Annotated in this window: 56 protein-coding genes and 1 tRNA gene (2 of these 57 only partly in view); 29 read left to right on the top strand and 28 right to left on the bottom strand. The window is 63.5% G+C overall.

Annotation, left to right across the window (positions count from 1 at the left end; translation table 11 throughout):
* Positions 1 to 353: the beginning of a cysteine--tRNA ligase gene (gene cysS / locus AC1RUK_RS17900; protein ID WP_481834556.1), read on the bottom strand. It extends 1,096 nt beyond the left edge of the window; 353 of the gene's 1,449 nt are visible here — the first part of the coding sequence; it begins with the start codon at positions 351 to 353; the stop codon falls past the left edge of the window.
* A gap of 385 nt (positions 354 to 738) precedes the next feature.
* Here cysS and AC1RUK_RS17905 point away from each other — a divergent pair, with 385 nt between their 5' ends.
* The gene (locus tag AC1RUK_RS17905; protein WP_481834555.1) at positions 739 to 894 is read left to right on the top strand and encodes a hypothetical protein; all 156 of its coding nucleotides are present in this window, start codon (positions 739 to 741) and stop codon (positions 892 to 894) included.
* Between the two features lie 65 nt (positions 895 to 959).
* On the opposite strand, the gene AC1RUK_RS17910 is transcribed toward AC1RUK_RS17905, so the two are convergent.
* Positions 960 to 1,721 (bottom strand): SOS response-associated peptidase, encoded by a 762-nt coding sequence (locus AC1RUK_RS17910; RefSeq protein ID WP_481834554.1) that lies wholly within the window; start codon positions 1,719 to 1,721, stop codon positions 960 to 962.
* Positions 1,722 to 1,833: 112 nt separating this feature from the next.
* Between AC1RUK_RS17910 and AC1RUK_RS17915 the strand changes: the two genes are divergently transcribed.
* The 4 genes from AC1RUK_RS17915 (at position 1,834) to AC1RUK_RS17930 (ending at position 4,329) form a co-directional block, all read left to right on the top strand.
* Entirely contained in the window at positions 1,834 to 2,268 is a 435-nt protein-coding gene (locus tag AC1RUK_RS17915) for an NUDIX hydrolase (protein ID WP_481834553.1), read from the top strand.
* A gap of 42 nt (positions 2,269 to 2,310) precedes the next feature.
* Entirely contained in the window at positions 2,311 to 2,682 is a 372-nt protein-coding gene (locus AC1RUK_RS17920; RefSeq protein ID WP_481834552.1) for a TIGR02301 family protein, read from the top strand.
* A 351-nt stretch (positions 2,683 to 3,033) separates the two neighbouring features.
* Complete coding sequence (locus AC1RUK_RS17925; protein WP_006202258.1) at positions 3,034 to 3,291, top strand: hypothetical protein; 258 nt, start codon at positions 3,034 to 3,036, stop codon at positions 3,289 to 3,291.
* A gap of 234 nt (positions 3,292 to 3,525) precedes the next feature.
* A complete protein-coding gene (locus tag AC1RUK_RS17930; protein WP_481834551.1) occupies positions 3,526 to 4,329 on the top strand; it encodes a hypothetical protein in 804 nt (267 codons plus the stop codon).
* Positions 4,330 to 4,479: 150 nt separating this feature from the next.
* Here the strand turns inward: AC1RUK_RS17930 and AC1RUK_RS17935 are convergent, their stop codons facing one another.
* Positions 4,480 to 5,811, bottom strand: a complete 1,332-nt coding sequence (locus tag AC1RUK_RS17935) for a dihydroorotase (protein ID WP_481834550.1) — start codon at positions 5,809 to 5,811, stop codon at positions 4,480 to 4,482.
* Between the two features lie 83 nt (positions 5,812 to 5,894).
* On the opposite strand from AC1RUK_RS17935, the gene ygfZ reads away from it, so the two are divergent.
* The 3 genes from ygfZ to AC1RUK_RS17950 all read left to right on the top strand — a co-directional run bounded on the left by ygfZ (position 5,895) and on the right by AC1RUK_RS17950 (position 9,600).
* Positions 5,895 to 6,755: a CAF17-like 4Fe-4S cluster assembly/insertion protein YgfZ gene (gene ygfZ, locus AC1RUK_RS17940; protein WP_436171761.1), complete on the top strand. Its 861-nt coding sequence runs from the start codon at positions 5,895 to 5,897 to the stop codon at positions 6,753 to 6,755.
* Complete coding sequence (locus AC1RUK_RS17945) at positions 6,755 to 7,393, top strand: HD domain-containing protein (RefSeq protein WP_436171760.1); 639 nt, start codon at positions 6,755 to 6,757, stop codon at positions 7,391 to 7,393. Before ygfZ ends, AC1RUK_RS17945 begins: the two co-directional genes overlap by 1 nt.
* A gap of 65 nt (positions 7,394 to 7,458) precedes the next feature.
* Positions 7,459 to 9,600, top strand: a complete 2,142-nt coding sequence (locus AC1RUK_RS17950) for a putative bifunctional diguanylate cyclase/phosphodiesterase (RefSeq protein WP_481840076.1) — start codon at positions 7,459 to 7,461, stop codon at positions 9,598 to 9,600.
* A gap of 8 nt (positions 9,601 to 9,608) precedes the next feature.
* Here the strand turns inward: AC1RUK_RS17950 and AC1RUK_RS17955 are convergent, their stop codons facing one another.
* Positions 9,609 to 10,499, bottom strand: a complete 891-nt coding sequence (locus tag AC1RUK_RS17955) for a fatty acid desaturase family protein (RefSeq protein WP_481834548.1) — start codon at positions 10,497 to 10,499, stop codon at positions 9,609 to 9,611.
* 111 nt (positions 10,500 to 10,610) lie between these two features.
* Between AC1RUK_RS17955 and AC1RUK_RS17960 the strand changes: the two genes are divergently transcribed.
* A complete protein-coding gene (locus AC1RUK_RS17960) occupies positions 10,611 to 11,537 on the top strand; it encodes a LysR substrate-binding domain-containing protein (RefSeq protein ID WP_481834547.1) in 927 nt (308 codons plus the stop codon).
* 28 nt (positions 11,538 to 11,565) lie between these two features.
* Here the strand turns inward: AC1RUK_RS17960 and AC1RUK_RS17965 are convergent, their stop codons facing one another.
* The 6 genes from AC1RUK_RS17965 to AC1RUK_RS17990 all read right to left on the bottom strand — a co-directional run bounded on the left by AC1RUK_RS17965 (position 11,566) and on the right by AC1RUK_RS17990 (position 18,873).
* Positions 11,566 to 11,790 carry a DUF3303 domain-containing protein gene (locus tag AC1RUK_RS17965; RefSeq protein ID WP_481840314.1) on the bottom strand — a complete coding sequence of 75 codons (225 nt, stop codon included), beginning with the start codon at positions 11,788 to 11,790 and terminating at the stop codon, positions 11,566 to 11,568.
* A 77-nt stretch (positions 11,791 to 11,867) separates the two neighbouring features.
* Positions 11,868 to 13,331, bottom strand: coding sequence for a RimK family ATP-grasp domain-containing protein (locus tag AC1RUK_RS17970; protein WP_481834546.1), 1,464 nt, complete (start codon positions 13,329 to 13,331; stop codon positions 11,868 to 11,870).
* Positions 13,328 to 14,434: a peptidase C39 family protein gene (locus tag AC1RUK_RS17975; protein ID WP_481834545.1), complete on the bottom strand. Its 1,107-nt coding sequence runs from the start codon at positions 14,432 to 14,434 to the stop codon at positions 13,328 to 13,330. Before AC1RUK_RS17975 ends, AC1RUK_RS17970 begins: the two co-directional genes overlap by 4 nt.
* 207 nt (positions 14,435 to 14,641) lie before the next feature.
* Positions 14,642 to 15,433, bottom strand: coding sequence for an anti-sigma factor family protein (locus tag AC1RUK_RS17980; protein WP_481834544.1), 792 nt, complete (start codon positions 15,431 to 15,433; stop codon positions 14,642 to 14,644).
* Positions 15,430 to 15,948 (bottom strand): sigma-70 family RNA polymerase sigma factor, encoded by a 519-nt coding sequence (locus AC1RUK_RS17985; protein WP_436171752.1) that lies wholly within the window; start codon positions 15,946 to 15,948, stop codon positions 15,430 to 15,432. The genes AC1RUK_RS17980 and AC1RUK_RS17985 overlap by 4 nt, the downstream gene beginning before the upstream one ends.
* A gap of 138 nt (positions 15,949 to 16,086) precedes the next feature.
* On the bottom strand, positions 16,087 to 18,873 hold the full coding sequence (locus AC1RUK_RS17990; RefSeq protein WP_481834543.1) for a DUF2339 domain-containing protein: 2,787 nt from the start codon (positions 18,871 to 18,873) through the stop codon (positions 16,087 to 16,089).
* A 262-nt stretch (positions 18,874 to 19,135) separates the two neighbouring features.
* Between AC1RUK_RS17990 and AC1RUK_RS17995 the strand changes: the two genes are divergently transcribed.
* Complete coding sequence (locus AC1RUK_RS17995) at positions 19,136 to 19,600, top strand: NUDIX hydrolase (RefSeq protein WP_481839467.1); 465 nt, start codon at positions 19,136 to 19,138, stop codon at positions 19,598 to 19,600.
* Positions 19,601 to 19,608: 8 nt separating this feature from the next.
* Here AC1RUK_RS17995 and recO read toward each other — a convergent pair whose 3' ends face one another.
* The gene (recO, locus tag AC1RUK_RS18000; protein ID WP_481834542.1) at positions 19,609 to 20,373 is read right to left on the bottom strand and encodes a DNA repair protein RecO; all 765 of its coding nucleotides are present in this window, start codon (positions 20,371 to 20,373) and stop codon (positions 19,609 to 19,611) included.
* Between the two features lie 257 nt (positions 20,374 to 20,630).
* Between recO and AC1RUK_RS18005 the strand changes: the two genes are divergently transcribed.
* Both AC1RUK_RS18005 and AC1RUK_RS18010 read left to right on the top strand, forming a co-directional pair.
* Positions 20,631 to 20,843: a hypothetical protein gene (locus tag AC1RUK_RS18005; protein WP_481834541.1), complete on the top strand. Its 213-nt coding sequence runs from the start codon at positions 20,631 to 20,633 to the stop codon at positions 20,841 to 20,843.
* Positions 20,837 to 21,430, top strand: a complete 594-nt coding sequence (locus tag AC1RUK_RS18010) for a CPBP family intramembrane glutamic endopeptidase (protein ID WP_481834540.1) — start codon at positions 20,837 to 20,839, stop codon at positions 21,428 to 21,430. Before AC1RUK_RS18005 ends, AC1RUK_RS18010 begins: the two co-directional genes overlap by 7 nt.
* A 58-nt stretch (positions 21,431 to 21,488) precedes the next feature.
* On the opposite strand, the gene era is transcribed toward AC1RUK_RS18010, so the two are convergent.
* The 9 genes from era to rpoZ all read right to left on the bottom strand — a co-directional run bounded on the left by era (position 21,489) and on the right by rpoZ (position 29,073).
* On the bottom strand, positions 21,489 to 22,421 hold the full coding sequence (era, locus tag AC1RUK_RS18015) for a GTPase Era (RefSeq protein ID WP_481834539.1): 933 nt from the start codon (positions 22,419 to 22,421) through the stop codon (positions 21,489 to 21,491).
* A gap of 69 nt (positions 22,422 to 22,490) precedes the next feature.
* Positions 22,491 to 23,246 carry a ribonuclease III gene (gene rnc / locus AC1RUK_RS18020; RefSeq protein WP_481834538.1) on the bottom strand — a complete coding sequence of 252 codons (756 nt, stop codon included), beginning with the start codon at positions 23,244 to 23,246 and terminating at the stop codon, positions 22,491 to 22,493.
* Between the two features lie 2 nt (positions 23,247 to 23,248).
* Positions 23,249 to 23,998 carry a signal peptidase I gene (lepB, locus tag AC1RUK_RS18025; RefSeq protein ID WP_436171745.1) on the bottom strand — a complete coding sequence of 250 codons (750 nt, stop codon included), beginning with the start codon at positions 23,996 to 23,998 and terminating at the stop codon, positions 23,249 to 23,251.
* A gap of 77 nt (positions 23,999 to 24,075) precedes the next feature.
* The gene (gene acpS, locus AC1RUK_RS18030; RefSeq protein ID WP_436171744.1) at positions 24,076 to 24,489 is read right to left on the bottom strand and encodes a holo-ACP synthase; all 414 of its coding nucleotides are present in this window, start codon (positions 24,487 to 24,489) and stop codon (positions 24,076 to 24,078) included.
* Complete coding sequence (locus AC1RUK_RS18035) at positions 24,486 to 25,070, bottom strand: DUF2062 domain-containing protein (RefSeq protein ID WP_481834537.1); 585 nt, start codon at positions 25,068 to 25,070, stop codon at positions 24,486 to 24,488. Before AC1RUK_RS18035 ends, acpS begins: the two co-directional genes overlap by 4 nt.
* A gap of 156 nt (positions 25,071 to 25,226) precedes the next feature.
* The gene (locus AC1RUK_RS18040; RefSeq protein ID WP_481839466.1) at positions 25,227 to 25,610 is read right to left on the bottom strand and encodes a VOC family protein; all 384 of its coding nucleotides are present in this window, start codon (positions 25,608 to 25,610) and stop codon (positions 25,227 to 25,229) included.
* 64 nt (positions 25,611 to 25,674) lie between these two features.
* Entirely contained in the window at positions 25,675 to 26,253 is a 579-nt protein-coding gene (gene pyrE / locus AC1RUK_RS18045; protein WP_481834536.1) for an orotate phosphoribosyltransferase, read from the bottom strand.
* Positions 26,254 to 26,320: 67 nt separating this feature from the next.
* Positions 26,321 to 28,549, bottom strand: a complete 2,229-nt coding sequence (locus AC1RUK_RS18050; RefSeq protein ID WP_481834535.1) for a RelA/SpoT family protein — start codon at positions 28,547 to 28,549, stop codon at positions 26,321 to 26,323.
* Positions 28,550 to 28,671: 122 nt separating this feature from the next.
* On the bottom strand, positions 28,672 to 29,073 hold the full coding sequence (rpoZ, locus tag AC1RUK_RS18055; RefSeq protein ID WP_006202227.1) for a DNA-directed RNA polymerase subunit omega: 402 nt from the start codon (positions 29,071 to 29,073) through the stop codon (positions 28,672 to 28,674).
* Positions 29,074 to 29,391: 318 nt separating this feature from the next.
* Between rpoZ and AC1RUK_RS18060 the strand changes: the two genes are divergently transcribed.
* Positions 29,392 to 29,973, top strand: coding sequence for a LabA-like NYN domain-containing protein (locus AC1RUK_RS18060; RefSeq protein ID WP_006202226.1), 582 nt, complete (start codon positions 29,392 to 29,394; stop codon positions 29,971 to 29,973).
* Positions 29,970 to 30,641 (top strand): uracil-DNA glycosylase, encoded by a 672-nt coding sequence (locus tag AC1RUK_RS18065; protein ID WP_481834534.1) that lies wholly within the window; start codon positions 29,970 to 29,972, stop codon positions 30,639 to 30,641. Before AC1RUK_RS18060 ends, AC1RUK_RS18065 begins: the two co-directional genes overlap by 4 nt.
* Before the next feature lie 9 nt (positions 30,642 to 30,650).
* On the opposite strand, the gene AC1RUK_RS18070 is transcribed toward AC1RUK_RS18065, so the two are convergent.
* From AC1RUK_RS18070 to dapA, 3 genes are all read right to left on the bottom strand, one after another.
* Positions 30,651 to 31,358 (bottom strand): glycoside hydrolase family 25 protein, encoded by a 708-nt coding sequence (locus tag AC1RUK_RS18070; RefSeq protein ID WP_481834533.1) that lies wholly within the window; start codon positions 31,356 to 31,358, stop codon positions 30,651 to 30,653.
* Between the two features lie 72 nt (positions 31,359 to 31,430).
* Positions 31,431 to 31,910 carry an SsrA-binding protein SmpB gene (smpB, locus tag AC1RUK_RS18075; RefSeq protein ID WP_006202221.1) on the bottom strand — a complete coding sequence of 160 codons (480 nt, stop codon included), beginning with the start codon at positions 31,908 to 31,910 and terminating at the stop codon, positions 31,431 to 31,433.
* A gap of 25 nt (positions 31,911 to 31,935) precedes the next feature.
* A complete protein-coding gene (gene dapA, locus AC1RUK_RS18080) occupies positions 31,936 to 32,817 on the bottom strand; it encodes a 4-hydroxy-tetrahydrodipicolinate synthase (protein WP_481834532.1) in 882 nt (293 codons plus the stop codon).
* 233 nt (positions 32,818 to 33,050) lie between these two features.
* Here dapA and AC1RUK_RS18085 point away from each other — a divergent pair, with 233 nt between their 5' ends.
* The gene (locus tag AC1RUK_RS18085; protein ID WP_481834531.1) at positions 33,051 to 35,096 is read left to right on the top strand and encodes a lytic transglycosylase domain-containing protein; all 2,046 of its coding nucleotides are present in this window, start codon (positions 33,051 to 33,053) and stop codon (positions 35,094 to 35,096) included.
* 165 nt (positions 35,097 to 35,261) lie between these two features.
* Entirely contained in the window at positions 35,262 to 36,161 is a 900-nt protein-coding gene (locus AC1RUK_RS18090) for an alpha/beta fold hydrolase (protein ID WP_481834530.1), read from the top strand.
* A gap of 58 nt (positions 36,162 to 36,219) precedes the next feature.
* Here AC1RUK_RS18090 and AC1RUK_RS18095 read toward each other — a convergent pair whose 3' ends face one another.
* Positions 36,220 to 37,299 carry a tyrosine-type recombinase/integrase gene (locus AC1RUK_RS18095; RefSeq protein WP_481834529.1) on the bottom strand — a complete coding sequence of 360 codons (1,080 nt, stop codon included), beginning with the start codon at positions 37,297 to 37,299 and terminating at the stop codon, positions 36,220 to 36,222.
* A gap of 238 nt (positions 37,300 to 37,537) precedes the next feature.
* Complete coding sequence (locus AC1RUK_RS18100) at positions 37,538 to 38,704, bottom strand: porin (protein WP_481834528.1); 1,167 nt, start codon at positions 38,702 to 38,704, stop codon at positions 37,538 to 37,540.
* Positions 38,705 to 39,157: 453 nt separating this feature from the next.
* Here AC1RUK_RS18100 and AC1RUK_RS18105 point away from each other — a divergent pair.
* From AC1RUK_RS18105 to AC1RUK_RS18115, 3 genes are all read left to right on the top strand, one after another.
* Positions 39,158 to 39,248 (top strand) — tRNA-Ser (locus AC1RUK_RS18105).
* A gap of 94 nt (positions 39,249 to 39,342) precedes the next feature.
* Positions 39,343 to 39,594: a GIY-YIG nuclease family protein gene (locus AC1RUK_RS18110; RefSeq protein WP_481834527.1), complete on the top strand. Its 252-nt coding sequence runs from the start codon at positions 39,343 to 39,345 to the stop codon at positions 39,592 to 39,594.
* A 97-nt stretch (positions 39,595 to 39,691) separates the two neighbouring features.
* Positions 39,692 to 40,864, top strand: coding sequence for a porin (locus AC1RUK_RS18115; RefSeq protein ID WP_481834526.1), 1,173 nt, complete (start codon positions 39,692 to 39,694; stop codon positions 40,862 to 40,864).
* A 134-nt stretch (positions 40,865 to 40,998) separates the two neighbouring features.
* Here AC1RUK_RS18115 and AC1RUK_RS18120 read toward each other — a convergent pair whose 3' ends face one another.
* Positions 40,999 to 42,678, bottom strand: a complete 1,680-nt coding sequence (locus AC1RUK_RS18120) for a tetratricopeptide repeat-containing sulfotransferase family protein (RefSeq protein ID WP_481834525.1) — start codon at positions 42,676 to 42,678, stop codon at positions 40,999 to 41,001.
* A gap of 109 nt (positions 42,679 to 42,787) precedes the next feature.
* On the opposite strand from AC1RUK_RS18120, the gene AC1RUK_RS18125 reads away from it, so the two are divergent.
* The 4 genes from AC1RUK_RS18125 to AC1RUK_RS18140 all read left to right on the top strand — a co-directional run bounded on the left by AC1RUK_RS18125 (position 42,788) and on the right by AC1RUK_RS18140 (position 48,911).
* Positions 42,788 to 43,900 carry a pyridoxal phosphate-dependent aminotransferase gene (locus AC1RUK_RS18125; RefSeq protein ID WP_481834524.1) on the top strand — a complete coding sequence of 371 codons (1,113 nt, stop codon included), beginning with the start codon at positions 42,788 to 42,790 and terminating at the stop codon, positions 43,898 to 43,900.
* A gap of 476 nt (positions 43,901 to 44,376) precedes the next feature.
* Positions 44,377 to 45,585, top strand: coding sequence for a CAP domain-containing protein (locus AC1RUK_RS18130; protein WP_481834523.1), 1,209 nt, complete (start codon positions 44,377 to 44,379; stop codon positions 45,583 to 45,585).
* Positions 45,586 to 45,738: 153 nt separating this feature from the next.
* Positions 45,739 to 47,481: a type I secretion system permease/ATPase gene (locus AC1RUK_RS18135; protein WP_481839465.1), complete on the top strand. Its 1,743-nt coding sequence runs from the start codon at positions 45,739 to 45,741 to the stop codon at positions 47,479 to 47,481.
* Positions 47,478 to 48,911: an HlyD family type I secretion periplasmic adaptor subunit gene (locus tag AC1RUK_RS18140; protein WP_481834522.1), complete on the top strand. Its 1,434-nt coding sequence runs from the start codon at positions 47,478 to 47,480 to the stop codon at positions 48,909 to 48,911. The genes AC1RUK_RS18135 and AC1RUK_RS18140 overlap by 4 nt, the downstream gene beginning before the upstream one ends.
* 144 nt (positions 48,912 to 49,055) lie before the next feature.
* Here the strand turns inward: AC1RUK_RS18140 and AC1RUK_RS18145 are convergent, their stop codons facing one another.
* Positions 49,056 to 49,592 carry a MarR family winged helix-turn-helix transcriptional regulator gene (locus AC1RUK_RS18145; protein ID WP_481834521.1) on the bottom strand — a complete coding sequence of 179 codons (537 nt, stop codon included), beginning with the start codon at positions 49,590 to 49,592 and terminating at the stop codon, positions 49,056 to 49,058.
* A 203-nt stretch (positions 49,593 to 49,795) separates the two neighbouring features.
* On the opposite strand from AC1RUK_RS18145, the gene AC1RUK_RS18150 reads away from it, so the two are divergent.
* The 3 genes from AC1RUK_RS18150 (at position 49,796) to AC1RUK_RS18160 (ending at position 51,935) form a co-directional block, all read left to right on the top strand.
* Entirely contained in the window at positions 49,796 to 50,080 is a 285-nt protein-coding gene (locus AC1RUK_RS18150; protein WP_481834520.1) for an acylphosphatase, read from the top strand.
* Positions 50,081 to 50,152: 72 nt separating this feature from the next.
* Positions 50,153 to 50,803 carry a TetR/AcrR family transcriptional regulator gene (locus AC1RUK_RS18155; RefSeq protein WP_436171724.1) on the top strand — a complete coding sequence of 217 codons (651 nt, stop codon included), beginning with the start codon at positions 50,153 to 50,155 and terminating at the stop codon, positions 50,801 to 50,803.
* Positions 50,772 to 51,935, top strand: coding sequence for an isovaleryl-CoA dehydrogenase (locus tag AC1RUK_RS18160; RefSeq protein ID WP_481834519.1), 1,164 nt, complete (start codon positions 50,772 to 50,774; stop codon positions 51,933 to 51,935). The genes AC1RUK_RS18155 and AC1RUK_RS18160 overlap by 32 nt, the downstream gene beginning before the upstream one ends.
* A gap of 17 nt (positions 51,936 to 51,952) precedes the next feature.
* Here the strand turns inward: AC1RUK_RS18160 and AC1RUK_RS18165 are convergent, their stop codons facing one another.
* Positions 51,953 to 52,345 (bottom strand): hypothetical protein, encoded by a 393-nt coding sequence (locus AC1RUK_RS18165; RefSeq protein ID WP_481834518.1) that lies wholly within the window; start codon positions 52,343 to 52,345, stop codon positions 51,953 to 51,955.
* 258 nt (positions 52,346 to 52,603) lie between these two features.
* Between AC1RUK_RS18165 and AC1RUK_RS18170 the strand changes: the two genes are divergently transcribed.
* The 3 genes from AC1RUK_RS18170 to AC1RUK_RS18180 form a co-directional block, all read left to right on the top strand.
* Entirely contained in the window at positions 52,604 to 54,211 is a 1,608-nt protein-coding gene (locus tag AC1RUK_RS18170; RefSeq protein ID WP_481834517.1) for a carboxyl transferase domain-containing protein, read from the top strand.
* A 1-nt stretch (position 54,212) separates the two neighbouring features.
* Positions 54,213 to 54,743, top strand: coding sequence for an O-acetyl-ADP-ribose deacetylase (locus AC1RUK_RS18175; RefSeq protein WP_481834516.1), 531 nt, complete (start codon positions 54,213 to 54,215; stop codon positions 54,741 to 54,743).
* Positions 54,744 to 54,941: 198 nt separating this feature from the next.
* Positions 54,942 to 55,048, top strand: partial view of a hypothetical protein gene (locus tag AC1RUK_RS18180; protein WP_481834515.1) — the 5' portion only. The gene runs 193 nt beyond the window's last position; the window shows 107 of its 300 coding nt (coding positions 1-107); it begins with the start codon at positions 54,942 to 54,944; its stop codon lies off the right edge, out of view.

A 55,048-nucleotide genomic window follows, 5' to 3' on the forward strand; every position in this document is an offset into this window, starting at 1 on the left:
TTGTGATACTGGTCGGCGGTCTTTTCGGTGACCCGCCGGATCGCCTCGTTGAGCGAGAGTTTTCCCGAAGCAATCTCGCCGCCGAAATCGCGCAGCGCACGCGCATTTATCTTGTCGTCGACATCCGTGATGTTGCGCACATACGTGACGTGGCCTTCGCCGTAGAGATGACGCAGCAAACGGAACAGCACGTCGAAGACGATAGCCGGTCGCGCATTGCCGATATGGGCAAAGTCGTAGACCGTCGGGCCGCAGACATACATGCGCACGTTCAGCAGATCGATCGGGACGAAATCGTCCTTGGTCCGCGTCAGCGTGTTGTAGAGGCTGAGACCCTTCGATGCGTCAGACATGCGTGCCTTCCCGGTCCGTTAGTTTCTGGATGGGCCTGCGCCGAGGCGCAAACCGGATTCCAGCCTGCTGGCCGGGGCGTTTGTCCAATCTGGGGAAAGATGAGGCGAAAACGTCCGGACCAGCGCGAGGCTAGCCAATAATGCAAATGCCACAAATGGCGAAAAACGTTTTCATGCGCGGCTTTATCGCCTTGCCCGGTGTTGCCGTCAAGTCGCAACATCAGCCAAAAGAGTCGGTGGATCACGGGAAATGAGGCACTGAAACATTTTATTAAACATGTCGGCACAGTCATGAAACATTCGCCGGCTAGGTCACCAGACGTCACGATTTGGTCGGAATCGGCCATCAAACGCAGACACGGAAATGTTACCAGGGAAGAGAGCAATGCCCCGAACCAAGCAGGAATCCAACCGCCCCAAGCAACCGGCGCTCGCCAGCCACTACCGTGCGATCGGCCCGGCCGCTATCGTCGCCGCCCTTCTCCACACTGCGAAGAAGAAGAAGCCGGCGCAGAAGATCGTTTCGCCGCGGGCTGCCTGAACAGGCATGCAGCCGGCGCCGAGCGCTGGCAGGTGAAGGCGTTGAAGCGCGCCGCCAAATCAGCTTCAAAATAGGGTCATCTGACTTTCGTCCGCGCCGGGCTTCTGGCGCCTGACCTTCTCGGGCTCCGGCTCGACGACGCCCCGCTCCTGAATCTCCGGTCCGGTGTTGGCGACCTTGTTGACGAGGTCGGAAACAGGGATCGCTTCGAAGAAATCAAGCGGTGCGGGCCGCAGGAGGTCTACCACGTCGCGTGGCTCCTGGGTGCGGCAGTCCAGCCAGCGGTCGAAATCCTCACGCGCGATCACCACCGGCATCCGGTCGTGGATATGGGCGATATCGGCATTGGCATGCATGGTGAGGATGGCACCGGTATCCATCTCCGAGCCGCCCGGCTCGGCATAGGTCTCGACCAGCCCGGCGAAAGCGACGAGCCCGCCACGCTTCGGACGGATCCAATAAGGCTGGCCCTTCTTGCCGGCAGTTTGCCGCCACTCGAAAAAGCCTGAAGCCGGCACCAAAGCGCGGCGATGGCGCATGGCGGCTTTAAACGAGGCCCTTTCCGCCGCCCCTTCCGAGCGAGCGTTGAACAGCAGCGGAAACTCCCTGGTATCCTTGACCCAGGCCGGGATCAGCCCCCAGCGCACCAGCATCGCCTGCCGGTCCGGCAGGTTCGAGCCCGGTGCACGCGGCGGACCCGCAAGCGTCATCAGGACGGGCTGCGTCGGCGCGATGTTGTAGCGCGCCGGAAAATCCTCCAGTTCCGCCAGGCCGAGAAGAGCCGCGGTCTGGTCCGGCGTCGCGGTCAGGGCAAAGCGTCCGCACATTGGCACGCCCGTTGAATTGATCAAGCGCGAAAGTGGCGATGGAACCGGCGTTGCGCAACCGCTAAAGCTGTTTGCTTCCTGCTGGTCCACAAGGGCTGCAGATCGGGGATCGATGGACGAGAAACGAAAGACACTTCCAGCAGTCTCGGTTGCCGTCGTGCGTGGCGACACGGTGTTGCTGGTCAAGCGGGCAAGGCCGCCCTCGCAAGGGGTTTATGCCTTTCCGGGCGGCAAGGTCGAGCCCGGCGAGACGCTTGCGCAAGCGGCGGCCCGCGAATTGTTCGAAGAGACCGGGCTGCTGGCCGAGGGCTGCCGGCCGCTGCACGAAATTCACATCGACGGCAGCGGCGAGAATCACCCGGTCGACTATCTGCTGACGGTGTTCGGCGCCACCTATGCCGGCGGCGAGGCGACGGCCAGCGACGATGCCGAGACCGCCGCTTTCTATACGCTCGACGAGATGGCGGCGATGCCGCTCGCCGATGCGGTGTTTGCTGTGGCGGAACAGTTGCTCGGCGCCAACAAGGGTGCTGGGGCCTGGCCATGAGAATCGTCTTGCGGGCGACAAATTGTTTGGCCACAAAGCCTGATGACCCGTGCCTCGCTGTTTCTCGCCGCATGTCTCGCCGCCAGCACCGCCGCGAGGCCGGCTTTAGCCACCGAGGCGCCGTTCGAGCCTGGGCTGATGCGGCTGGCGGAAGTTCTGGGTTCGCTGCACTTCCTGCGCAATTTGTGCGGCGAGAAGGGCAACCAATGGCGGGTCGAGATGGAAAAGCTGCTTGATTCGGAAAATCCCGATCCCGAGCGGCGCGCCCGCTTCATCGCCAGCTTCAACCGCGGCTACCGCTCCTTCGGCGGCACCTACACGCAATGCACGGCGTCGGCGATAGAAGCCATCCGCCGCTATACCAAGGAAGGCGAGACGCTGACGCGCGACATCGCCTCGCGCTACGGCAACTGACCGGCATCCGGGTTGCTGTCCCGTTCGATACCAACAGGCTTTTCACCGCTCCCTGCTTGTGTCACCGACGTCTTGGTGCAATTCTGATGTTGCACTTCTGCAACTATATTAACGAAACGTTAGCGCGCGGATGTGGAATTAACTCAAACTGAAGGTTTTGATGCCGCTCGCCGGTCTAATCGGCTAAGTTTGAAAACGATCGAAGCCAGGTTTTTGCAACGCGACGGACTTTGTAGAGCACGACCAAAAAAATGTCGTATTTACAAACAGTTACTGAGACCTGTGCATGAAGGGACAGCCCAAGCCTGATCCGCACCCACGGATCGCCGCTTGAAAAGGGTGGACATCGCAATGGAACATGCCGTCAACGACATCGACGCGTTGGTCAGGGAAGAAAAGCGCCTGACCGCCGTGGAAAGCCACAGCGAGGCCTGGGCGGAAGGGTTGTCGGCCGGAATCGAGCCCGAGATCATTGCCGAGGCGGCGCTGGAAACCGCGTTCGGCGAGATGCTGCGCGCCAATGGCGAGACCTCGGCCCTTGCCCTGCTCGACCGCATGCGTGAAAAGGTGGTCGCTGGCGCTTTCGAGCCGGAGCGGCTGCGACACTAGCCGCCGCGCGTCCCTTAAACGACGTACGGTTCTTTGACGATGGCGCGCCGTTTGGGCTCATGCCCGAACATCCGGACAGGCTCGGGGCGCTTGAACGGCCCGGAAAGCCCGGGCACTAGAGCGGTTCAGCTTTTGATAGAATCGCCGACCCGCTCTAGGTATTTGTTTTTACGCAATTCCGGACGGAAAACCGCTATGCACTTTTCCTGGAATTGCTCTAAGGAGAGGCAGGCGGTGAATTTTTCGACGTCAGGCCAGCCGCGTGGCCTGGTTTACAGAATCTGGCTCGCCGCTTTCTGCGCCGCGGTTCCGCTGGCGCTCTGTCTCACGACCAGCCCGGCTCACGCGCTGAGTGAGATCAAGCGCGAGGAGCTTCCCTCACCCATCACGCCACCCGCCAACAATGACATGGCCCCGCCCGGAAGCGCCGTGCCGGCGCAGGATCCGCTTGGCACGACCCCGCCCGCAGCCAAGGACCCGACGCCTGCCGACGAGCCCGAAAAGAGCGAGCCTGAGGGACCAGCGAACGATGGTGGCGTGGCCACCCCACGCACCGACCCGGAGACGCCGCCGCCGGACGTCGTCTACGACCTCACCAAGCTGCCCGAGCCGGTCAGGCGCATGCACGACCTGATCGTAGAGGCCTGCCGGAGCGGTGACATCGAGAAGCTCAGGCCGTTGATCGGCACCGGCGATCAGATGACGCAATTGTCGCTGGGCGACATCGACGGCGACCCGATTGCTTTCCTCAAGGGGTTGTCCGGCGACGGCGAAGGCCAGGAGATCCTGGCCATCATGGAAGAGGTGCTTAGCGCCGGCTACGTCCATGTCGATGCAGGCACGCCGCAGGAACTCTACGTCTGGCCGTATTTCTTCGCGCTGCCGCTCGACAAGCTCGACGCCAAGCAGCGGGTCGAGCTGTTCAAGATCGTCACCGCCGGCGACTTTGACGGCATGAAACAATTCGGCGCCTATATCTTCTACCGTGTCGGCATCACGCCGACCGGGCAGTGGATGTTCTTCGTCGCCGGGGATTGAGCTTCGCCAGCTATCGACGCGGATGGATAGGGCCGTTGTCGATATCCGCATCCGGCCAGATGCGAATGCCTTCCCGCGGGGCGCGATTTCTGCGTTCATAGCGCTCTCGACATAGTGCCGAGCGCTTAAAAAATCCGACGCCGTAGGTGCCTAGCCCTGCAGCGCCTCGGAAAACTCCACCGCCTTGCCCTGGCTGGGCGTGACGATCTCGCCTTCCCACATGACGCGCCGGCCGCGCACGACGGTGCCGACCGGCCAGCCGGTCACTTGCTTGCCATCATAAGGCGTCCAGCCGGCCTTGGAGCCCACCTGGGCGTTGGTGATAGTTTCGCGTCGCTTCAAATCGACAATGGTGAAATCGGCATCGTAGCCGGCGGCGATGCGGCCTTTCCTGGCCATGCCGAAGATGCGTTGCGGACCGTGGCTGGAGAGATCGACGAAGCGCTGCAGGGTCAGGCGGCCGGCATTGACGTGGTCGAGCATGATCGGCACCAGCGTCTGCACGCCGGCCATGCCCGATGGTGAGGCCGGATAGGGCTTTGCCTTCTCGGCCAGCGTATGCGGGGCGTGGTCGGAGCCGAGCACGTCGACGATGCCTTGCTGAATGCCATGCCAAACGCCGTCGCGGTGGCGCGCGGCGCGCACCGGCGGGTTCATCTGGATCAGCGTGCCCAGACGCGCATAGTCGTCGGCGGCGAGCGTCAGGTGATGCGGCGTCGCCTCGCAGGTCGCGACGTCCTTGTGCTGCTCGAGGAACAAAATCTCCTCGGCGGTCGAGATGTGCAGCACATGGATGCGGGCGCGGGTCTTTCGTGCGATGCGCACCAGGCGCTCGGTGCAGTGCAGTGCCGCGATCTCGTCGCGCCAGACGGGATGCGATGACGGGTCGCCTTCGATGCGCTCACCCAGCCGCTCGCGCAGGCGGAACTCGTCCTCCGAATGGAAAGCCGCACGGCGGCGCGTGTTGCTGAGGATCGCGGCAACGCCCTCGTCGTCCTCGACCAGAAGGTCGCCAGTGGACGAGCCCATGAACACTTTTATTCCGGCCGCGCCCGGCAGCCGTTCGAGCTCGCCCACGTCGCCGGCATTGTCGCGGGTGCCGCCGACCCAGAAGGCAAAGTCGCAATGCATGCGGCCTGAGGCGCGACGCACCTTGTCGGCAAGTGCTGCCTCGCTGGTGGTGAGCGGGTTGGTGTTGGGCATCTCGAACACGGCCGTGACGCCGCCGAGCACCGCCGCGCGCGAACCCGTCTCCAAATCTTCCTTGTGCTCCAGCCCCGGCTCGCGGAAATGCACCTGGCTGTCGACGACGCCGGGCAGGATGTGCAGGCCGCGGCAGTCGATCGTCTCACCGGCCGAGGCCTGGGCGAGATCGCCGATTGCCGCGATACGGCCGTCCTTGACGCCGACATCGCGAAGACCCTCGCCGTCATGGTTGACCACCGTGCCGCCTGTCAGGATGAGGTCGTAAGTGCTGGCCATGCGGGTCCGGTCTCTTGCGGGGGGAGTATCAGCGGCTTACGTAAAGGCCGACCATTTTGCAAGATCAGGCTTTTGTCCACCCCATGCTCATTGCCCTGCTGACAGACCGCGCGCTCATTTCCGTATCAGGCCCGGACGCCGAGAATTTTTTGCAGAACATCCTCACCACCGACCTTGATGCGCTGGCTGCCGGCGAGGCCAAGCCGGGCGCGCTGCTTTCGCCGCAAGGCAAGATCCTGTTCGATTTCCTGATCTCGCGTGCCGGAGAGAATGCCCTGCGGCTCGACTGCCGAGCCGAAGTTGCCGACGATTTCGTACGCCGGCTGATGCTCTACCGCTTGCGCGCCAAGGTTGGGATTGCCAAGGCCGATCAGGCGCTTGTCAGCGTCGCGTGGGGAAGTGATTCAATCGCTTCACATTCTGATTCAACCGAAGTTTCCGACACGCGCTTCCGCGACATTGCCGTCAGGCGCAGATATGGCAGCGCGGCCGAGGGCGGCGATGCCGCCGCATGGCAGGCTCTGCGCATCGCCCACGGCATTGCCGAAAGCGGCAGCGACTATGCGCTCGGCGATGCCTTTCCACATGACGTGCTGCTCGACGAGACCGGCGGCGTCGGCTTCAAGAAAGGCTGCTATGTCGGCCAGGAGGTGGTCTCGCGAATGCAGCATCGCGGCACCGCCAGGCGGCGCGTGCTGATCGCCTCGGCGCAAGCTCCCCTGCCCGCGCCCGGCACGGAACTGACGGTCTCCGAACGGCCGGTTGGAACGCTCGGCTCGACCCAAGGGGCTGCAGGTCTCGCCATTGCTCGCATCGATCGGGTCAAGACGGCGCTCGACGCTGGACAGTCGGTCATGGCTGGCGACGTCGCGGTGACGCTCGCCATACCGGCCTGGGCGAAGTTCGGCTTTCCGCAGGATGCCGCCGGCGCGGAGGAGGCCTGATGGCGGCCGACCGCGCCGGGGCGCCGCCACGCGCCTGGCAGCGTATGCTGTCGGGACGGCGGCTTGACCTGCTCGACCCCTCGCCACTCGACATCGAGATATCCGACATCGCGCACGGGCTTGCCCGCGTCGCCCGCTGGAACGGCCAGACCAGCGGGGAGCATGCCTTTTCGGTCGCCCAGCATTCGCTGCTGGTCGAGGCGCTGTTTTCCGAACTGGTGCCGGCAGCTTCGGCCGGCGCCCGGCTGGCGGCGTTGCTGCACGATGCACCGGAATATGTCATCGGCGACATGATCTCACCGTTCAAATCTGTGATGGGCGGCTCCTACAAGGACTGCGAGCTGAGGCTGCAACGCGCCATCCACCTGCGCTTTTCGCTGCCGGCCGAGCTTGGTGCCGGCCTGCGCAAGGAGATCAAGCGCGCCGACCAGATCGCCGCCTACTACGAGGCGACGCTGCTTGCAGGCTTCTCCACCCGCGAGGCGACGGAGTTCTTCGGTCGCCCGCGCGGCTTCAACGCCGACCGCTTCGATTTCACGCCGCGCTCTGTGACCTGGGCGCAGGCCGCATTCCTCAAGCGGTTTTCGGCGCTCGAAGCGAAGCGTCAGGCAACGGTTACCGTGCATTCGGCTGAGTGAACGAACGCTAAATTAACCGGCGACTACCACAGTACAGCGTCAGATCACGGTCCGCAGGCACCTATATGCCCGTCGCACACGTCAAGGCTGGTTCGCCCGCGCGCAGGCGGAGCGCCGGAAGCATCGGCCAGCCACGGCGGATCGAAGACCAACTGCGCGACCAGAACGAGCGCTTCTCGGCGGCCGTCGAGAACATGTCGCACGGACTGTGCATGTTCGACGCCGACGAGCGGATGATCATCTGTAACGGCAACTATCTCGGCATCTTCTGCCTCGACGCCGGGATCGTGCGGCCCGGCATACGCTTCTTCGACATCCTCCAGCACAGCGTCGACATAGGCGTCGCCTCGCACAGCGCCGAGGAGCTCTATGCCATCCGCAAACCCTACATCGACCAGGCCAGGCCCTCGACCTATGAGGAGGTTCTGTCGGACGGACGCATCATCAATATCTCGCACCGGCCGCTGGCGTCCGGCGGTTGGGTGTCGATCTACGAGGACATCACCGAGCAGCGGCGCGCCGGGCAGGAGCTGAAGGAACAGCACCGCCGGTTCGACGCCGCTCTCGCGAATATGTCGCAAGGCCTGTTGATGTATGACACCGACGCCAGGCTGATCGTGCGCAACCAGCGTTTCCTCGATCTCTATCACGTCACGCCGGCCGACTTCCCGCTCGGCATGAGCCACCGCGAGTTGCTCGTGCAGTTGGTGCGTCTCGGCATCTATGCCGAGATCGATATCGACGGGGAAATTTCGAAGACCATGGCCTGCCTGCAGGCCGGCGAATCGCGTTCAACCCACCGCAGCCTTGCCGACGGCAGGACCCTGCTGGTCGCGCGCCGGCCGATGAGTGGCGGCGGCTGGGTGGCGACCTTCGACGACGTCACCGAGCGCCAGCTCGCCGAAGAGCGCATGACCCATCTTGCGCATCACGACACGCTGACCAACCTGCCCAACCGCTCGATGTTCCGCGAGCGCCTCGACCAGGCCTTGAGCGAGCCGACGGTCGCGCCGCTGGCGATCCTGTCGCTCGACCTCGATCGCTTCAAGGCGGTCAACGACACGTTCGGGCACCCGGCCGGCGATTGGCTGCTGAAATGCGTGGCCGAGCGCCTGATGCGCTGCCTGCGCAACGAGACTGATGTGGTCGCCCGCTTCGGTGGCGACGAGTTCGCCATCATCCAGTTCAACGTCAAAGGTGCAGCAGACGCCGAACGCCTGGCCAAGCGCATCGTCGAGGTCATCGGCAAGCCCTATCGCGACAAGAGCCGCGACATGCATATCGGCATCAGCCTGGGCATCGCACTCTATCCGGACGACGGCAAGGACGCCGACACGCTGCTGAAGAATGCCGACATGGCGCTCTACCGGGGCAAGAGCGAAGGCCGCAACGTCTACCGTTTCTTCGAACCCGGCATGGACGCTATGGTGCGGGAGCGCCAGGTGCTCGAAACCGACCTCGAGGCGGCGCTGCCGCGGCGCGAATTCGAGCTCGATTTCCAGCCGATCATGAACATCGCCTCCGGCGACATCGTCGGCGCGGAAGCGCTGATGCGCTGGCGCTCGCCGGCGCGCGGTCTGGTATCGCCTGACGATTTCATCCCGGCCGCCGAAGAAACCGGATTGATCGTGCAGCTCGGTGACTGGGCAATGAGAAAAGCCTGCGCTGAGGCCGCCGGCTGGCCGCATGCGATGCGCATTGCGGTCAATGTCTCGGCGGTGCAGCTTAAGAGCGGTACCTTTGCCCGCAGCGTGATTTCGGCATTGGCCTTTTCCGGCGTGCCGGCCGACCGGCTCGAGCTGGAAATCACCGAAACGGTGCTGATGGACGAGAGCGAAACGGTGCTGAAGACGCTCAGCCAACTGCGCGACCTCGGCATCCGCATCGCGCTCGACGATTTCGGCACCGGCTATTCGTCGCTCGGCTATCTCAGGCGCTTTCCAGTGGACAAGATCAAGATCGACCGCTCCTTCATCCGCGACATCGACAATCGCAACTCGGCGGCAATCGTGCGCACGGTTATCGGGCTTGGCGCGCAGCTCGGCATCACGGTCACCGCCGAAGGCGTCGAAACCGAAGCGCAGCTCGACATGCTGCGCGAAGCAGGCTGCGTCGAGGCGCAGGGCTATTTGATCGGCGTGCCGTCGAAGGCAGCGGACATCAATCGGCTGCTGAGATCAGCAGCGGCGCTGCGCCAGTCCGGGTGAAGCCGCCGTCAGCGCAGCGTCTCGATGTATTTTTCGTGGAAGCTGACATAGCCGTTCTCGACCTCCTTGAGGTGGCGCCCGATCAGGGCGTGAAACTGCGGCAGCTGATGGAAGGGCACGCCCGGATAGGCATGATGCTCGGCGTGGTAGGGCATGTTCCAGGCGAGCTTGCGGACAAACCAGTTGGTGAGCGTCGTCCTGGTGTTCTCCAGCATGTTGGCGACCAGCGGGCAGCGGCCATGTTCGGCCAGCAGATAGAGACGCAGGAACGGTTGTCCGAGCAGCGCCGGCACGATCCAGACGTAGAGCAGCACCGTCACCTTGAACCATAGCGCCAGCACGAGCAGGACGGCATAGAAGGCGATCATGGCGCGCGCCTCGGCGCGCACCTTGGGGTGGCCCTTCGGCGGCACGTAGCTGCCGCTGCACTGGCCGGTGGCGTTTGTATAGAGCGTCTTGAAATGCCCCCACCACACCGGAATGCCGGAGACGTGGACAAGGTACTGCCGCCAGGTTTCCGGCTTGGGAAAAGCCAGTTCGGGATCGTTCTCGGGATCCTGGGTAAAGCGATGGTGCGCGAAGTGGAAATAGCGGAACCAGTCCGCCGGCAGCGCGATCGCCAGGCTCGCGGCTCGCGCCACCAGATCGTTCATCCTCTGCGTCTCGAAGGCGGTGCGATGGATCGTCTCGTGCAGCAGCGTGAACAGGAACACTATCAATATGCCTTGCGGCAGCATCAGCAGCGGCCAGAACGGCACTTTCGCGGCGATCAGCGCGCCGAGGACGACGATCGCACCCCAATGCGCGGCGAGCTGAACCAGCCCGAGGCGATCCGACTTGGCGGTCAGCCGGTCGCGCTGCTGCTGCGTCAGTGATGCGATCACGTCGCGATGGTCCATTGGTGTTCCGTTCCGATGCTTGCTGTTCGAAGATACCCTAATCGACAAAATAGCTTTCGCAAAACGAGGATTCCTGCCAGATAGATAAGCTTAACTTATCTGTTGGTGAACATGGTCACACTTCCATCCTTGCGCGGATTGCAGGCTTTCGAGGCGGCGGCGCGCTGCGGCAGCTTTGCCGCGGCGGCCGAGGAGCTTTCGGTTTCCGCGGCAGCCGTCAGCCAGCTCATCCGCACCGTGGAGGAGCAGATGGGCCGCAAGCTGTTTTTGCGGGTAAACCGCCGCGCCGTGCTGACCGATGCGGGGCGCGAGATGCTGCCCAGGCTGACGACGGCTTTCGAGGAGATCGGCAGCGTGTCGCGCGAATTGGGCGGTGCTGAGCTACGCTCGCGGCTGGTCGTCTCGGTGCCGCCTTCGATGGCGATGGGCTGGCTGTCGACGCGGCTGGCGAAGTTCGTCACCGGCCATGGCGCGGTCGACATTGCTCTCAGGGGCGAAGACGATCCGGTGTCGTTCGACCACGACCTGATCGACATCCGGCTGTCCTACGGACGTTCCCACTATCGCGGCGAGGTCACCGAGGAGATCGTCAGGGATGCCGTCTATCCCGTCTGCGCGCCTGGCATCGCGCGCGAGATCGGCAGATCAGAAAGCACCCTCGCCGGCCTGCCGCTGATCCATACGGATTGGGGACCGACCGGCGCGTCCTTTCCGTCCTGGCGCAGCTGGTTCGAGGTGGCCGGCATGGCCCCCAGCCGGGCGGGCCAGCGCGGCCTGTCGGCGAACTCGTCGCGGGCGGCGCTCGACCTCGCCATTTCCGGCCTCGGCGTCGCCCTCGCGCAAGGCATCTACTGCGCCGAGGCGCTCGAAGACGGCCGGCTGGTCAGGCCCGTCGCGCGGGCGCTCGAGCTCAGCCAGACCTATTGCCTGACGATCCCGCAGCGAAGCCTCCGGCGCGAGGTGGTGGCGGCGTTCAGGACATGGCTGACCGACGAGTGCCAACGGTCGGTGGGTTCGCCGGCGCTGATCCCCCGGTGACCCGACAGCCGGCGACGATTTGCACCGGTCAGAGGTGCCCGCTCAACCCCTCCACCATGTCCTTGTTCGTCGCCACCGGAACGATTTCGAACTCCACCAGATCCGCCCATTCGATGACCCAGCGCTGCAGCAGGGTGACGTCATCTGCCTCCACCAGCAGGAAGCAGCGGCTCATATCCGCCGCGATCCAGCTGTGGTGCACGAGAAGCTCGTCCGGCTTCAGCCGGCCACGATCGCGGAAGCGACGGTAAATCTCCTTCCGATCGCAGCCGCGAAACGATCACCAAGAACTGCATCTCTCAATCCCTCTAAGTCCCTCTGAGTCGAACGTTACCGCCCCGGCCGGTCGAGCCGTTCCAGGAACCATTGCGTCAGCCGCACCCAGACCTCGTCCTTCTCGCCGGAATCCTCCCAGCCATGGTCGAGATTGGGGTTGTCGTTGACCTCGATGACGAAGACGCCATCCTTGGTCTCCTTGAGGTCGACGCCGTAGAGGCCGTCGCCGATGCAGCGCGCCGCCTTGACCGCCGTCTCGACGACATGCGGCGGCGTCTCCTTCAGCGTGAAGGTCTTGATGCCGCCCTGGTCGGGCTTGCCATTGGCCTTGTGATTGACGATCTGCCAGTGCTTCTTGGCCATCAGGTAATGCACGGCAAACAAAGGCTGGCCGCCAAGCACGCCAACGCGCCAGTCATATTCGGTCGGAATGAATTTCTGCGCGATCAGGAGATCGGAGTCCTCCAGCCATTCGGTGGCGAGCTGTTTCAACTCTTCCAGGTTCTCGCATTTCTTGACGCCGCGCGAGAAGGAGGAATCCGGGATCTTCAGCACCAGCGGGAAGCCCAGCGTCTGCGCCGCCACTTCGAGATCCGAGGTGCCGGCGATCATCACCGTCGGCGGCACCGGCACCTTGTTGTAGGTCATCAGCTCGTTGAGGTAGACCTTGTTGGTGCAGCGGATCATCGACAGCGGATCGTCGATGACGGGCATGCCTTCCTGCTGCGCGCGGCGGGCGAAGCGGTACGTATGGTTGGAGATCGAGGTGGTCTCGCGGATGAACAGCGCGTCGTAATTGGCGAGCTTGGCCAGGTCCTTCCTGGTGATCGGCTCGATTTCGACGCCCATCTTTTCGGCGATCTTCGCCCAGTAGCGCAGCGAGGAAATCTCCGACGGCGGCAGTTCCTCATGCGGATCGACCAGCGTCGCGAACGTGTAGCGCGCCGGCGTACGGCCCTTGGTGTCGCGCCACTCGCGGTTGGTGTAGGTCTCCAGGCAACGCAGGAAGAAGGTCTCCTCGTCCTCGGTCATCCTGGCCAGCGGAAGAAAGCCGATCTTACGGATCGAGGCCCATTCGGCGCTGTCCTTGATGTGGACCTCCAGCGCCGGCGCGCGGAACCAGTCGAACAGGAGCTTGGCGAAACGGTCCCAGACCCTGGAGGGGCCGATGCCGAAGAAGATAGCGACCTTGGCCGGGAACGCGCCGCCGAGATCCTTGCGGCATTTGTTGAGTGCCAGTTCCAGCTCCGGCAGCGCGTGCTCGTAGAGCTTGCGCTCCGACAGGTCGATCATGGTCTCGACCGTCGGGATGACCTTGTGGCCGCGCGAACCGGCCAGCAACGAGGCATAATAGCCGCGACTCTGGTAGCCGTAATTGTTCGACAGGTTGATCACCTTCGGCCGCTGGCCGCGAAACAGCGCCGGATGCGCGAGGTAATCACGATTGGTGATGATCTTGTGCGGCGTCGCCACCTGGTCGAGGTCGTTCTGCCTGCCTGTTAGTATGACCCAGGTCATTTTGTGTCGCGCTTCCCCAGAGTGATGGCGGCTCGCAGTCCGTCACGGCCGAACTGCGCCATGTTCATGAAGATGCCGTAAGGCACGGGAATGTTGGCCGCATCAAGAATGGTCTCCTGCCGTTCGTCCTCGACCCAGGGATCGTGGATCAGGATATGGTCACCGTCGTCGCCGATGGCCAACACCCAGTGCGGCACCTTCTTGCCGAACATCAGGAAGCCGCTGATCAGAACCAGCACCAGCTTTCCCTCGGCGATCGCATTGCGGACATCGTCAAGGGCGAATGGACGGTAATTCACCGGGACGCCGTATTGTTCCGCGCGGCGGCGAAAGTCGACCTGGGCCAGCTCCATCACCCGGCGCTTGTCCTCGCTGCGCACCGACTGCAGGAACAGCGCGCCGTAGAAGGACACGTAGATCTCCGCCGCAAGCCCGCTTTCATAGCCAGAGACGGCAAGGCCGAACGGTTCGCAGCCGCCTGGCCCCGACATCATGAAGACGGTCGTTGCTTCGCGCCACAGGCGGATCTCCATGACCGGGTCGGGCACGAAGGCCGCATCGAAATTGGCCATCGCCATCATCAGGCAGCACGGGCCGCAGGTGAACTCGCAGGTCTGCTGGTAGAACGGCACCCTGGTGGCGACCGGGATTTCGCCACGCAAGGTCTTCTCGTAGCGCAGCGCGGTGGCGCCGTCCTCGTAGTATCCCGGCTCACGGCCGATCTTGCGGTAGCCGCCCTGCTCGTAGATGCGGATGGCGCGGGAATTGTCCTCGCGCACCTCGAGGCGCAGCAACATGCGGTCGTGCTCGAAGGCCGCCTCCTCCGCCGCCGCCAGCAACTGGCGGCCAATGCCGATCCCGCCGAAAAAGGGGCCGATGGCGATGGAGTAGAGCCGAGCGACACCGCTGCCCTTGCGAAACAGCACCACCGCATAGCCGGCAATGCGGCCATCGCTTTCGGCGACCAGCATTTCCGCCGTCTCACGCTCGATCAGCTGGCGGAAGGAACGGCGCGAGATGCGATCGCTCGCGAAAACAGCCTTCTCGATGGCGGCGAGGTCATCGACGTCGGACGCGCGGGCCTTGCGGATCTCGGCAGGCATGCGGGCTCAGAAAACCTTGATTGGGTTGTGGAAACGGCCCAGGTCGAAACATCGGTCATACCAGCCGAAGCGCCGGTATTGATCAAGCGCTTTCGCACCCCGATTAGGGCCGAATTGTGACAGGTTGCATAGTGGCCCAGCAACACGGAGGCGCTGAAAAGAACCGCCGCTTCGAGAGGGTGCCGGCTGCGGAAAACAGCAGCCGACTCAGCTCGCCAGGCCGGCCAGAAGCTGGCCATAGGCGCTCTTGGCCACCGCGGCCAGCCGCTCGCGCGGCAGCGAGCCGACGACGGCGCAGCCATAGCCCTTGTCCAGCCAGTAGACGGCCTCGGGGCCGCCCTGCTCCGCCATGTAGGTGCCCTTGGCCTTGTCGGCCGATTCGGCGGTGACGAACAGCGAGATGCGCTCGCCCTTGGCGTCCTCGTAGAGCAGCATTGCCGCCTTGCCATGGCCGGCGGGCAGCAGCCGGCCGCCGACGAGCTGGAAGCCTTCGGCCGCCAGATCGGGCGCCACCAATTTCAGGCCGACGCGGTTGGATAGCCAGGTCTGCAGATGGTCCTTGTCGCTGCCCGGCACCTCCACCGCATGGCGCTGCTCGGCGGCATAAATGACATGGGCGGCGATCGCCTGCTCGGCGAGCTGATCGTCAGCGCCGTCTCCCCTGCCGATACCGTCAATGCCGGCGACATAACCGGCGAGCCCGCCGGCCACCAGCACCACGGCCGCGGCCGCCGAAAGCCACCAGCGCGACCGCCAGGCGGCCGCCTTCACCGTCGCTTCGCCGAGCACGGCCTGCCTGAGCCTTGCCGGCACCGGCTCGTCCATCACGCCGGCAAAGGCGGCACGCAGTGCCGCCCGGTCGGCGATGTAGCGGACGCTTCTGGCCTTCATCTCGGGATTGGCCTCGAGCCAGCTGTCGTAGGCCATGCGCTCCTCGCCCGGCAATTCGCCGTCGAGGGCCATGTGGATATCGCGTTCGGAGAAATCGCGCCGGGTCATTTCTCGACAACCCTTATCGAGCGGCGGCGTGCGTTGTCGTCGAGCAGACCGCGCAACTCTTCGCGGCCGCGTGCAATGCGCGACATCAAAGTGCCGGCCGGCACGCCGAGGATGTTGGCGGCCTCGGCATAGGAAAACCCTTCGATGGCGACCATCACCAGGGCGGCGCGGCGGTCGGGGCTGATCGCCTGCAATGCGTCGATGATCTCGCGCGAGGCGATGCTTTCGACCTGCTCGGCCGGGGCGGCCTGCGCCTCACCGGCCTCGAGCGGCAGCATCTGCGCCTCGCCGCGGCGGTTCACCTTGCGCATCTGGTCGATGAACAAATGATGCATGATCGTAAACAGCCACCTCCTGGGGCTCTCTCCCGTCTGCCAGTTGTCGAGCCTGACCAACGCGCGCTCCAGGCAGTCCTGGACGAGATCGTCGGCTGAATCGCGGTCGCGCAGCAGCGAGCGTGCGTAGCGGCGCAGACGCGGTATTTCGCCAAGGATCGCTGCCTTCTTCTCGTTCATGACCGCTGTTTTTCGAGGTCGCCTCTATTTTATTTCATCGCAATTGAACTCGCCTTCACGGCGCGGCGCAAGCGGCCAGCGCGAAGCGGTCGGCGCTCCAGTCACCCAAGCAATGAGATAACGCTGGTATCCAGCGGTTTATTCCCGGACGGGATTGGAATCTGCTTGTTCCTGCTTGTCTTTATCCGCGTCCTTTGCAGCCCGCGTCAGCAGCCGCTGGTAGAACAGGCCGATGCCGATCAGCACGGCACCGAGGCCGATGAAGGAGAGCGCTCTCAGCACGCCTTCCAGCTCCGACATGTCGAAGAGGAAGACCTTCAGCACGGCAATCGCGATCAGCGCCGCCGAGGCAATGCGCAGCACCTGCGACTTCAGCCAGACGCCGGCGGTGAGCAGCACCACGCCGATGGCGAGCCACAGGGCCGAGTAGGTGTAGGTCTCGAGCTGGCCGAGCCCGCTCCACAGGCCGATGAACTCGCCCTTGAACAGCCGCCTGACCGACAGCGTGGCGTAGGCCAGGGCAAGTGCCGCCGCCACAACGGCCAGCATCTGCGCATACCATTTCGGCCGCTTGTCCCTGGCGTAGAGCGCCAGTCCCCCGGCGGCGACCGCCGGCAGGAGATAGGCGAGGAACAACAGGTTGAGCACCGGGATCTGGCCTGTCGATTCGTCGGTGAACAGCGGATTCAGCACCACGAAATGCCGGATAACGATGAAGGCGACCGAAGCCACACCGGCGGCCATCGAACCATAGCGCAGCACCGAGCTTGGCGAGCGCATATCGATGGCGACCAGGATGGCGCCGGCGCCGATGGCGATCAGCGTGTAGATCGCCTGTTCGGCCAGCGTCATGACACCGGTGTCGATGACGCCGCCATGCATGGCGTGGCGCACCAGCATGGCGATCGTGAGCAGTGCAAACAGCGCCGCCGCCGCTTCCATGGCCAGGCGCGGCCGGCCATTGGTGGTGCGGGCGAGCTGCCAGGCGGCGAAACCGAAGGCGAGCGCCGGCACGCCATATCCAAGCAGCAGCCAGTTGAAGACCGGCGTCGTCGACAGCAATCCGGCGCCGACGATCGTCGGATCGTAGGCGACGCGGCCGAGCACGGCGATGACCGCGGCGACCGAGATCCAGCCGAGCACCGGATAGGACCGCCAGCGCGTCGCCAGTGCCGGCACGATGGCGGCGGCGCCGATGAGGACGGTGGTCCAGCCGGAGCCGAAAGCCATGTGCAGCATCAGCAGGCCGGCGACCGCCGCGCCGCCAAGCGCGAAGGACACGGAAGCACCGCCCTCGAGCGGCGCCTCTTCGGCGCGCGCAATCCACTCGCCGCCGACGGCAAAGACGACGACCAGAAGAGCAGCGACCGCAGTGTAGAGAAGATCGCGATCGAGATTGCCGAAGGTGAACCAGAGCGCCAGCAGGACGACCAGCGGGGCGATGACGCCCCATGCCGCCCATGAAGCGGATCGTATCCAGGCGGTTGCCGCCCATCTGCGTGCGGCCCAGAAGCCGGCACCGATGAACAGCAGGCCAAGCCAGATGCCGATGTTGCGCGTCAGGGCGTCGGACACCACCGCCGGCTGGCCATCGACGCCGAGACTGCCGCCGACAAAGTCGGAGCCGATGGTGGTCGGCGGGATGATACCGAGATAGATCATCACCGTCACCAGACCGGCGGCATGGAGAAGCGGCAGCGCTCGTGGCCGATAGAGTGCGACGGCCAGCATGGCGGCGAGCAGAACGGCGCCCGGCAAGGCATAGCCTGCGGCGGCGAAGGCCGGATCGACGGACAGGCCCAGTGCCGAAAAGGCGATGAAGAAAGCCGGCGCGATGGACGGCCAGTCGAACCGGCTTGCGGGTCCTTCCTCGCCGCGGCCGCCGAGCCAAACAAAGGCGAGCACGGCAAGCGTAACGGCATTGATGAACAGGATGGTGGAGAGGTTCACGCCGGGCGCGTCGGTCATGTAGAGGATGGTCCAGACGCCGGTGCCGGCGAAGGCCGCCGCCATCAGCAACGTCCAGTCGCGCATGCGAGCGATGACGCCGGTGGCGGCGAGCACGATCGCAAGATAGCCGAACAGCGCCCAGGGGTTGGGCGCCTCAGAGGCGACAAGCGCCGGCGTCACCATGGCGCCGACCAGGCCGATGCCGGCCAGCGCCTGGCCGTGGACCAGAGCGGCGGCAATCGTCGCCACGCCGATGACGCCGAGCATGGTGAAGGCGAGCGTTGGACCGATGAAGCCGTAAATGCCATGCGCTGCATAGACGGTGCCGAACAGGATGAAGGCGCCGGCCGCCGTCAGGATCGCCGGGATATAGGCGCCGGCAGCGCCCTGCACCGGCACTTTGAAGCCGGTGCGGCGGATGAACTCGCCGCCGGCGATCAGTATCAGGCCGAGGATTGCGGCCATGGTGAGCCGCACGCCGGGGCCGAAAATACCGGCCTCGATGGTGTAGCGGATCAGGAACAGGCCGCCCAGCGCCAGCGCGATGCCGCCGACCCAGACCGCCCAGCGGGTGCCGAGCGCCGTCTCGACGTCGGACTGGCGCGCGGCCTTCGCCGTTGCCGGCTCGGCGGGCTCCGCCGCCTCCGGCTTCGCCTCGTCCTTGTCCCACGGTCCGGCCACGACCCCGCCGCTTGCAGCCTCGGCTGGGGCTGCCGGTGCCTCTGCCGAAACGGCGTCGCTCGCCTGTGAGGCCGCAAGATCGGCAACCGCAGCAGCTGCCGGGGCAGCATCTGCGGGCTTGCCGTCGGTCGCCGCCTGTTCGGCTGGCTTGGCGGGAGACGGCACGGCGCCCGAAAGCACGAGGCTGCGCAGCGCGCCGAGTTCGCGTTCGATCAGGCCGATGCGGCTTTGCTGGCGCGAAATGATGACGAACAGGGCGATGATGGCGGCAAGGCCAATCAGCATTTCAAACATGGCGGTTCCCCCAAACCAGGCCAGTTGTCACTGGCAAATGCGGCGGCCAGACGGCCGGCTCCTAGGCTCAACGCACTGCCAGATGGGCGGCAGGAAAGATCGAGCATGTTTCGTTGGCAAATGCCAGCGGCTTACGGCCGTTATCCCTCACCGTCGCGTGGAAATGGCCTGGGACGGGGCTGATGACGAGGTTGCCTGCCGCCAGCCGCCAAATACTCGTGCTATCCTCGGCTGCTCGCGGCAAATGCGATGGGGATTGTCGATGCCGAATCGAAGTGCAGGCCTGCTGATCTACAGGAGAAACGCCGGCATTCTTGAGTTTCTGCTGGTCCATCCCGGCGGCCCGTTCTGGGCAAGAAAGGATGACGGCGCGTGGTCCATTCCCAAGGGGCTTGTCGGCGAGCACGAAAGTGAACTGGCGGCCGCACAACGCGAGGCCGAAGAGGAACTCGGCGTGGCGATCGATGGACATTTCGAGCCTGTCGGCAGCTATCGTCAGCCGGGCGGCAAGATCGTGATCGCATGGAGTGTCGAAGCGGAGGTCGACACGGACGCTATCAGAAGCAACATGTTCACCATGGAATGGCCGCCAAGGTCAGGCTCGATGAAGGAATTTCCCGAAGTGGACAGGGCCGGGTGGTTTTCATTGTCTGAGGCCGCTCTCAAGATCCTCAGAGGTCAGCGCGCCATCCTTGACGATTTCGTGGAGCGGCGGAAAGCCGGATAGGTGCCTCGCTACTGTCCGGTCGTTTCTGCAGCGGGCACCTTGCCCGCCGCATGGTGCCTGCGCAGCGCGGCGAGGAAACCGGCGCGGGCATCGGGCGGCTCTAGGCCGCGCGGCTCGTAGACATGGCGGGTGAAGAAGAAGCCGGTCAGCCGGAAGGCGTCCTCCAGCGCCGCCGGATCGGCGCGGAGGCCGGAGCCGCGCTGCAGGAAGGCCGGCAACGCCAGCATCTTGTCGTGCCAGGCAGCGCCGGCCGCGCGCGACACGGCGCGGCCGGATTTCGGCGAGACATAGGCGAGGTCCTGCCTGGTGCCGGTCGCCGCGCACTGGCTGAGATCGAGGCCGAAGCCGAGTTCGTCGAGGATAAGCAACTCGAAACGCGCCACCAGTTCACCGGCGGCGTCGGCATCGTCGAGATGGGCGATCATCACGGCCAGCGTCTCATAGAGGCCGCCATGGGCATCTCGCTCGGGCAAAAGTCTGAGATGCGCGGCCATGGTCTGCAGCCCGTAGACGGCAACCGCACTGTCCATCAGCCGGGCGGCGTTCATCTCGATCGCCTCGGCCTGGAAGGTGCCGAGATGCTCGTCGAGCCGCGCCCGCCACAGCAGGTCAACGCGATTGCCGGGCTGCAGCACCGGCTGCTGCCTGCGCGAGCGGCCGCCGCGCACCAGGCCGAGATGGCGGCCATGGGCGCGCGTCATCACCTCGAGGATGGCGCTGGTTTCGCCATGCTTGCGGGTGCCGAGAATGATTCCCTCGTCGCGCCATTCCATGCCGGAGCATTTCACCGATTGGAGGGCGAAATCAAGATTGGACCGGGCCGGGCTCGGGGAATGCTGCCAATAGCAAATATCGGAAATCGATCAGAAAGCGCTCGGGATTTTTGGTCGCGCCGGCGGCAATAAGAACGGATTGACCGAAAGCGGCCCCAGTCGAAACAGCTCGGCTGGCTCGTTCCCAAATGCATGTCGACCGATCGGGCAGTCCGGCGACCTCTCGCGATCAAACCTGCCCGTCGAGAGGACCTGCCATGACTTCCTTCCTGGACCTGGTGCGAAGGCACCAGCTGACTGCGTTCTTTTCGCTGGCGCTCGCCCTGACCTGGCCGGCCTTCATCCCGTTCTGGCTGTCGAATGGCGACAGCATTCCCTGGTTCACCTTCGGCCCGATCGTTTCCGGTTTCATCGTCGCGGCCCGTCCGGCGGCTGGGGCTCGGTCAAGGCCATCCTCGCCTCGATGGTGAAATGGCGGGTGCATCCCTTCTGGTATCTGGTGGCGTTCGGCCTGCCGTTCGGAGCGCAGCTTGCCTCGATCCTGATCAACCCGTTGTTTGGCGCGGCAGCACCGGCCTTGAGCAACATTCCCGCCATGGCCGAGATGCTGCCGATCATCGCGCTCTATGCCGTCTTCAGCGGCCCGCTCGGCGAAGAGCCGGGATGGCGCGGCTTTGCCACGCCACGTCTGCTCGGCAGCCATTCGGCGCTCACCGGCAGCCTGATCCTCGGTGCGATCTGGGCCATCTGGCACGTCCCGCTCGGCCTGGTCGGCGACCTCAGCCTCTACGGCACGATCAACGTCGTGCTGGCAGCCGTGGTGTTCACCTGGCTCTACCAGAATACCGGCAGCGTGCTTCTCGCCTTCATCATGCATGTCACGCACCAGAACAGCGTGCGCTTCCTCGGCAGGGTGTTCACCGACGGCGATTATGAGCAGCAGCAGTGGATCGGTGTCGCAATCTGGGCAGTGATCGCGGTTGCCATCGTCGCCTGGTATGGCACCGAGAGTTTTGTCCGCCAGCCAAAGACGCAGCTTGCCGTCGCTGCGGCCTGAACAAAATCCGCAACATGAGCGCGGCGCCCTTTTCCGGGGCGCCGCGCTCATGTTGCGGTCAGTGCGGAAATTCCAAACCCATCTCGCGGTAGCGCTCGGGGTCGTCGCCCCAGTTCTCGCGCACCTTGACGAACAGGAACAGGTGCACCTTCTGTTCGAGGATGCCTGCGATCTCCATGCGCGCCGCCTGGCCGATGGCGCGGATGGTCTCGCCCTTGTGCCCGAGCACGATCTTCTTCTGGCTCTCGCGCTCGACATAGATCGTCTGGTCGATACGCACCGAGCCGTCCTTCTTCTCTTCCCATTTTTCGGTCTCGATATGGGAGGAGTAAGGCAGTTCCTGATGCAGCCTGAGATACAGCTTTTCGCGGGTGATCTCGGCCGCCAGCTGGCGCATCGGCAGGTCGGAGATCTGGTCCTCCGGATAGTACCAGGGACCGGCCGGCAGCGTCTCCGCCAGATAGTCGAGCAGGTCCTTGCAGCCGGAACCGGTCAGCGCCGAGACCATGAAGGTGCGCTTGAACGGCACGCGTTCGTTGGCGGTTGCGGCGAGCGCCAGCAGCGCCTCGTGCTTGACCCGGTCGACCTTGTTGAGGATCAGCACCATCGGCTGGCGCACATCCTTCAGCCGCTCCAGGATGGCGTCGGCATCGCCCCTGATGCCGCGCTCGGCATCGATCAGCAAGAGCACGACATCGGCATCCTTGGCGCCGCCCCAGGCGGTGGTCACCATGGCCGTGTCCAGCCGCCGCTTCGGCTTGAAGATGCCCGGTGTGTCGACGAAAACGATCTGGGCGTTCTCGTGCGTGGCGATGCCGCGCACGATGGCGCGGGTGGTCTGCACCTTATGGGTGACGATCGACACCTTGGCGCCGACCAGCTGGTTGACCAGCGTCGACTTGCCGGCATTGGGCGCGCCGATCAGCGCGACGAAGCCGGAGCGCGTGGCGGGGACTTCTGCTGCCGGAGCGAGGTCTTCGGTGGCGGTCATGCCGCGCTCCCTTCGTTAGAGCGCCGCGCGTCCTCCTGGACACGCAAAGGACGCTCTAAGACTTTGAATCTACGCATCGTGCTCTCCAAAAATCGATTCCGATTTTTGGGCCGATGCGACCCAGACGCCTTCGCGCATAAGCAGTGCGGCGGCGGCGGCCTGCTCGGCCTCGCGCTTGGAGCGCCCGCTGCCGGTTGCCGGCGTAAAAGCGCCGACCTTGACGCTGACGGTGAACAAGGGATCGTGGTCCGGTCCCTCGCGGCTGTCGATACGATAGGCCGGCATGGCGCCTGCCGCCGCCTGATGCGCCCACTCCTGCAATTCGGTCTTGGCATCGCGGCGGGCCGCACCGATGGCCTGCGAGCGGGGACGCCAGTATGTGTGGATGAAGGCGCGGGCCGCCTCCAGGCCGCCGTCGAGATAGAGCACGGCGATCAGCGATTCCAGTGCATCGGCGCGCAGGTTGACGCGCTTGCGCCCGTCGAGACCGCGCACGTCGGAGCCAGCGCGGATCAGTTCCGGCAGGCCGATCTCCTCGGCGATCTCGGACAGCGCCTCGGCATTGACCAGCGCGTTCAGCCGAAGCGACAGTTCGCCCTCGGCGGCGTCCGGAAATGCCGCGAGCAGCATATCGGCGACGACAAGGCCGAGAACGCGGTCGCCGAGGAACTCGAAGCGCTCATAGTCGACGCCAGCATGGGTTGAGCGGGCGCTGGCATGGGTCAGCGCGCGCTGCAGACGCTGGCGGTCGGCAAAGGCGTGGCCGGTGCGCTGCATCAGCGCTTCGGCGAGCGCATCGGCGGTCAACCGCTTTGTCGCCGCCATGCCTAGTCGACGAAGTTGAACAGGCGCGACACGCGCATGAGCGACGGCCATTTCCAGATCTCGAGCGGGCTGGCGCCGTCGGCGATCGAGAAGAAGATGATGTTGGCGCGGCCGACCAGGTTCTCCTCCGGTACGAAGCCGACGGTGAAGCGGCTGTCGGAGGAATTGTCGCGGTTGTCGCCCATCATGAAATAATGGCCGGGCGGCACGTCGAATTCGCGCGTGTTGTCGCCGATCGAATTGGGCGTCAGGTCGAGCGTGTCGTAGGAAACGCCGTTGGGCAGCGTCTCGCGATAGACGTCGACCGGCCCCTGGGCCTCGGTGATGTCGGGGTTGTCGATCTGTCCCGTCTTCACGCGCGGCACGCCGACGCCATTGATGAACAGCTGACCGTCCTTGACCTGGATCTTGTCGCCCGGCAGGCCGATGACGCGCTTGATGTAGTCGACGGACGGGTCCGGCGGGAACTTGAACACCGCGACATCGCCGCGCTTGGGCGCGGCATCCCAGATGCGGCCGGAGAAGATGTCGGGGCCGAACGGCAGCGAATAGTGCGAATAGCCGTAGGACCATTTGGTGACGAACAGATAGTCGCCTTCGAGCAGGGTCGGCCGCATCGACCCGGACGGGATCGAAAACGGCTGGAACAGGAGCGTGCGGATGACCAGCGCGAGCACCAACGCCTGAATGATGACGCTGACGGTTTCGCCAAGCCCGCCGGATTTCTTCTCGGATTTTTCAGCCACGCTCATGTCGTCCTCGATTGTGCGTTGGATGGTATAGAGTCTCGGCGCGCGCTGGGCAACGTCATGCCGCTGGTCAGATGCAATCAATGTGGCGCTTGTTCGACGGGCAACGCCTCAATGATCACAAAGGCTTGAGCAAGCGGAAAATCATCAGTGATGGTGAGGTGGATTGCCGCGCGGTGCCCCCCAGGCAGGATCTTGTCCAGCCTGGCGGCAGCACCCCCGGTCAGCGCCATGGTCGGCTTGCCGCTGGCAAGGTTGACGACGCCCATGTCGCGCCAGAACACGCCTTGCGCCAGACCGGTGCCCAGCGCCTTGGCGCAGGCCTCCTTGGCGGCGAAGCGCTTGGCATAGGAGGCGGCGCGCCCTTGGCGAGCTTCGGAACGGGCCTGCTCGACCTCGGTGTAGATGCGCTGGATGAAGCGCTGGCCATGCCGCTCCAGCGACTTCTCGATGCGTCTGATGTCGATCAGGTCGCTGCCGATGCCGATGATCATGCCGCGGGAACTTCCCGCCCGCCGTGCCTGGCCTTCTGCGCCCGCTCGTCCATGCGCCTCTTGCGCTGCTCGCGAAAGACGGTCATGCCCCAGCGGGTGATGCCGTAGAACACAAGCCCGAAGACCAGTCCTAGCGGTAAGGCGCCGATCAGCATCGGCTCCAGCACCGGGTGCCACAACCTCGCAAACGAAAGCGTATGCATCATTTCGCCAAGATGCTCAGGCGGCCCGTGCTTCGGCAGGCGTTCGTGCAGGATCAGCTTGCCGGTCTCCCAGGACGCGCCCCACAGCAGCGGAAAGGTCAGCGGATTGCCAAAGAACACCGCGCCTAGCGCCGCCGCTACCAGATTGCCGGCGATCACCCAGCAAAGCACGGCGGCGATGACGAAGTGAAAGCCGAGCGGGAAGAACGAGGCGAAGACACCGGCCGAGACGCCGGCGGCAACCGCGTGCGGCGTTGCCTTCAGCCGGAGAATCCGCTTGGAGAAATACTGCAGCGAACGAGAGAACGAGCGGCGCGGCCACAGATAGGTACGCACCCGCTCCAAAAGGCCATCAGGCTCGCGGCGTCGAAAAAGCACTCTGTTCCAGTTCCTGATTTATCAACGCCGGCAACTCCGGCCATCCCGGCCGGGGCGCCACAGCCATATCTTGCGCTTTGAGGTCCCAAAGGCAACAACGACTTTGATATAGCGACGCGCCGGCCGAAGAACAACGGACAGGCTGAGCCGAAGCGGCTACTTCAAATACTCGCTGACCTCGACGAGGTTGCCGTCCGGATCGCGAAAGTAGACAGACATCATCGGGCCGCGGGCGCCGGTGCGCTCGACCGGGCCGACTTCGACGGCGACGCCGTTGGCTGCCAGGCTGGCGCAGACCTCGGCGAGCGGCCGGGCGGCAACAAGGCAGAAATCGCCGGCGCCAGCTGTCGGCGCCTTGGCCTTCGGCTCGAAGGTGCGGCCCACCTGATGCAAATTGATTTTCTGCGATCCGAGGAGCAACGCGGTCGGCCGGTTCGGCTCGTCGAGGCGCCGGAGGCCGAGGACACGTTGGTAGAAGGCGCAGGTGTCATCCACCGAGCGGACCGTCAGCACGAAATGATCGATGCTGGCGATCATCACGGCGCCGCGCTCCCGAAGCGATTCAAGCGACCCGCTCAAGTGCTTGTTTTCATGCATGGCGGCATCAGATGTTGCGGCTGCCGGGCTTGACGGCCGGGATGGCGGCGAGTTCGGGCGGCAGCCGGTCGGCCGGATAGGCCGGAACCTCATATTCGGCGAGCGCGATCAGCGGCACGCCGACATCGGTCTTGCCGGCCGATCGGTCGATGATGCAGGCGGCCGCCACCACCTCGGCGCCAAGCTCGCGCAGGCAGTCGATGGTCTCGCGGATCGACAGGCCGGTGGTGACGATGTCCTCGACGATGACGACGCGCGATCCCCTGGCGATCTCGAAGCGGCGCAGCCTGAACTCGCCCCCTTCCCGCTCGACCCAGATCGCCGGCGCACCGAGATGGCGCGAGGTCTCATAGGCCGGGATCAGCCCGCCGATCGCCGGGCCGACGACATAATCGATGCGGCCAGGCACGGCGCTGCGGATCTTTTCGGCCAGCGCACTGCAGAGACGCTCGGTCTTGTCGGCATGCATAAAGACGCGCGCCTTCTGCAGGAAGACCGGGCTGCGCAGGCCCGACGTCAGGATGAAATGGCCTTCGAGAACGGCGCCGGCCTCGCGGAAAATGCCCAACACTTCGTCGGTGTTCATCGTTGCCTCTTTTTTGATTGACCATGATCTTGTCCGAAAACCGGCCACCACTTTTCGGGATCATGGTCTAGCCATTGACGCGCCGCGCATCGCTGACGCTCGAATTGTCCTTGAGCTGCGACAGCAGCCGGTTGAGGTGCTTCAGATCCCAGACTTCGAGATCGATCAGCATTTCGGTGAAGTCGGGCGCGGTGCGCACCATCGACAATGTATGGATATTGGCGTCGTTGGAGGCAACGACCTGGGCGATGTCGGCCAGCGAGCCCGGTGCATTGATGGCGGTGACCGAGACGCGGGCCGGGAAGCGCTCCTTGGTGCGCTCGTCAATGTCCCAGCGCACGTCGATCCAGCGCTCGGGCTGGTCGTCGAAGGCCTGCAGCGCCGGCGACTGGATCGGATAGATGGTGATGCCGGTTCCCGGCTGCACGATGCCGACGATGCGGTCGCCTGGGACCGCGCCTTCCGGCGCGAAGCGCACCGGCAGGTCGCCGCGCACGCCGCGGATGGGAACCGCTCCATCGCGCGGCTGGTCCTTGTCCTTGCGTGCCGCACGACCCGGGATCTGGAACAGCATGCCGGCGGCATTGCGGATCTTCGACCAGCCCTCCTCGCGCTGCTTGGGCGCGGCAACGGTGACGCGTTCGTCCTTGTAGTCGGGGAACACCGCCTTCATGACGTCGGTCGAGGCGAGCTCGCCGCGGCCGACCGAGGCCAGCACGTCCTCGATGTCCTTGCGCGCCAACCGGTGCAGCACCGGCTTCAAGCCTTCCTTGGTGAAGCTCTTGCCGGCGCGCTCGAAGGCGCGCTCGAGGATGCGGGCGCCGAGACCCGAATACTGCTTGCGGATGGCATTCTTGGTGGCACGGCGGATGGCGGATCGCGCCTTGCCGGTGACGACCACCGATTCCCAGGCCGCCGGTGGCACCTGCGCCTTGGAGCGGATGATCTCGACCTCGTCGCCGTTCTTCAATTCGGTCATCAGCGGCATGATGCGGCCGTTGACCTTGGCGCCGACGCAGGTGTCGCCGACATCGGTGTGCACGGCATAGGCGAAGTCGATGGGCGTCGCGCCGCGCGGGAGCGCAATCAGCATGCCCTTGGGCGTGAAGCAGAACACCTGGTCCTGGAACAGCTCCAGCTTGGTGTTCTCGAGGAAATCCTCGGGATTGTCGCCTTCGGCCAGCTGCTCGATGGTGCGCCGAAGCCAGGCATAGGCGTTGGTCTCCTTCGAGATCGCGTGGGCGGCACCGTTCGTCTTGCCGCCGGTGTCCTTGTAGATCGAATGCGCGGCGACGCCATATTCGGCGATCTTGTTCATCTCGCGGGTGCGGATCTGCAGTTCGACGCGCTGGCGCGAGGGACCGACGATGGTGGTGTGGATCGAGCGGTAGTCGTTCTGCTTCGGCGTCGAGATGTAGTCCTTGAAGCGGCCGGGGACCATCGACCAGGCGGTGTGGATGGCGCCGAGCGCGCGGTAGCAGTCCTCGACCGTATCGACGACGACACGGAAGCCGAAAATGTCGGACAGCTGCTCGAAGGACAGCGCCTTGGCCTCCATCTTGCGAAACACCGACCACGGTTTCTTCTGCCGGCTCTTCACGCCAGCCTTGATCGCATGCTTTTCGAACAGCGTGGACAGCGACTTCTCGATCTCGGACAGCACGCCCTTGTTGCGCTCGAAGATCTCGGCGAGCCTGGCGGTGACGGCGCGGTAGGCTTCCGGATTGATGTAGCGGAAGGCGATCTCCTCCAACTCCTCGCGCATGCCTTGCATGCCCATGCGGCCGGCAAGCGGCGCATAGATCTCCATCGTCTCCTCGGCGATGCGCAGGCGCTTGGCTTCCGGCACATGGTCGAGGGTGCGCATGTTGTGCAGGCGGTCGGCGAGCTTGACCAGAAGCACGCGCACATCTTCCGAGATCGCCAGCAGCAGCTTGCGCAAATTCTCCGCCTGCTCGGCCTTCTTGGAGACGAGGTCGAGCTTCTTCAGCTTGGTCAGGCCCTCGACCAGCTTGCCCATTTCCGGGCCGAACAGTTCGTCGATCTCGGCCCTGGTCGCTGTCGTGTCCTCGATCGTGTCGTGCAGCAGGGCGACGGCGATCGTCGCCTCGTCCATGTGCATTTCGGTGAGGATGGCGGCGACTTCGAGCGGATGCGAGAAATAGGGGTCGCCGGAGGCGCGCTTCTGATGGCCATGCTTCTGCATGGCATAGACATAGGCCTTGTTGAGCAACGCCTCGTTGACGTCAGGCTTGTAGCGCTGGACGCGCTCGACAAGCTCATACTGACGCATCATGGGCGGGATCTCGCGGTGCTGAAATGAATCATGCGCCGAATATGCATCCGGCGCATGTCATAGATAGCCACGAAACTGCCGACGCGAAAGTGTCGGCAGCGTCGGCGAAGATCAATAGTCGATCAATAGTCGTCGCTTTTTTCCGGCGGGACCAGGCCTTCGATGCCGGCAAGCAGGTCTTCCTCGGTCATGCGGTCGAAAGCGATGTTGTCCTCGGCGTCGTCGGCGTCGGTCGCCGCAACGGCGGTGCCGGTCTGATCGGCGATCACCTCGCCGTCAGCTTCCGGCTCGTCGACCTCGACATGCTTCTGCAGCGAGTGGATCAGGTCTTCCTTGAGGTCGTCGGGCGACAGCGTCTCGTCGGCAATCTCGCGCAGAGCGATGACCGGGTTCTTGTCGTTGTCGCGCGGCACGGTGATCTGCGCGCCTTGGCTGATCTGGCGGGCGCGGTGGCCGGCCAAGAGCACGAGCTCGAAGCGGTTGTCGACCTTGTCGATGCAATCTTCAACGGTTACGCGGGCCATGAATTGCCCCTTTCATGCCTGGATTTGATGGAAAACAGGCGCGGTCCATAACCCGAACGCCGCCAAAATACAAGCTTCTTGGCAATGCCGGCCCCTGGCCCGGGCGGAGGGCGGATCGGTACCAGAATTCGGGACACGCTTGGCTGCGACGATTGCGCACCGATCACAATTGCTTGCAATGCGGCAACGCAGCTTGGATTGCCGCAAAACTGGCGCTATCTCGGATAAGGAAGGCTATAAGGTCTATTTTTCAGAGACCGGCCGATAGTCACGCACGCATTTAGACGACCGCCTATTTTTCGAAAAGGAAATTTTTCCATGTTCGACCCTCGTGAGAAAATCGCCCTTTTCATCGACGGCGCCAATCTCTACGCCACCTCGCGGGCGCTGGGTTTCGACATCGACTATCGCAAGCTTCTGTCGAGCTTCCAGAAGCGCGGCTATCTGCTGCGCGCCTACTATTACACCGCGCTGGTCGAGGATCAGGAATATTCCTCGATCCGGCCGCTGATCGACTGGCTCGACTATAACGGCTTCAAGGTGGTGACCAAGCCGGCCAAGGAATTCACCGACTCGACCGGCCGCCGCAAGATCAAGGGTAATATGGACATCGAACTGACCGTCGATGCGCTGGAGCTCGCCGATGTCGTCGACCACTACGTTATCTTCTCCGGCGACGGCGATTTCCGCACCCTGGTCGAGGCGCTGCAGCGGCGCGGCCGCAAGGTCTCGATCGTCTCCACCATGGCCTCGCAGCCGCCAATGATCTCCGACGATCTGCGCCGCCAGGCCGATCATTTCATGGACCTGATGACACTGAAGAACGAAGTCGGCCGCGATCCGTCCGAGCGGCCGGTGCGCCGGCCCGAGCCGGCCGAAGTCGATGAGGACGATTTTTGACGGCGGCGGCCTTGGTCGCCGCTTCCTCCCCCGAACCCGGCCGCGACTGCTCGCTCTGCCCGCGGCTGCATGATTTCATCGCCGACTGGCGGCAACGCGAGCCGTCCTGGTTCAACGCGCCGGTGCCGACCTTCCTGCCGCCCGAAGGCGAGGATGCCGTCAGGCTTTTGATTGTCGGGCTGGCGCCGGGCCTGCGCGGCGCGAACCGGACGGGGCGACCCTTCACCGGCGACTATGCCGGCGACCTGCTATACTCAACGCTGATCGCGCATGGTTTTGCGCGCGGCGAGTTCAAGGCGCGGCCAGACGATGGGCTGCAGCTTGTCGGCACGGCGATCACCAATGCGGTGCGCTGCGTGCCGCCGGAAAACAAGCCGGTGGGTGCGGAGATCACTACCTGCCGGACATTTCTGGTGCCGACAATCGCGCGCTTTCCCAATTTGCGCGCCGTGCTGGCGCTGGGCTCGATCGCGCATCAGTCGACGGTACGTGCGCTGGGTGGGCGCGTCGCCGCCTATCCGTTCCGGCACGGCGGACAGCAGCAGGTCAGCGCCGTCACGCTGTTTTCCAGCTATCACTGCTCGCGCTACAACACCAATACCGGCGTTCTGACCGAGGCGATGTTCGTCAATGTGTTCAGGGAGATAGCGACGTTCCTGAAGACATAAAGTCCGGAGTCAAGGCGCCGCAAACAATTCGGTCAGCTTCGCCGGCCCGCCCTGCAAGACATTGAGGTCGACATCGCCGTCGATGCCGTCGACACGGCCCCTGTTGTGGTATTGCCAATAGACCCAGTCGTCGCTGCCCGGCTCGAGCAGCAATGAGCGAAGCCAGAGCGGGCGCGCCGCTATCTGCCCGGCATAGGCGGTTGCGGCGTCGTCGGTCAGATAGACGATCACAGGCTTGCCAAAGGCGGCTTCCACCGGACCGAGGAATGCCAGGAGTTCGGCATTGAGCTGTTCAGGTGATGGCCTTTGCGGGCAATTGCCGCCGAATTCGATGTCCACCACCGGCGGCAGCAGCGGCCCGTCGCGCGGCACCACAGAGATGAAATTTTTCGCCTGGTCGGCGCCAGGCCGACAGAAGGTGAAGAAGTGATAGGCGCCGACGGCAAGACCGGCCGCGCGCGCCTCGCGCAAATTGGCGGCAAAGGCATCATCGACATGGTCGCCGCCCTCCGTCGCCTTGATAACGGCAAAGGTGACATCGTCGGCGGCGACGCGCTGCCAGTCGATCTTGCCCTGATGATGTGAGACGTCGATGCCTCTCAGCGGAAATCGGGTGCGGTCCGGCGAGAAGGTACGGAAATAGGCAAGGCCGCCTGCCGCGACGAGGCCGGCCACGGCCACGATGGCCAGGCTCCAGAGAACAATCCGGTACTTCAAGGCGATCCCCTGTTGGAACTGGCGGCTTGTTCGACCTTTGAAGCCAGACTGTTGGCTTTCTTCAGGCTACCGTCACCCACGCTCCTTCAACAAGCGGCCTTTCTCGCGCGACCAGTCGCGCTGCTTTTCGGTCTCGCGCTTGTCGTGCAGCTTCTTGCCGCGGCCGACGGCGAGCAAAAGCTTGGCGCGGCCCTGGTCGTTGAAATAGATTTTCAGCGGCACCAGCGTCATGCCTTCGCGGTCGACGCTCTGCGACAGCTTCGCCATCTCGCGCTTGTTGAGCAGCAGCTTGCGGCGCCGGCGCGGCTCGTGGTTGAAGCGGTTGGCCTGCAGGTATTCCGGCAGATAGGAGTTGATCAGCCAGATCTCGCCGCCTTCGACCGAGGCGTAGCTGTCCTGGATGTTGGCCTGGCCCTGACGCAGCGACTTGACCTCGGTGCCGGTCAGCACCAGACCGGCCTCGATCGTGTCGAGCACCTCATAGGAAAACCGCGCCTTGCGGTTCTCCGCAACGGTCTTGTTGTTGGGATCGGCTTTTCTGACTTGATTCATGATGTGGAGAGGTGGCGCCTCATCCCTAATTTATCAAGCCAGCGTGCTTCATCGCCTGATCGATCTTCTCGGCGGTCGATGCCTCGATCGTCACCAGCGGCGAGCGCACGACGTTCTCGACCTTGCCCAGCTGCGACAGCGCGTATTTAGCGCCGCACAGGCCAGGTTCGGTGAAGATCGCCTTGTGCAGCGGCATGAGGCGATCCTGCAACTCAAGCGCCTTGGCGCTGTCGCCGGAAAGGGTAGCTTCCTGGAATTCGGCGCATAACCTCGGCGCGACATTCGACGTCACCGAGATGCAGCCGACGCCGCCATGCGCGTTGAAGCCGAGCGCCGAAGCGTCTTCGCCCGAAAGCTGGATGAAATCCTTGCCGCAGGTGGCGCGCTGCTCCGACACCCGCTCGACCTTGCCAGTGGCGTCCTTGACGCCGACGATGTTCTTGAAGTCATGCGCCAGTTGGCCCATCGTTTCCGGGCTCATGTCGATCACCGAGCGCGGCGGAATGTTGTAGATGATAATCGGCAGCTTGGTCGCCTTGGCGACGGCGGCGAAATGCGCATAGAGACCGCGCTGCGTCGGCTTGTTGTAGTAGGGCGTGACGACGAGAGCCGCGTCGGCGCCCGCTTTTTCGGCATATTGCACCAGCCCGACCGCCTCCTCGGTGTTGTTGGAGCCGGCACCGGCGACGACCGGAACGCGCCCGTTGGCGACCTCGATGCACACCTTGACGACCTGGCGATGCTCGTCATGCGACAGTGTCGGCGACTCGCCGGTGGTGCCGACGGGAACCAGCCCGGTTGTGCCTTCGGCAAGCTGCCATTCGACGAACGCGCGAAAGGCTTTCTCGTCGAAACGCCCGCTCTTTTCGAACGGTGTCACGAGCGCGGTCAGCGAGCCTCTCAGCATGTCGTCCAACTCCTTGGGACTTATCGAGTTTTGTCGGTCGGTCTATCGTGCGCGCCTTCTAGCCGAAAGCGAAGCCGCGCACCATAGTCTCGACATTGTTGCGCGGCAAGCATTGCCATGGTGCCAGCGGGCGCAATTCGAACGACCTCGATAGCCTTCATTCACGTGCTCTTCACGACCTAAGTTTAGGCTTCGAGGCGTCTCAGCCTGCTGGTAATGTGTAAGGACAGATAATGCCGACCAGGCGGTCCCATCGTTTTGCGCTTCTGGGCGCCACGCTTGCGCTGATCCCGGTCGCGGCGATCGGCGGTGGCGTCGATGTGCAGCTGACGTCGGCGATCCCGATGCCCGACTTGCAGAGCCAGTCGGATCCGGGCCGACAGGATGCGAGCCCCTCAACCAGTGTCGCCTTGCTGAAGAGCGGCCTCGACAGGCTGGCGGCCAACGACATTCCCGGCGCGCGCCAGGTGCGCGAGGCGCTGCCGGCCAATTCGCTCGACCGGCATATACTGGCCTGGGCGATCGCGCTCTATGGCGGCGACCAGGTGCCGAGCGGTGACATAGCGGACGCCGCCAAGATGCTGCCGAACTGGCCGGGCACGATCGCGCTGCGCAAGAACAGCGAGCGAGCGCTCTATCGCGAAAACCCCTCGCCGCAGACCGTGGTGAAGGCATTCGACGGCAGCCAGCCGTTGACACCGGAAGGCGTGATCATCCTTGCCCGCTCCTATGTCGCGCTTGGCAATGCCAAGGCGGCGCGTTCGGTGCTGTCGCCGTTCTGGCGCACGGAAAAGCTCGAGACGAAGGACGAGACAGCGGTCATCAAGGAATTCGGCGCGCTGATCCCGGCCGACGACCATCGCTTCCGCATGGAGCGCATGTTCTATGCCGACAAGGTCAGTTCGGCGCTGCACGTCGCCGGTCTCGCCGGCGCCCAGCCACTGGCCGATGCCTGGGCGGCCGTGTCCAAGGGCGACAAGAATGCGGCCAAGCTGCTGAAGGCGGTGCCACCCGAGCAGCGTTCCGCCGGCTATGTCTTCGCGCAGGCCGAATATCTGCGCAAGCAGCGGAAGTTTGCCGACGCCGCGGCGATCGTGATGAAGGCGCCGACCGAGCGTGAGGCGCTGGTCGATCCCGATGCCTGGTGGGTCGAGCGCCGGGTGCTGTCGCGCGAACTGGTAGACCAGGGCGACATGAAGACGGCCTACAAGATCGTTGCCGCGCATGCCGCCGAAAGTGCCGCCAACGCCGCCGAAGCCGAGTTCCATGCCGGCTGGTACGCGTTGCGCGGCCTCAACGATCCCGCCACAGCCGCCACGCATTTCGCACGCATTGCCGACCTGGCGCAGGGGCCGATGTCGCTGTCGCGCGCCTATTACTGGCTGGGCCGCGCGGCGGAAGTCGGCGGCCCTGGCAACGCCAAGGACAATTTCGCGCGCGCCGCCGCCTACGGCACCACCTTCTATGGCCAGCTTGCCGGCGAGCGGGTCGGCTTGAGGAGCCTCAACATCGTCTATCCGCAGCCGAGCGCGGCCGACCGGAAGAATTTCGCAGCCCGAGAAGCCGTCAGTGCCATCATGCGGCTGCAGGAGGCGGGCTACGACCGCTACGCCGAGACGCTCTACCGCGACCTCGCCGGGCAGCTGACCAGCCCGGGCGAACTGGCGCTGCTGGCGGTGCTGGCGGAAAAGCAGGACAATCATTTCATGGCGCTGAAGATCGGCAAGATCGCCGGCGCGCGCGGCATCGATGTCGGGGCGCTGTCGCATCCGCTGGGCGTCATTCCCGACACCGCCAACATTTCCGGCTCGGGCAAGGCGCTGGCCTATGCGATCGCGCGCCAGGAAAGCGAGTTCAATGTCGGCGCCATTTCCAGCGCCGGCGCGCGCGGGCTGCTGCAGTTGATGCCGGGCACCGCCAGGCAATTGGCAAAGAAAGCCGGATTGACGTTTTCGCAGACCCGGCTGACCAGCGATGCCGGCTACAATGCGACGCTGGGCGCGGCCTTCCTCGGCGAGCAGCTCGACCGCTTTGACGGATCCTATGTGCTGACCTTCGCCGGCTACAATGCCGGCCCCAACCGCGCCGCCCAATGGGTGGCGAAATACGGCGACCCGCGCGGCAAGGACGTGGACGCCATCGTCGACTGGATCGAGCGGATTCCCTATACGGAAACAAGAAGTTACGTGCAGCGCGTGATGGAGAATTACGAGGTCTACAAGATGCGTATTTCAGGGAAGTACGACATTGTGGGAGATCTGGTGAACGGGCGGAGTTGAGGAGCGGCGAGTTCATAAAGCCGGATGCCGGCGATCCTTCGCGCCCCCCTCTGTCCCTCCAACATCTCCAAGATTCTCAGCCCGCCTACTCCGGCGATTTGACCGCCCCTGCCCTCGCCTGTAGCAGTCGGAAGCGATCCGACAGCGACGGGGAATCGAGTGCATATGCAAGATGACCAAGGTTTCTCCGACTTCTTCTACACCGCGCCGGACGGGCTCAAACTGCATGCCCGCGTTTACGGCGAAACTGACTTTGGACGCTGGCCGGTCGTCTGCCTGCCCGGCCTGACCCGCAATGCGCGCGACTTCAACGAGTTGGCGCTGCATCTGTCGAGGCAGGCGAAGAACCCACGCAAGGTCATCGCCTTCGACTATCGCGGGCGCGGACAATCCGCCTATGATCCCGACATCAGCCACTATAATGTCGGTGTCGAGGCCGGCGACATCCTCGCGGGCCTGGCGGCCCTCGGCATCGAGAACGCGGCCTTCATCGGCACGTCGCGCGGTGGGCTGATCATCCATGTGATTGGCGCTATGCGGCCGGCCGTGCTGAAGGCCATCGTGCTCAACGACATCGGCCCGGTGATCGAGGCCGAAGGCCTCGCCCATATCGGCTCCTACCTCGAGCGCGCGCCGAAGCCGAAGAGCTTTGGCGAGGCGCTCGACGCCCAGCGCGGCACGCATGGTGGCGATTTTCCGGCGCTGACTGAGGCCGACTGGGAACGGATGGTGTCGGCGCTCTATCGGGAGACGGATGCAGGACTGGTGCCGGATTTCGACTCGAAACTGGTCGACACGCTTGCTGGGCTCGATTTCACCAAGCCATTGCCGGATCTATGGCCGCAATTCGAAGCGCTCGCCGCCGTGCCGATGCTCGCCATACGCGGCGGCAACTCGAAGCTGCTGTCAGCCGGGACGCTGGAAGAGATGCGAAAACGCCATCCTGGCATGGAGACGATTACGGTCGATGGCCAAGGCCATGCGCCTTTCCTGGAGACCGGCGACCTGCCGGACGCCATCGCCGCATTCCTAGATCGGGCCGAACAACAGGTTCAGGCAAAGTAAACCCCAAGACCAAATCGGTCTCGGGGTCGCTATTGCAGTATAGGACAGTTTGGCGGAGCTATTTGGCCTTGGAGCTCTTCCCGGCCGCCTTGGCCGCCTTCGCTGGGCGCGCTTCGCCCTTTTGCTTAGGCCCTGCCGATGTAGGCGTGGTCAGCGGAGACGAGAACGCCGAGTTCTCCGTGCCGCCCCCCATCCCCTCGCCGCGCGGCGTTTCCAGCACGACGACGCAGCCATCGAGGTCGTTTGTGGCCAGATGCGCGTAGCGCATGGTCATCGACAGCGTCTGGTGGCCGAGCCACATCTGGACGCGCCTGATGTCAATGCCGCCCTGGACGAGACGCGATGCGCAGGTGTGGCGCAATATATGCGGAACCACCTGTTCGTCGGCGCCGAGGCCGACCTCGGCCTTCGCATCATTCCAGATGGCACGATATTGCGCCTGGCTGAGCTTGGTGAACGGACCCTTGGGTCGGCGGCCTTCGGTGACCGGCAATTTGATGACCTCTTTGACACGAGCGGTCATCGGAATGGTGCGGCTGCGGCCGGACTTGGTGATCCAGAAGGAGACGCGGTGTTCCTGGATGTCGTTCCAAATCAACCCGAGCGCCTCGCCGAGGCGGCATCCGGTGTCGACGAGGAAGACAGAAAGACGGTAAGCATCCTCGCTGCGGCTCCTGATGGCCGCGAACAGCCTAGCCTCTTCGTCCTTTTCAAGGAAACGAATCCGTCCCGCCCGCTCCTTCTGGCGGCGGAACTCGGGCAGGCTGTGGATATCTCCCATCTTATGAGCCTTGCGCAACAGTTTGCTAAGGGCAGCCATCTTCCGGTTGATGGTTGCGTTGCTGTTGCCGCGCTGGCGCAAGGTACCGATAAGGTTGTCCAGGGTGCTTTGGTCAAAGGCGCTGAAACGTTCCCCAAGGAGGATCTCGTCTATTTCGCCGATGAAAGAGCTGACATTGTATTTATGCCGCCCGTCATCCCAAAGTATGTCTCGATAGGCTGAAAAAAGCTCTCCGACCCTATACGACTTTACTTCTCTTATCTTGTTAAAGCTGTATTTGATCTTTGCGCTTTGAGAAGAAAACATCGAAAAATGATCAGAGGGTGTTTCCTCTTGAATCGCTTCGGTCGTCATCATTCGCTGCAACCCCCGAATGGATAGATCAGCCCTATCCGCTTGGAGGCGCCCTTTCAAGAGTTTTGAATCACGCAGTTGTGATTTCATCCGCCATCAACGGATCCCACGAAATCGTCCCACGGACTCTATTCAGCTACCGATACCCCCATCCTTTCGTTTGCGTTGACCCAGTCACGAAAACAATCCAGCCCGGGCGTTGATGCGCCCGGGCTGGATTTCACCTGTATAGAACCAGCCCTTAGAACGAGCGCTGGAAGCGGAGCATACCGCCGACGCTGTTGTCGTCGTCAGCATTGGTCCAGTTGGAGAAATCGGCGTTGCCGAAATTGCCTGCATTGAGGTAGTCAACTTCAGCCGTGACCGTGAAGCCGGGGACGACGTCGTAGGCGACGTTGGCTGCGATACCGAGGTTCTCACCTTCGTCATACGAGACCTGGAGGTTGAACGAGGTCTTCTCGTTGAAGGTGTAGGTGCCACCGCCCCAGACTGCCCAGTTGCCGTCCCACTGCTTGTAGAAGCCGCGGCCACCAGCCGGGAGGGCATAGGTCGGATCCGACAGGTTGTCGTCGGAGCCGTAGCCGCCGATGATGAACAGCGACAGGTTCTGCATCGGGGTGATGTCCAAACGAACCTTGCCGGCGACTTCTTCATAGTTGCTGTCATAAGCGATGACGCCGGTGATGGCGCCCCAGCCCTGCGTCCACTTCAGACCGCCGACGACATGCGGAACGTAGCTGTCGATCGTGCCCACGCCGTAGAAATCAGGAGTGCCGCCGCCCGAACCTTCTTCGAGCGAGAGAACGGCGGAGAAGCCGTTGCCGGCGTCGAAGTAGTACTGGATGACGTTGGTGTCGAAATCGCCGTAAGGAACCAGCGTATCCTGGATGACGTTGCCGGCGTAGCCGATGAACGTATTGAAGGCCGATTCGTCCTTACCGACGCGCAGACCACCGAGCTGGATCCATGCGAAGTTCAGCGAGACGCCCGAGTTGGTAGCAACATTGCCATAATAGGTGGCATAGCCGTTGCGGTTGCCGAAATTCCAGCGAGTCTCGGTGAAGGTCTTCAAGGTGCCGAGTTCGGTTTCCTGGCCGGTCCAGGTCTTCAGCGTGAAGCGGGCCTTCTTGCGCCAGGTATCCTGGCTGTCGCCATCCTTCACGTCACGGCTCTCCGCGCCATCGAACGAACCGACGTCGCCAAAGCTGGCGTCATAACGCACATAGCCGCCGATGCGCAGGCAGGTTTCGGTGCCGGGAATGTAGAAGTAGCCCATGCCGTAAACGTCGCAGATCTTGACGTATTCAGCTGGTTCCGGCTCGGCGACGACGACGGCGTCGGCGGCGCGCGCACCGGAAACTGCGATCAGGGCCGCAGCGGAGCCAAGGAGAAGGCTCTTGATGTTCATTTTCTGACCTCCAGTCAAAAGTTAAAAAACGGGTCTGGGTATTCTTTGCTGAAGGACAGCGTTCCCTGCCCCATCCCCACTAACCGAAAAAGATGCGCACCGCGCCGCTCCTTCGAATTCGACATTACCCATGAGCCGGCGGCGTTCAACCACGATCGTACCAGCAAAAGGGCAGTTCGGGCGCTATCCCCCGGCGTTGTTGCACAAATGACACGATTTGGCCTCACTCCGAAAGCTCTCGTTAACCATTGGGACTCCCGCGGCCCTTGCAACGCGGCCGAATCCGGCGACGCGCCGTCGCAATTGCGGCCATGTCGCCCCGAGTCGCCGGCCAGGGAATTGCCGCAGAATCGCCTTATGGCGCATGCGGCCGGCGGCCGATGTCGGATTTTTCCGCGATAATGGTGCCAGCTGTTGATTGTGCCGGCGCTTTTCTTTATCCAGCGGCGCAACGGAGAGGTGGCCGAGTGGTCGAAGGCGCTCCCCTGCTAAGGGAGTAGAGGTCAAAAGCTTCTCGTGGGTTCGAATCCCATCCTCTCCGCCACCCTACGCCCTGCGGGCTTCGGGTGGCAGGCCACCCGAAACCGCAATCGGACGTTGGAGTGTCGCCCGAAGCTACGAAGTAGCGTAGGGGGACCATGTGGTACGTCTATTTCCTGCAGCTCCATAACGGCGATATCTATGTCGGATCGACAAACGACCTCCGACGCCGTTTCGAATCGCATCGATCGGGCTACGTGACATCGACTAAGGCCTATCTGCCTCTGACGTTGAAGTCCTACATTGCGGTTGAAACCGAGGCCAACGCCCGGCAACTCGAGCGATATTTCAAGACCGGCTCGGGCAAGGCCTTCGCCAGTAAGCGTTTTTGGCGGGCGGAGCCCCACTGACGACCTTAAGGCATATCTATTTGAAATTAAAAGAAAAACGGCGCAACGACCTGCTTTTCGTCGACCTCCACCTTCGATTCTGACTGGAGGTCAGAAAATGAACATCAAGAGCCTTCTCCTTGGCTCCGCTGCGGCCCTGATCGCAGTTTCCGGTGCGCGCGCCGCCGACGCCGTCGTCGTCGCCGAGCCGGAACCGGCTGAATACGTCAAGATCTGCGACGTCTACGGCTCGGGCTACTTCTACATTCCCGGCACCGAAACCTGCCTGCGCATCGGCGGCTTTGTCCGCTACGACATCGGCGTCGGCGACGTCGGCTCGTTCGATGGCTCCCGCGCCATCGATCAGATGAACGGGAAGGATCAGGGTACGTGGTACAAGAACACCCGCTTCACCCTGAAGACCTGGACCGGCCAGGAAACCGAGCTCGGCACCTTGAAGACCTTCACCGAGACCCGCTTCAACTTCGGCAACTCCAATGGCTATGGCGATGAATTCGGCAATGACGCTGTCAACAAAGGCGTCACGCTGAACTTCGCCTGGATCCAGCTCGGTGGCCTGCGCGTCGGTAAGGACGAATCGGCCTTCGATACGTTCATCGGCTATGCCGGCAACGTCATCCAGGATACGCTGGTCCCGTACGGCGGCTTCGATACCAACGTCGTCCAGTACTATTTCGACGCCGGCAACGGCTTCTCCGCCGTGGTTTCGCTCGAAGAAGGCTCCGGCGATGCTGGTGCTGCTGTCCTCGATGGGGCTGGCAACTATGTCTACAACGCCACGTCCGGCAATGACACCATCGACAGCTACGTGCCGCATGTCGTCGGCGGCGTGAAGTACACGCAGGGCTGGGGCGATATCATCGCCGTCGGCGCCTATGACAGCACTTGGGAAGAGTGGGCCGGCAAGGTTCGCCTCGATGTGAACGCGACCAACGAACTGTCGCTGTTCATCATGGCCGGCTACGGAACGGACGACAACATCGACCGCAACTTCTACAAGCAGTGGGGCGGCAACTGGGCGGTGTGGGGCGGCGGCACCTACAAGTTCAACGAGAAGACCTCGTTCAACCTCCAGGCCTCTGCTGACGACGACAAGAACTATGGCGTAGCGGCGAACGTCGCCTACGACATCGTTCCCGGCCTGACGGTCACGGCCGAAGTCGACTACGACCACGACGGCAAGTTTGGCGACGTTGACAATCGCAACTGGACCAATGGGGACAAGAAGAACAGCGTCGGCGGCCTCCTCCGCTTCCAGCGCTCGTTCTAATAGGCTCCGGCTGAATGAAGCTAAACCCGGCGGGCAACCGCCGGGTTTTTTGTTGGGCACCGTGTTCTTTGAGGACGACGGGCTCCGCTCAAGAATTTCGCAGGTAACGGCGAAACAGCGACGGGCCCTCACGCTCAAATGTCGGCAAGATCTCCCAAAGCGTCGATCAGCGGCTGGATCTCGCTTTCGTAATTCGCCCACCGCTTGACGGACGACGTATAGATCGGCTGGCGAACCTGCCAATTGCTATAGGTGTTTACGGAGCCGCCCCTGTCAAAAAAGCGCAAGCAGGTATCGTCCCAGGGTAGTCCGAGATAATCTATGAGACAGCGTGACTGCTTCTCTTGATTTTCAATCAACGTCTCGTACCGGTTTTCGAAGATACGGCCCGGGAAAATCTTGTCCCAATGCCGCATCAGACGATCATACTCCCTGTAGTAAAGCCCCAGTGTCTCCAGATCGGCGCTGTAGCTATGCGCATCACTGAATTGCAGGACAAAGCAAGAGATACAATTGTCAATGGCGTCGCGGCGACAATGAATGATGCGCGCGTTGGGGAAAAGGATGCCAATCAGGCCGACCAGCTCGAAATTGTGAGGCATCTTGTCGACAATTCGAAGCGCATCAGGGGCCCGCTCGCGCAGATAGCCAACATGCTCCGCAGCCAGCGCCCTGGACAGCTGTGGGGTCATCGATGCGATCGCCTCACCCGGGCTTATGTCGGATCCATACCTAAGATCGAGCCCATTCGATATGCGTCTAAGCTTTGTTAACTCGCCAGCGCCATGAACATTGGGATGGCTGGCGCAGATCTGCTCAGTCAGTGTTGTGCCCGAGCGAGGCATCCCGACTACGAACACGGGCACCTCGGAGACATTGCCAGAAGCAGTCCTTGAAGCCACCAAATCCGGTGTAAAGGTTTCGATCAGGGCGTCGACCCAACGACGGTAGGATTGCAGATCGAAGCTGTTGCCGCCGGCTTGATTTCCTTTTTTGAAGTGCTCCATCGCCTCCTTGTAGCGACCGAGGTCGTTGAGCAGCTTTCCGGCCGCGTGATGGAGCGCCGTCGCTCCCTGGGATCCGTGGTCAGGGTCTTGAAGCTCCGTCAGGATCGCCGCGAGTTCTGGTGGCTCTTCAGTGAATTTGTGCGTGCGCACAAGTGCATTGTAGGCAGCAGGTACCGCGATGCGCCGATCTATTGCCTCTTTGAGATGAACGGCGGCTTCGTCCATGCGGCCGAGGCTTGCCAGCGCACGAGGCAGCCCCAACCGGGCCATGGGATGATTTCGGTCGACCCTGAGCGCCTTCTCAAAGAGCGGCAGCGCCATTTCCCCCTTGTCAAACGAATTGTATGCATCGCCCAAGGCGCAAAGCGCTTCCACCAGATCCGGCTTCAATGCCAGTGCGTGCCGAATGTGTTTGATCGCCGGTGTAAACTCGCTGAGCCTCAAATAGGCTTGACCGAGGCTTAGGTGGTAGTAGGGATTTAGAGGCTCCTGCGCGATCGCCCGACCAAAATACCGCAGGACCTTTTCGTCGTCGTACCCGATCCCCAGCGTCCCCAGTATATAAAGGGCCAGCGGATGTTCGGGCGTTCTCGCCAGAACGCGATGACAGAGCTCTTCCGCCTCAGGCAATCGATTCTCTTGCTGGAACTCGAGCGCCTGCCTCAACATCATATCGTTGGCCTGAGCGCGAGACGGAGCCGCCTTTGCGGGCTGAGGTTTCGGTTGCCCAACCTTCGGCGGTGCGCCCTTCGGCGCTGCTTGGGTTTTAAGGTGCTTGGCCCAAGCGGGCGGCAATCGGTTGCTCATTCTATTTCGCTAGCAAAACGGATCGGCGAAATCCAGTGCGACATTGTCATCTTGCGCCCAACATGCCTCCACGCTAGCAAGAAGACCGTTTTTCGAGCGAGCCCTTGCCATGCGTCAGCGCCCTCCCCTTACGCCGATCATCGCCGCCCTTCCCTCGACGGTTCCATTTGTCGGGCCGGAGGCGCAGGAGCGTGAGCGTGGCCGTGCTTTTCGTGCCCGCATCGGTGCCAATGAGAGCAGCTTTGGCCCCTCGCCGCGGGTCATCGAGCACATGGCCGGGATTGCCCGCGACATGTGGATGTATTGCGACCCCGACAATTTCGGCCTGAAGCAGGCGGTGGCTCGACATCTCGGAGTCGGTGCCGAGAACGTCGTCGTCGGCGAAGGCATAGACGGGCTGCTCAGCCTGGTGGCGCGCATGTATGTTGCACCCGGTGACGCGGTGGTGACCTCGCTCGGTGCCTATCCGACCTTCAATTTCCATATTGCCGGCGTCGGCGGCCGGCTGGTTGCGGTGCCTTACGCGGACGACAGAGAAAGCCTGGACGGGCTGCTTGCGGCGGTCGTCAGGGACAAAGCGCCGTTGGTCTATCTCTCCAATCCGGACAATCCGATGGGCAGTTGGTGGGAGGCGGCCGAGATCACCCGCTTCATCGAGGCGCTGCCCGAAACCACCATGCTGGTGCTCGACGAAGCCTATGGTGAGCTTGGGCCGGCCTCGGCACTGCCGCCGATCGATGTCTCCAGGCCAAACGTCATTCGCATGCGCACCTTTTCGAAGGCGTATGGGCTTGCCGGCATACGTTGCGGTTACGCGGTGGCCGAGCCCCAGGTGATCCGCGATTTCGAGAAAATCCGCAACCATTACGGCGTCAGCCGCATGGCGCAGATCGCCGGCGTCGAGGCGCTCGCCGACCAGGCCTATCTCGAGAGCGTGGTGACACGGGTCGCGGCTGGGCGGCGGCGAATCGCCGGGATCGCTGAAGCAAACGGGCTGAAGCCGCTGCTTTCGGCGACCAATTTCGTCACCATCGACTGCGGCATCGATGGCGCCTTCGCGCTGAAGGTGCTGCAGGGGCTCTTGGCACGCGACGTGTTCATCCGCAAACCGATGGTGCCGCGGCTCGACCGCTGCATAAGGGTCAGCGTCGGACTCGACCATGAGCTCGACATTTTCGCGGAAGAACTGCCGGGCGCACTGGCGACGGCGCGGGGGAATTAGTCGGTTCCCGTTCGCGCAGCCGACACGCGCTCATTTCGCATCGCATCGAATCGAGCGCGCCGTCGGCTTTCTTGCCGGACCTTATACGCCTCTCGCTCGTGCCTCGAAATTCCATCCGATTGCGCGCGTTCGCACATCTGCCGTGCTGGAGATATATTAGCGAATTCCGGCTCTTAAGGGTCTTCAGAAGAACCAGCACTGGGAAATATAGAGCCGTCGAAATGACGCCATGGCCCGAGCAAATGCATCACTTGCTCAAAGCGTCAGAAGAACTTGAGAGCTCAGCTGAAAACTGATCTGCACACTGATCTCAACCTTGCTAGGCGGGTAGGCAATGCTGCACACGATATATGTGCATATGTCCTAATTTGTTTACTTTAGCGCCGAATCATAAACACATATGGTGCCTGACCGAGGAACGGGCAACGGGGAAATACAGGGGGCTCACCACCAATCAGAACCAACGGGGATACCAAATGCCGCAACACAGTGCCAACGAGCAGTATCTGCTCGAACTCATCAATGCGGAGCGTGCCAAGACAGGTGCCCAGCCTCTGGCCTTCGACAACGACCTCAGCGAAGCCGCCGAAGGTCACGATCGGTGGATGCTGGCAACCGACATCTTTTCGCATACCGGTTCCGGTGGCTCGTCGCCGACGACGCGCATGAAGGCTGCAGGCTTTGTCCTAACCGGATCCTGGGCGACCGGCGAGAACATCGCCTGGGCAACGACCCGCGCCCCGACCGGCTATGTCGACGAGGTCAAGCTCCTCCACACCAACCTGATGAATTCATCGGGACACCGGGCGAACATCCTCAATCCCAACTTCCGTGAAGTCGGCCTCGGCTTCGAGGTCGGCGACTACAAGGGCCGCAGCAGCGCCTTCGTCACCGAGGACTTCGCCAAGAGCGGTACCGACCTGTTCCTGACCGGCGTCACCTTCGACGACAAGGATGGCGATCGTTTCTACGATCCGGGCGAAGGGCTCGGCGCCATCACGGTGACGGCCAAGAATTCCGCCGGCCAGACCTTCAAGACCACGACATCGGCTGCCGGCGGCTACGATCTGGTGCTGAAGCCTGGTACCTACACGGTGACATTCTCGGGCGCGAACATCGCCACCTCGACGCAGACGGCGACGATCGGCACCAAGAACGTCAAACGCGACCTGATCGATCCGACGATGAAGTCGGGCACGCTTGCGGCGACAGCCTCGGCCGACGATGCCAGTTCCGACACCAGCCACACGCAGCCGGCGGCGTCGGCTGCTCCCACCACCGTGGCGGATGCGGGGAGCTACACTGCCGGCAGCACCACCAAGAGCTGGCTCGCCGACTTCTTCAAGACCCATTCGGCGGCGAAGCAAAGCACCCTCAGCGCCAATGAGACTGCTGGCGGCGCGACCGATCAGGACACATCACATACGGCCGTGCTTGGCAGCGACCATTTGCAGTTCCGCCAGACAATAGCCTCGCCCACCAATGCAGAGGATGTCTCCGATCTGCTCGATGGCGGCGGCCCCTTCCATCAGGCGATAGATCGCGCGGTGGCGGCGTTGCAGGCGCATGTCCCGGCTGACGGCCTCATCGTTGCCGATGCGGGCGACGCGGCACATGCCGCGGTGGCCAAGATCCTGGCTCAGATAGCCCAATCGGACCATCAGAGCGCAGACCTCGTGGGCTGACCGCGAACTGCAAGACTGCCTGGCGGTCCGTGCGGCAAGTGCGGGCCGCCGCGAATTTGAAGGAGATTTGACGCCCTAGCCAATCTGACGGCGTCAGCGTTCGGATTTCGAAGCCGCCCGAGCCGATAGCCGGGCATAGTTGAGGTAAAGATACTGCTTCATCCGTTTTCGCCAGACCCGAACCGCAAGGCTCGCTCCGAGCTGCGGGAGGCTCTTGCCTCCTTTCGCCGTGCCTATCTTGCCGTTGCCGGCTTCAGCGGCCTGATCAACATCCTGATGCTTTCCGGCTCGCTGTTCATGCTGCAAGTCTATGACCGCGTGCTGCCCAGCCGCAGCGTGCCGACGCTGGTGGCGCTGATCATCCTGGTGGCCGTGCTCTACGTCTTTCAGGGTATTCTCGAGGCGGTGCGGGCTCGGGTGCTGACGCGCATAGGAGCCGGCATCGAGGAAACCATCTCCAGCCGCGTCTTCGGCTGCGTGGTACGCCTGCCGCTGCGCACGCGCGACCGCGGCGAAGGGCTGCAGGCGCTGCGCGATCTCGACCAGGTCAGCGGCTTCCTCTCCGGCCCCGGCCCCGCCGCCCTGTTCGACCTGCCGTGGATGCCGCTCTATGTGGCGATCTGTTTCCTCTTCCACCCATGGATTGGTGTCGCAGCGCTTGTCGGTGCCCTTCTGCTGGTGTCGCTGACGGTGCTGACAGACCGTCTGGTCCGCGGCCCGACCAAGGCAATGTCGGGGTTCAGCACCAGCCGCAGCGCGATCGCGCAGTCGAGCACCCGCAACGCCGAGGTGCTGGCCGCGATGGGAATGGGCGAGAGGTTGGCCGGCCGCTGGAGCCGGGCCAATGCCGGTTTTCGCGAGGCACAGGAGCGTGCCAGCGACCTGACAAGCGGGCTGGGCGCCGTGTCACGCATCCTGCGCATGATGCTGCAGTCGATGGTGCTGGCGCTCGGCGCCTATCTGGTCATCCACCAGCAGGCGACCCCTGGGATCATCATTGCCAGCTCGATCCTTACGTCACGCGCGCTGGCGCCCATCGAGCTTGTCATTGCGCATTGGAAGGGCTTCCTCAACGCCCGCCAAAGCTGGCGGCGCCTGGACGATCTGTTTGCAGCGCTCCCGGCATTGGAGAGCGGGATGGAGCTGCCTGCCCCGACTGGCGAGCTCTCGGTCGAGACCATCAGCGTCGTGGCCCCCGGCGACCGGCGCCTGGTGGTGCAGGACGTCGAATTCTCGCTGCGCGCCGGATCGGGGGTTGGCGTGATCGGCCCCAGCGGCTCCGGGAAATCCTCGCTGGCGCGCGCGCTGGTCGGCGTGTGGCCGGTGATGCGCGGCAAGGTCCGGCTCGACGGTGCGGCTCTCGAGCAACGGCCGGCCCGCTTGCTCGGCCGCCATATCGGCTACCTGCCCCAGGACGTCGAACTGTTCGCCGGCACGGTCGGCCAGAACATTGCGCGTTTCGACGACGATGCCGTGCCGGAGACGATCATCGCGGCGGCGCGGGCCGCCGGCGTCCATGAAATGATCCTGCGCCTGCCCGAGGGCTATCAGACGGAAATCGGCGAAAGCGGCGCCGCACTTTCGGCCGGCCAGCGCCAGCGTGTGGCATTGGCGCGCGCGCTGTTCGGCGATCCGTTCCTGGTCGTGCTCGACGAACCCAATTCCAACCTCGATGCCGCCGGCGACCAGGCGCTGACGCAAGCCATCGAAGGCGTCAAGGCGCGCGGCGGCATCGCCATCGTGGTGGCGCACCGGCCGAGCGCGCTTGCCGCACTGGACCATCTGCTGGTGCTCGGCGGCGGCAGGCAGCAGGCCTTTGGCCCGAAGAGCGAGATAGCGCGGCAGGTGCTGCAGCCCGCAGCCGTGCCGCTGCATGCGGTGGGAACGGCGGGATGAAGATGGCGCTTGCAGCACCCGATTTTGCAGCGGCGGGTCTGCGTGCCGCCAGGGACGTGGCGTTGCGTGGAAGGTCGATGGCGCTTGCCTTTCTCGACAAGGGAGCAAAGCCGGTCGAGGCCGCATCGCCGCAACAACAGCGGTTGCGGCGCGCCATTGACCGCAATGTGAGGCTGGGCGGCATCACTGCCCTTGTGCTGGTCGGCGGGCTCGGCCTTTGGGCAGTGACAAGCAATCTTTCCGGCGCCGTGGTCGCGGCCGGCCATCTGGTCGTCGATTCCAACGTCAAATCCGTCCAGCATCCGCAAGGCGGCGTGGTCGGCGCGCTGAATGTGAAGAATGGCAGCATGGTCGCGGCCGGCGACGTGCTGGTGCGGCTCGACGACACGGTGGCGCGTGCCAATCTGGCCATCGTCGACAACGGTCTCAACGAGTTGTCGGCCCGCCGCGCCAGGCTGATAGCCGAACGCGACGGCGCCACGGCGGTCGCCTATCCCGACCAGCTCGCGGCGCGCGCGGCCGACCCCAAGATCGCCGAACTGATCGACGGCGAGACCAAGCTGTTTGCCTTGCGGCGCCAGGCACGCGACGGCCAGGTCTCGCAGTTGCGCGAGCGCATCGTCCAATTCCGGCAGGAGATCGCCGGTATCGAAGCCCAGCAGAGGAGCAAGCAGCAGGAAATCGCGCTCACCAAGGTCGAACTGGCGGGCATGCGGGACCTGTGGAAGAAGAAGCTGGTGCCGATTTCGCGGCTGGCCGAACGCGAGCGCGCCCAGGCACGGCTCGACGGCGAGGATGGCCAGCTAACCGCCGCGGCCGCGCAGACGCGCGGACGCATCAGCGAGACGGAACTGGCGATCATCCAGATCGACCAGGACATGCACAGCGAGGTGGCAAGCGAGCTGCGCGAGATAGACGCCAAGGCGAGCGAGTTGCGCGAGCGCCAGATCGCGGCCCAGCAATCGCTGAAGCAGATCGACATCCGCGCACCACAATCCGGCCGTGTGCATCAGCTGGCGATCCATACGGTCGGCGGCGTCATCTCGCCTGGCGAAGCGATCATGCAAATCGTGCCGACGGCCGACGCGCTGGTGGTCGAGGCGCGTGTCGCCCCTCAGGACATCGACCAACTGCGCATCGGGCAGCCGGCGACGCTTCGCCTTTCGGCATTCAGCCAGCAGACGACGCCGGAGGTCGAAGGCGAGGTGGACCGCATCTCTCCCGATCTCATCGAAGACCAGAAGGCCGGCATCTCCTACTATGCCGTGCGCATCGTGCTGTCGGCCAGGAGCCTCCAAGAGGCAGGCCCGCTGGAGCTGAAGCCGGGCATGCCGACCGAGGTTTTTCTCAGGACCACCGACCGCACGGTGCTTTCCTATCTGCTTAAGCCGTTGACCGATCAGGCCAGCCGCGCGTTTCGCGGCGACTAAGGAGCGGTTCATCGTTTCACGGAAACGCCGAATCGCTCTATCTCTTGTCTTGACGCAATTCCGGACGGAAAACCGTTTCACACTTTTCCTGGAATTACTCTAGCTCCAGCTTTGGCGAGGAAGCTTGTCTGCCACGCGGCAGGTCTATAGGCGACTTCCGCTCGTTGCGGTCTCACCCATGTCGCCGCCGAGCAGGCGCGTGACCCGCTTCAACGCGTCTGAAAGCTGCTGGGCTTCGTCATCGGCAAGGCCGGCCGTCAGCCGGGCGAGGTCTTGGTTCGCCGTCATCTGCAACCTTGCCAATGCCTGATTGCCACGGGCCGTCAGGGACAGGCGGCGGCTATGCCGGTCGTTCGGGACGGCGCGCATTTCGGTCAGGCCGGCAGCCGCGAATTTTCGCAGGATACGCGTGAGATAGGTCGGTTCGAGCCGCAGTTCCCTGGCCATTTCGGAGGCCGTCGGCCCGATATCGAGATGGAACATCCGCGCAAGAAAACCCGCCGTGCCACCTGCATCGGCAGCAGGAGCGCCCGACCGGCGATCCAGTTCGAACAGCACCCGGGCCTCGGTCAGCGTATAGGCGCTGTGCGTCAGGGTCTCGTCGAGCAGCCCGATCAGGCCGGTATAGAACCGGTTGAAGCGGCGGATGTCGCCGACCAGGGCATTGCGATCGACCGGCATGCAGGCCCTTCCTCAGGTGATATCCGCCGTCGGATTCATCTCCAATTATTTGATTAAGTCAACTATTTATTGAATTAGGTCATACATCTATAACCCAGGACGCGAGCGCTCGGTCCCGCGCAATCCCGATGGAGCCGCTTGCATTCGCTGGGTGAAGCGCCAGATTCATGTGCACAATGCAAGGATACGCTTCGGGGCGAGCGATGAGTGATCGGCAAAGGGCCGTGCAGGCGCGCGTTTTCGGCAGAGTGCAAGGCGTCAGCTACAGGGTCTGGGCGCGAAGCGAGGCCATCCGGCTCGGCATTGCCGGCTGGGTGCGCAACGAAAGCGATGGTTCGGTCACGGCCCGGATGGCCGGAGCCGACGCCGAGGTCTCGTCAATGATCCAACGCCTCTGGGAAGGCCCGGCGGGCGCATCGGTCTCGCGCGTCGACGTCGAGGAACTCACCTCCTGGAATGCGCCAACGAGCTTCACGATCATTGTGTGACCAGGGCACGCAGATTGCGCCCTCTTGAATTAATTGAACGTTTGTTTTATTATTTGCCTCGATGAGGTGAGCATGGCCCGCACGACCGGTTCCGATGGCGAAAAGACCGAGGCTGCCGTCCGCGAGGCGGCGGTCAGCCTGATCGCGCGTCTCGGCTATGAAGCGATGTCGATGCGCCAGTTGGCCGCCGAGGTCGGCGTGCAGGCAGCCGCGCTCTACCGCTATTTTCCGACCAAGGAAGACCTGCTGTTCACGCTGATGCGCGAGCACATGGAGGGGCTGAGCGCAGCGTGGGAGGCGGCACGCCCCGCGACGGCCGATCCGACCGCGCGGCTCGCCGCCTATGTCCGGAACCACATCGCCTTCCACATCGAACGCCGCCACGCCACGCATGTTTCCAACATGGAGCTGCGCAGCCTGTCGCATGAGCGCCTGACGCAGATCCTGCGCATGCGCACGGCCTATGAGAAGGAACTGCGCGCCATCCTGCGCGACGGCGTGGAGACGGGCGCTTTCGACATCGACGACACCGGCCTGACCGCGATGGCGCTGATCCAGATGATGACCGGCGTCATCGTCTGGTTCCGGCCGGGCGAGCGGCTGTCGATCGCCGAGGTCACGGCGTCATATCTTTCGATGACAATGCGCCTCGTTGGCGCGAGGATCGATACCGGTACCGGGGAGGAACGGCATGTACACGAACACGCTCAGCTTCGGGCTTGACGAAGACATCGAGGCGCTGCGCGACCTGGTGCGGCGCTTCGCCCAGGACAAGATCGCGCCGATCGCAGCCGAGATCGACCGCTCGAACGAATTCCCGGCGCATCTGTGGGCCGAACTTGGCGCGCTCGGCCTGCTCGGCATCACCGCCGATCCGGATTTCGGCGGCAGCGGCATGGGCTATCTCGCCCATGTGATCGCGGTGGAAGAGATTTCGCGCGCCTCGGCCTCGGTCGGCCTCTCCTATGGCGCCCATTCCAACCTGTGCGTCAACCAGATCAACCGCTGGGCGACACCGGCGCAGAAGGAAAAATACCTGCCGCCGCTGTGCAGTGGCGAAAAAGTCGGCGCGCTGGCGATGTCGGAATCCGGCGCCGGCTCGGACGTGGTATCGCTCAGGCTGCGCGCCGAAAAGCGCAACGACCGCTATGTGCTCAACGGCTCGAAAATGTGGATCACCAACGGGCCGGACGCCGAGACGCTGGTGGTCTATGCCAAAACCGATCCGGAGCGCCATTCGCGCGGCATCACCGCCTTCATCGTCGAAAAGACGATGGCCGGCTTTTCGGTGGCGCAAAAACTCGACAAGCTCGGTATGCGCGGCTCGAACACCGGCGAGCTGGTGTTCGAGAATGTCGAGGTGCCGTTCGACAATGTGCTGCATGAGGAAGGTCGCGGCGTCGAGGTGCTGATGTCGGGCCTCGACTATGAGCGCACGGTGCTGGCTGGCGGCCCGATCGGGCTGATGGCTGCCTGCCTCGACGTGGCGATCCCTTATGTGCATGAGCGCAAGCAGTTCGGCCAGCCGATCGGCGAGTTTCAGCTGGTGCAAGGCAAGCTTGCCGACATGTACACGGTGATGAGTGCCGCGCGCGCCTACGTCTATGCCGTGGCCGCCGCGTGCGACCGCGGCCAGACGACCCGCAAGGACGCCGCCGGCTGCGTGCTGTTCGCCGCCGAGAAGGCGACGCAGATGGCACTCGACGCACTGCAGCTACTCGGCGGCAATGGCTATATCAACGACTATCCGACCGGCCGGCTGCTGCGCGACGCCAAGCTCTACGAGATCGGCGCCGGCACCAGCGAAATCCGCCGCTGGCTGATCGGCCGCGAGATCATGGCGGAGGGGGCATGATGCTCCCCTCCGCCACCTCAGCCGAATGCCCTCGGCAGGTCAGTGGTGGGCTTGGCAACGACCTGATGCGAATCGCGCCAGAGAACCTCGCGCTGTTGCAAGGACGTAATCGACCGTACCGGCAAGCCGCCTTCCTCGATCAGCCATGCACAGTAGCGGGCACGGCTGATTGCTTCCCTGGCACCCGGATCGAACCAGCAGATGCCCCAGATCGAATTGCGGCGCCTGAAATGCCGGCCAACCCGACCGGGAATGGGCAGGTGCTTGTTGAACCAGTCGAACTGGTCCTGCAGCTCGCCGTGAATCCAATCGGGGCAGCCGTTCCGGTACAGATACCAGGACGCCCGGAAAAAGCCGGTCTCCACCCGGCTTTCCGGATGGATCAGCGGCGTTACAAACCGCACATACATGATGACACCCACGGCGCGCGCAGGCGCCGTGTTCCTCTAGCTCAAATTCGGGACGTGGAATGCCGCCCTTCGGCGGCGTTAGCCCAATGCCGAAGGGAGACGTCTTGTGAAATGCATGTCTATGCCTTTCATCTTCGCCTCCAGAGGGTGTCGCTCAAAAATGAACGCCGCATGCTAAGCAAGACACGCGACGTTCGGGGGCGGGCTGATACACCGCTTCCGCCGCGGCATCAAGGGGCGTGAGGAAACGACGACACAATGGCCACGCTGCAAACCCAGATCTCCCCTTCCTCCGAAACCTTTCACGCCAATGCCGGGCGCATGCACGCGCTGGTCGCCGACATCGCGGAGAAAGCGGCGAGCGTCGAGCGCGGCGGCTCGGATGAGGCGCGCGAGCGCCACCAGGGCCGCGGCAAGCTTTTGCCGCGCGAGCGCCTCGCGCAGTTGCTCGACACCGGCTCGCCGTTCCTCGAGATCGGCCAGTTCGCGGCGTGGTCGATGTATGGCGAGGACATCTCCTCGGCCGGCCTCATCGCCGGCGTCGGCCGAGTCGAGGGCACCGAGGTCATGGTCGTCGTCAACGACGCCACGGTGAAGGGCGGCACCTATTACCCGCTGACAGTGAAGAAGCATCTGCGCGCGCAGGAGATCGCGCTGCAGAACAATCTGCCCTGCGTCTATCTGGTCGACAGCGGCGGCGCCAATTTGCCCAACCAGGATGAGGTGTTTCCCGACCGCGAGCATTTCGGCCGCATCTTCTACAACCAGGCCAACATGTCGGCGGCGGGCATTCCGCAGATCGCCTGTGTCATGGGGTCGTGCACGGCGGGCGGCGCCTATGTGCCGGCGATGTCGGACGAGACGATCATGGTGCGCAACCAGGCGACCATCTTCCTCGGCGGCCCGCCGCTGGTGAAGGCCGCCACCGGCGAGGACGTCAGCGCCGAGGAGCTCGGCGGCGCCGACGTACACACGCGACTCTCCGGCGTTGCCGACCACTACGCGATGGATGACGAACACGCGCTGGCCATTTGCCGGCGCATCGTCAAGAACCTGAATCGGAGCAAGGCCGTAAGCCTGAACTTACAGAAATCGATTCCACCGCTTCATGATCCGCATGAGCTCTATGGCATCGTGCCGACGGATCTGCGTCAGCCCTATGATGTGCGCGAGGTGATCGCGCGTGTCGTCGACGGTTCGGAGTTCGACGAGTTCAAGCAGAACTACGGCACCACTTTGGTCACCGGCTTTGCCCATCTCCACGGCATGCCGGTCGGCATCATCGCCAACAATGGCGTCTTGTTTTCCGAAAGCGCGCTGAAGGGCGCGCATTTCATCGAACTGTGCTGCCAGCGCATGATCCCTCTGGTGTTCCTGCAGAACATCACCGGCTTCATGGTCGGACGCAAATACGAGGCCGGCGGCATCGCCAAGGACGGTGCCAAGCTGGTGATGGCGGTCGCCACCGCCAAGGTGCCGAAGGTGACCATGATCATCGGCGGCTCGTTCGGCGCCGGCAATTACGGCATGTGCGGGCGCGCCTATTCACCGCGCTTCCTGTGGATGTGGCCGAATGCCCGCATTTCGGTGATGGGCGGCGAACAGGCGGCAACCGTGCTCGCCATGGTCAAGCGCGAAGGCATCGAGCGCAAGGGCGGCGAATGGAGCGCCGAAGAGGAAGCGAAATTCAGGAAGCCGATCCTGATGAAATACGAGCATGAGGGTCATCCTCTCTATTCCTCGGCACGGCTCTGGGACGACGGCATCATCGACCCGGCGAAGACGCGCGAGGTGCTGGCGCTAAGCCTTTCGGCCGCGCTCAATGCCGAGATCGAGGAGACGCGCTTCGGCGTGTTCAGGATGTAAGATGAGCCAGGACGGCAGCAGGATCAGCATCCATACCGGCGACATCACCAAGCTTGATGTCGAAGCCATCGTAAACGCCGCCAACTCCTCGCTGCTCGGCGGCGGCGGTGTCGACGGCGCCATCCACCGCGCGGCCGGTCCCGAGCTTCTGGCCGAATGCCGCATGCTGAACGGTTGCAAGACGGGCGAGGCCAAACTCACCAAGGGCTACAGACTGCCGGCCCGCTACATCATCCACACGGTCGGACCGGTCTGGCAAGGCGGCGACAAAGGCGAGGCCGAACTGCTCGCCTCGTGCTACCGCCGCTCGCTCGAACTCGCCGCGGGCCGGGAATGCCGGACGGTGGCGTTTCCGGCGATCTCGACCGGCGTCTACCGCTACCCGAAGGATGAGGCGACGGAGATCGCCGTCGCCACGGTAGGCGCCTTCCTCGATAAGAACACGGTTCCAGAAACCGTCATCTTCTGCTGTTTCGACGAGCAGACAGCAGAACTATACCGGCAGGCGGTTGCTGCCATCGGCGGAGCCTAGACTGCATGGCCGAAGCGATCGATCCACAGCTCGAAGTGCGATTTTCCATTCCCGAACTGGCGGCGCCGGAAAATTGGCGCTATTGCTCATCCTGCACTTTCCAATGGGCATGGGGTGAAAATGGAACTGAAATACTTTCGCAAGACGACTATCTCGATACTTGCAGGATCGCTTATATTCGCACTGCCTGGAACCGGCATGGCCGGGTCGCTGGTGGGAAACCAGGGCGACACCCGGTTCTGGCCGACCTTGTCGCTGGACCCAAAGGAACCCTGCACCAAGTCGTACAACGCCTATGTCGCCGC

The organism is Mesorhizobium monacense (assembly GCF_056781675.1).

Coding starts and splice junctions, on each gene's coding strand:
- AC1RUK_RS17905 (WP_481834555.1), top strand. CDS start 739: ATGCCCCGAACCAAGCAGGAATCCAACCGCCCCAAGCAACCGGCGCTC.
- AC1RUK_RS17910 (WP_481834554.1), bottom strand. CDS start 1,721: ATGTGCGGACGCTTTGCCCTGACCGCGACGCCGGACCAGACCGCGGCT.
- AC1RUK_RS17915 (WP_481834553.1), top strand. CDS start 1,834: ATGGACGAGAAACGAAAGACACTTCCAGCAGTCTCGGTTGCCGTCGTG.
- AC1RUK_RS17920 (WP_481834552.1), top strand. CDS start 2,311: ATGACCCGTGCCTCGCTGTTTCTCGCCGCATGTCTCGCCGCCAGCACC.
- AC1RUK_RS17925 (WP_006202258.1), top strand. CDS start 3,034: ATGGAACATGCCGTCAACGACATCGACGCGTTGGTCAGGGAAGAAAAG.
- AC1RUK_RS17935 (WP_481834550.1), bottom strand. CDS start 5,811: ATGGCCAGCACTTACGACCTCATCCTGACAGGCGGCACGGTGGTCAAC.
- ygfZ (WP_436171761.1), top strand. CDS start 5,895: ATGCTCATTGCCCTGCTGACAGACCGCGCGCTCATTTCCGTATCAGGC.
- AC1RUK_RS17945 (WP_436171760.1), top strand. CDS start 6,755: ATGGCGGCCGACCGCGCCGGGGCGCCGCCACGCGCCTGGCAGCGTATG.
- AC1RUK_RS17950 (WP_481840076.1), top strand. CDS start 7,459: ATGCCCGTCGCACACGTCAAGGCTGGTTCGCCCGCGCGCAGGCGGAGC.
- AC1RUK_RS17955 (WP_481834548.1), bottom strand. CDS start 10,499: ATGGACCATCGCGACGTGATCGCATCACTGACGCAGCAGCAGCGCGAC.
- AC1RUK_RS17960 (WP_481834547.1), top strand. CDS start 10,611: ATGGTCACACTTCCATCCTTGCGCGGATTGCAGGCTTTCGAGGCGGCG.
- AC1RUK_RS17970 (WP_481834546.1), bottom strand. CDS start 13,331: ATGACCTGGGTCATACTAACAGGCAGGCAGAACGACCTCGACCAGGTG.
- AC1RUK_RS17975 (WP_481834545.1), bottom strand. CDS start 14,434: ATGCCTGCCGAGATCCGCAAGGCCCGCGCGTCCGACGTCGATGACCTC.
- AC1RUK_RS17980 (WP_481834544.1), bottom strand. CDS start 15,433: ATGACCCGGCGCGATTTCTCCGAACGCGATATCCACATGGCCCTCGAC.
- AC1RUK_RS17985 (WP_436171752.1), bottom strand. CDS start 15,948: ATGAACGAGAAGAAGGCAGCGATCCTTGGCGAAATACCGCGTCTGCGC.
- AC1RUK_RS17990 (WP_481834543.1), bottom strand. CDS start 18,873: ATGTTTGAAATGCTGATTGGCCTTGCCGCCATCATCGCCCTGTTCGTC.
- AC1RUK_RS17995 (WP_481839467.1), top strand. CDS start 19,136: ATGCCGAATCGAAGTGCAGGCCTGCTGATCTACAGGAGAAACGCCGGC.
- recO (WP_481834542.1), bottom strand. CDS start 20,373: ATGGAATGGCGCGACGAGGGAATCATTCTCGGCACCCGCAAGCATGGC.
- AC1RUK_RS18005 (WP_481834541.1), top strand. CDS start 20,631: ATGACTTCCTTCCTGGACCTGGTGCGAAGGCACCAGCTGACTGCGTTC.
- AC1RUK_RS18010 (WP_481834540.1), top strand. CDS start 20,837: ATGGTGAAATGGCGGGTGCATCCCTTCTGGTATCTGGTGGCGTTCGGC.
- era (WP_481834539.1), bottom strand. CDS start 22,421: ATGACCGCCACCGAAGACCTCGCTCCGGCAGCAGAAGTCCCCGCCACG.
- rnc (WP_481834538.1), bottom strand. CDS start 23,246: ATGGCGGCGACAAAGCGGTTGACCGCCGATGCGCTCGCCGAAGCGCTG.
- lepB (WP_436171745.1), bottom strand. CDS start 23,998: ATGAGCGTGGCTGAAAAATCCGAGAAGAAATCCGGCGGGCTTGGCGAA.
- acpS (WP_436171744.1), bottom strand. CDS start 24,489: ATGATCATCGGCATCGGCAGCGACCTGATCGACATCAGACGCATCGAG.
- pyrE (WP_481834536.1), bottom strand. CDS start 26,253: ATGAACACCGACGAAGTGTTGGGCATTTTCCGCGAGGCCGGCGCCGTT.
- AC1RUK_RS18050 (WP_481834535.1), bottom strand. CDS start 28,549: ATGATGCGTCAGTATGAGCTTGTCGAGCGCGTCCAGCGCTACAAGCCT.
- rpoZ (WP_006202227.1), bottom strand. CDS start 29,073: ATGGCCCGCGTAACCGTTGAAGATTGCATCGACAAGGTCGACAACCGC.
- AC1RUK_RS18060 (WP_006202226.1), top strand. CDS start 29,392: ATGTTCGACCCTCGTGAGAAAATCGCCCTTTTCATCGACGGCGCCAAT.
- smpB (WP_006202221.1), bottom strand. CDS start 31,910: ATGAATCAAGTCAGAAAAGCCGATCCCAACAACAAGACCGTTGCGGAG.
- dapA (WP_481834532.1), bottom strand. CDS start 32,817: ATGCTGAGAGGCTCGCTGACCGCGCTCGTGACACCGTTCGAAAAGAGC.
- AC1RUK_RS18085 (WP_481834531.1), top strand. CDS start 33,051: ATGCCGACCAGGCGGTCCCATCGTTTTGCGCTTCTGGGCGCCACGCTT.
- AC1RUK_RS18090 (WP_481834530.1), top strand. CDS start 35,262: ATGCAAGATGACCAAGGTTTCTCCGACTTCTTCTACACCGCGCCGGAC.
- AC1RUK_RS18095 (WP_481834529.1), bottom strand. CDS start 37,299: ATGATGACGACCGAAGCGATTCAAGAGGAAACACCCTCTGATCATTTT.
- AC1RUK_RS18100 (WP_481834528.1), bottom strand. CDS start 38,704: ATGAACATCAAGAGCCTTCTCCTTGGCTCCGCTGCGGCCCTGATCGCA.
- AC1RUK_RS18110 (WP_481834527.1), top strand. CDS start 39,343: ATGTGGTACGTCTATTTCCTGCAGCTCCATAACGGCGATATCTATGTC.
- AC1RUK_RS18115 (WP_481834526.1), top strand. CDS start 39,692: ATGAACATCAAGAGCCTTCTCCTTGGCTCCGCTGCGGCCCTGATCGCA.
- AC1RUK_RS18120 (WP_481834525.1), bottom strand. CDS start 42,678: ATGAGCAACCGATTGCCGCCCGCTTGGGCCAAGCACCTTAAAACCCAA.
- AC1RUK_RS18125 (WP_481834524.1), top strand. CDS start 42,788: ATGCGTCAGCGCCCTCCCCTTACGCCGATCATCGCCGCCCTTCCCTCG.
- AC1RUK_RS18130 (WP_481834523.1), top strand. CDS start 44,377: ATGCCGCAACACAGTGCCAACGAGCAGTATCTGCTCGAACTCATCAAT.
- AC1RUK_RS18140 (WP_481834522.1), top strand. CDS start 47,478: ATGAAGATGGCGCTTGCAGCACCCGATTTTGCAGCGGCGGGTCTGCGT.
- AC1RUK_RS18145 (WP_481834521.1), bottom strand. CDS start 49,592: ATGCCGGTCGATCGCAATGCCCTGGTCGGCGACATCCGCCGCTTCAAC.
- AC1RUK_RS18150 (WP_481834520.1), top strand. CDS start 49,796: ATGAGTGATCGGCAAAGGGCCGTGCAGGCGCGCGTTTTCGGCAGAGTG.
- AC1RUK_RS18155 (WP_436171724.1), top strand. CDS start 50,153: ATGGCCCGCACGACCGGTTCCGATGGCGAAAAGACCGAGGCTGCCGTC.
- AC1RUK_RS18160 (WP_481834519.1), top strand. CDS start 50,772: ATGTACACGAACACGCTCAGCTTCGGGCTTGACGAAGACATCGAGGCG.
- AC1RUK_RS18165 (WP_481834518.1), bottom strand. CDS start 52,345: ATGTATGTGCGGTTTGTAACGCCGCTGATCCATCCGGAAAGCCGGGTG.
- AC1RUK_RS18170 (WP_481834517.1), top strand. CDS start 52,604: ATGGCCACGCTGCAAACCCAGATCTCCCCTTCCTCCGAAACCTTTCAC.
- AC1RUK_RS18175 (WP_481834516.1), top strand. CDS start 54,213: ATGAGCCAGGACGGCAGCAGGATCAGCATCCATACCGGCGACATCACC.